Origin of the sequence: Dactylosporangium sp. NPDC049742, from assembly GCF_040674675.1 — a bacterium.
Taxonomy (GTDB): domain Bacteria; phylum Actinomycetota; class Actinomycetes; order Mycobacteriales; family Micromonosporaceae; genus Dactylosporangium; species Dactylosporangium maewongense.
The window spans coordinates 236459-287073 of record NZ_JBFANF010000006.1; the positions used below are offsets into that span (position 1 = coordinate 236459).

Sequence of the window (50615 nt, forward strand, 5' to 3'; positions counted from 1 at the left end):
GTTGCCGCGGGCGAAGCGTGACACGCACTCCACGCCGGCGGAGATGAACACGTCGCCCTCGCCGGCCTTGATCGCGTGGAACGCCATCCGGGTCGTCTGCAGCGACGACGCGCAGTAGCGGGTGGTGGTGGCGCCCGGCAGGTGGTCGAACCCGAGCAGCGTGCTGACCACGCGGGCCATGTTGAAGCCCTGCTCGCCGCCGGGCAGGCCGCAGCCGAGGTACAGGTCTTCGATGTCCCGCGGGTCGAGCCCGGGCACCTTGGCGAGCGCGGCGCGCACGATGGTCGCGGCGAGGTCGTCGGGGCGGAATTCGCGCAGCGATCCCTTGGCGGCACGGCCGATCGGGGACCGGGCGGTGGCGACGATGACAGCTTCCGGCATGCCACCGACGCTACTGCAGGGTAATCAACCCCTGCGAGCACCTGTGAGAAATCTGCAGACTTAGTGCATCTTCAGTGCAGGAAGCCGCGGACCGCGGCGGCCTCCTCGACGGCGGGGAGGAGGGCGTGGGCCCAGACGCGGTAGCCGTCGGCGGACGGGTGGAAGCCGTCGTGGCACAGCGTGCCCGCGTCGGCACGGAAGACGGCGCCGGTGCGGGCGGCCAGGTCGACCACCACCGCGCCGGCCGCGCTCGCGGCCGCGGCCTGCTGCCTCGCCACCCTGCGGCTGCGCCAGCCGAGCAGCTGCCGCAGCGGGGGCGCGAAGGCGCGCAGCGCGCCGAAGTCGGGGCAGGTGCCGACGACGACCGGGATGCCGGCGTCGCGCAGGCGGCGGCAGGCCGAGCCGAGGTACTCGGCGGCGTCGGAGCCGCGGCCGAGGTGGGTCACGTCGTTGGTGCCGACGAGGATGACCGTCACGTCGGGGGCGGGGCCGACCAGTGCCCGTGCCACCTGCGTGGCCAGGTCGGAGGAGCGGGAGCCGGCCACGGCGACGCTGGACAGCTCCACCCGCCGGCCCACGGTGCCGTCGCTGCCGCCCTCCGACAGCAGCGCCGCGAGCTGGCCGCCGACGGTGTCGGCGACGCGGTCGACGCCGACGCCGAGCGCGGTCGCGTCGCCGAGGAGGACCAGCCGCATCGGCGGCTTGCCGGCGGCGCCGACGGAGGAGCGCATCGCCAGGCGCATGTCGGGCTTCGCGTAGGACCGGGCGCGGGCGGCCATCGCCTGCGCGGCGAGGACCGCGGCGCCGCCGACCGTGCCGGCGATCACGGTGACCGTGGCCATCCGCGCCAGTCGCTTGATCGTGATCATGCCGACTCCATCGTGGTCATGTGGACTCCTGCGGGGAGCGGTCCGGCACCGCCGAGGCGGTCTCGGGGGCCTGGGCGGGCTCGCGCGCCGCCTGCTGCGGCAGCCTGTGCCAGACCCGGTGGCGCAGCTGTGCCCAGCGGCCGGCCGGGCCGCGCTCCTTGCCCGCCACCTGGGCCGCGCTGACCTCGGTGCCGGGGCGCTGGGCGGCCTCGGCCGCGGCGCGCGGCAGGGACCGCACGCCCTCGCCGGCCCGCAGCGACGCGGTCAGCGGCGCCGCCACGTCGGGCTCGGTCAGCGCCGCGACCACGGTCGGCAGGACCGCCTGCGCCGCCGCGAGGTAGCCGGCGCCGGAGGGGTGGAAGCGGTCGAAGCTGAACATCCGGTCCGGCTCCGCGTAGAACAGCTCGCCGAGCAGGTCACCCAGCGACACGGTCCGCCCGCCGGCCTCGACCACCGCGATCGTCTGCGCCGTCGCCATCTGCCGGCTCCAGTGCCGCGCCAGCCAGCGCAGTGGCGGCTGGATCGGCCGGATCGTGCCGAGGTCGGGGCAGGTGCCGACGACGACCTGGATGCCCGCGGCCCGCAGCCGGCGGACCGCGTCGACCAGGTGCCGCACCGCGAGGGACACGCTGACCCGGTGGGTGACGTCGTTGCCGCCGATGCAGATCACGGCCACGTCGGGGCGGTGCCGCAGCGCCACGTCCACCTGCGGCGGCAGCCCCCGCGACTCGCAGCCGACGACGGCGAGGCAGCGCATCCACACGGGCCGCCGCTGCTGCTCCGCCAGCCCGGCCGCGACCGACGCGGCGAAGGTCTCGCTGGGCACCTCCGCCCCATACCCCGCGGCGGAGGAGTCACCGAGCACGACCAGGCGGATCGGCTCGCCGTCGAAGTGGGCGCCGTAGGTGCCGTCGGCGCGCGGGGGAGGGCTCACGACCTGCGGGATGACCCGCCGGGCCAGCAGCGCCTGTCCGACGACCACGCCGTAGAACAGCGCGCCGGCGCCGGCGACGCCGCCGCTGCCGAGCGCCGCCGCCGTGGCGATCCGCCGCACCTGCTCTGACCGAAGCCTCAACGCCCCCATCGCCTTCCCGCCTCTCGCCACTCAACGCCCTGGCGAGGCTAACCCCCGGTCCACAAGTATCCGCTCTCTCAAGTAAAGATCCCGATCGTCTTCATCCCGACCGATCACGACGTGAGCCGCTGCCGTGCGTGATCATCCCTGCCCAGGTGGTCCTCTCCGGTTGCCCGCGGGGAACGGCCGGCCAAACGTCCGCGCCCGCGCGGGGACCGTCGAGATCCATCCGTCATTCTTACCGCGCGCCGTCCGTGACAGACACCGTTACATTCATAGCCAGAGGAGAGAGGGCGGCGATCATGGCGGACAGCGCGCTGCGACGGCGGTTGGCATGGACGGCCCTGCTGAGGGTCTTCAAGCCCGGCACGCCCGGGCTCGGCAAGCGGCTCAGCGCCATCCCGCGGATGGTGAAGGCGACGCTCAAGGGCGAGTACGACGGCGGCACCCGCCTGGCGCTGCTCGCCGCCTCGGCCGTCTACATCGTGTCCCCGATCGACGCCGTGCCGGAGCTGTTCCTGCTGGTGCTCGGCGTCGTCGACGACCTGGCGATGGCGACCTACTTCGCCGGTGCGCTGCTGGACGAGCTGGAGCGCTTCCTGGAGTGGGAGAAGCAGCGCGACAACGTGATTCCGGGGCACGTCGTCAAGTAGCCGATTCCGGCGCTATACGCTGGCCGTGTGCGCTATTACGACAACGTCGTCGAATTGGTGGGCAACACGCCCCTTGTCCGGCTCCGCAACGTGACGGACGGGATCTCCGCCACCGTCCTGGCCAAGGTCGAATACCTCAACCCCGGCGGCAGCGTGAAGGACCGCATCGCGCTGCGCATGGTCGAGGAGGCCGAGAAGGCCGGTCTGCTCAAGGCCGGCGGCACGATCGTCGAGCCGACCAGCGGCAACACCGGGGTCGGGCTCGCCCTCGTCGCGCAGCTGCGGGGGTACCGGTGTGTCTTCGTCTGCCCCGACAAGGTCAGCGAGGACAAGCAGAACGTGCTGCGGGCCTACGGCGCTGAGGTCGTCGTGTGCCCGACCGCCGTCGCGCCCGAGGACCCCCGCTCCTACTACAACGTCTCCGACCGGCTGGCCCGGGAGATCCCCGGCGCGTGGAAGCCCGACCAGTACGCCAACCCGGCCAACCCCCGCTCCCACTACGAGACCACCGGCCCCGAGGTCTGGGAGCAGACAGCAGGCAAGGTGACACACTTCGTCGCCGGCGTCGGCACCGGCGGCACGATCTCCGGCGTGGGCCGCTACCTCAAGGAGGTCTCCGGCGGCGCGGTCCGCATCGTCGGCGCCGACCCCGAGGGTTCCGTCTACTCCGGCGGCACCGGGCGGCCGTACCTCGTGGAGGGCGTGGGCGAGGACTTCTGGCCCACCACGTACGACCGCGACGTCTGCGACGAGATCGTCGAGGTGTCCGACAAGGACTCGTTCGACCTGACCCGCCGCCTGGCGCGCGAGGAGGGCCTGCTCGTCGGCGGCTCCTGCGGCATGGCCGTCGCCGCGGCGCTGAAGGTCGCCCGCGAGGCCGGCCCCGACGACGTCGTGGTCGTTCTGCTGCCCGACGGCGGCCGCGGCTACCTCAGCAAGATCTTCAACGACGACTGGATGGCCCGCTACGGTTTCCTCCGTACCGCCGCGGAACTGCCGACCGTCGCCGACGTCCTGGTCGGCAAGGACGGGCACCTGCCGCAGATGGTCCACGTGCACCCCAACGAGACCGTCCGCGACGCCATCGACTACATGCGTGAGTACGCCGTCTCCCAGCTCCCCGTCCTCAAGGCCGAGCCCCCGGTCGTGACCGGCGAGGTCGCCGGCTCGATCGCGGAGCGTGACCTGATGGACGCGCTCTTCACCGGCCAGGCCCACCTCCACGACATCGTCGAGAAGCACATGGGCGACCCGCTGCCGATGATCGGCGGCGGCCAGCCCGTCAGCGAGGCCGTTGCGCTGCTGGAGAAGGCCGACGCCGCGGTCGTCCTGATCGACGGCAAGCCCGCGGGCGTCATCACCAGGCAGGACCTCCTCGCCCACCTGCGCTGACCCCACCCCCACATACGGCTTTTCGCCTTTAGGCGTTGCGCGACCCACCCGGTTCAAGTCCCGGACCGAGGCTGGATCGCGCAACGTCTATGGTGCCGGTCTGCCTGGCGGCGGTGCAGACGTTGGTCAATGCCGGGAAATGCGGCTTTCGGCCCATGAGCGGTGCGCGATCCACCCCAGTTCAAGTCGCCCGGCGAATCGGGCGTTGATCGTGCTGTGGCCGGGGTGGGTCAGAACCCGTCGCGGGGGTCAGCGCAGCGGCTCGGGGACGGCCACCACGTCGACCAGGGCGGCCTTGCGCAGGACGGTGATCTGCAGGCGCTGGCCGATGGCGGGGCCCAGCATGAGGCGCTGCACGTCCTGGACGCCGACAATCGGGCGGCCGCCCGCGGAGAGGACCACGTCGCCCACGTAGAGGCCGGCCAGGCCCGCCGGGCTGCCCGGCACGACCTCGACGAGCCGGAGGCCCTTGCGCTGCCCGACCCGGTCGGCGAGCGGCTGGGGGAGCGCGACGGGCGTGCCGGCCACGCCGAGCCACGCGCGGCGGACCTTCCCCGTCGCCATGAGCTCGGACATGATCAGACGGGTCGTGCCGTTGACCGGCACCGCCAGGCCGAGCCCGATCCCGGCGACGGCCGTGTCGATGCCGACGACCTTGCCGGAGGCGTCGGCCAGGGCGCCGCCGGAGTTGCCCGGGTTGAGCGCGGCGTCGGTCTGCACGACGTCGTCGATGAGGCGGACGTGCCGGCCGTCGCGGACGGGCAGCGAGCGGCCCAACGCGCTGACGACGCCGGCGGTGACGGAGCCGGCCAGGCCGAGCGGGTTGCCGACGGCGACGACGAGCTGGCCGATACGCAGGTCGTCGGCGTTGCCGAGGGTCGCCGGCGGCACGCCCGTCTCGTGGATGCGCAGCACGGCCAGGTCGGCGAGCGGGTCGGCGCCGACGACGTCGAACCTGCTGCTGACCCCGTTGGTGAACTCGGCGAGCCCGCCGTCGGCGCCCGCCACGACGTGGGCGCTGGTCAGCACGAAGCCGTCGGGGGTGTAGACGACCGCCGAGCCGGAGTGGCCGCGGACGCTGAGGCTGGCGACGCTCGGCAGGAGGGCCGCCGCCACGCCGGAGACGACCCTGCTGTACGTGTCGAGCGCGTCGGATTCGGGGTCCATGCCGCACGCAACGCCGCGCGGCACGCATCCATGCCCGGTTAGGCCGACGGCGAAATACCTCGTCAGGCCGACGGCGAAAGCCCCCGTCAGGCCGACGGCGAGATGCACCGTCAGCCCGACAGTGAAACGCCCGTCAGGTCGACAGCGAGATCGCCGGCAGCTCGAACCAGCGGAGGGCCTCGAAGTTGGCGGAGACGACGCCGTCTGGCTGCTCGACCTGCGAGACCTGCGCGGCCTCGGCGACGATGAGCGCCGCCTCGTCCAGGTAGCCGGCCAGCGCCGACTCGGGCGCGCGCTCGTGCCTGGAGGGCCAGCGCAGCTCGCCGTCGCTGTCGTAGTGCAGCTCCGAGAGGCGCAGCGGCGGCTCGACCAGGCCGTCCCGGTGCTTCCAGAGTCCGGTGTACGGGTCGAAGCGGTACTGCGGCAGCAGCGCCCAGCCGTTGGTGGCGACGAAGTGGACGGCGTCGACGATGTAGCGCAGCACGGCGTCGGAGATGAAGTAGTTGAAGGACACCCGGACCCAGCCGGGTTTGATGCCCTCGCAGCCGGCGATGATCTCCTGCTCGAAGCGCTGCGAGCGCTCGATGTCGATGCCGAGGAGGCGGTGGCCGTACGGGCCGGCGCAGGAGCAGCCGCCCCGCGACTGGATCCCGAAGAGGTCGTTGAGCAGCGACACGACGAAGTTGTGGTGCAGGTAGCGGCCGCCGGGCCGCTTCACCACGAACGACACGATCGACAGCCGCGACGCGTCCAGGTTGCCGAGGATCTCGATGTTGGGGTTGGTCTTCCACGACGTGATCGCCTCGCGCAGGAAGCGTTCTTCCAGGTCGCGGATGGTGTCGGTGCCGACGGCCTGCTTGAGCTGGAAGACCAGGCCGGCCCGGATGGACTCGACGATCGCCGGGGTGCCGCCCTCCTCGCGGTGCGCGGCGTCGGCGATGTAGTGGTGGTCGGTCGGGTTGACGTAGTCGACGGTGCCGCCGCCGGGCACGGTGGGCACGCGGTTGCGCAGCACCTCGCGCCGCACGACGAGGACGCCGGGCGTCCCGGGCCCGCCGGCGAACTTGTGCGGCGAGATGAAGGCCGCGTCCTTGTACTGGCCGGGGCCGGGACCGTACATGGCGACGTCCACGTAGGGCGCGGCGGCGGCGAAGTCCCAGAAGGAGAGCGCGCCGTGCTCGTGCAGCAGCGCCGAGATCGCGTGGGTGTCGCTGACGATCCCGGTGACGTTGGACGCCGCGGAGAAGGAGCCGATCTTCAGCGGCCGGTCGGCGTGCCGCTCGAGCTCGGCCCGCAGGCGCGACAGGTCGATGTGCCCGTTGTGATCCTCGGGGATGACGACGACGTCCGCGATGGACTCCCGCCACGGCAGCTCGTTGGAGTGGTGCTCGAACGGGCCGATGAACACCACGGGCCGGTCGGCGGGCGGGATGTGCGCCGTCAGGTCGTAGCGGTCGTCGAGCCCGGCGGGCACCCGCAGCCCCAGGATGTGCACCATCTTGTCGATCGCGGCGGTCGAGCCGGACCCGGTGAAGATGACCACGGTCTCGGCGTCGCCGCCGACGGCGTCGTTGACGATCTGGCGGGCGTCCTCCCGCAGGCGGGTCGTCTGGAGTCCGGTGCCGGAGGACTCGGTGTGGGTGTTCGCGTACCGCGGCAGCACCTCGTCACGGATGAACCGCTCGATGAAGTCCAGCGCCCGTCCTGACGCGGTGTAGTCGGCGTAGGTCACGCGGCGCGCGCCATACGGCCCCCACATCACCTGGTCGTCACCGATGACGGCGTCGCGAATGCGCTGCAGCAGGGGGCTCTCCATGGCGGCCATTATCCGCTCCGCCACGCCGTCCCCTTTCGAGTGGTCGCACGGGAATCGCACAGGCTGTCCGCCCATGCGTGCAGCCCGATTGTTTAACGTTTCGTCCGGAGGTTCTCAGGGAGCCTCAAGAGTTTGGGGGTAGGGAAGTTGGTCAGTGTTGACCAGTCCGAGCCAACAGACGTCGTCGACCGTCTGCTGTGGCGCGACGCCACGCAGATCCTGAGCCGGCACAACGGGTCGGACGGTGACGGACAGTGCATCTGGTGCGGGCGGGAGTGGCCGTGCGCGCCGCGCCGGCTCGCCGAGAACGCCGAGGCCGCCTCGCGGCGGCCGTGGAACGAGGCCTGGACCGCCCGGCACGACCTCTACAGCCTGAGGACGATGCCCGACTGGCGGATCGACCTCGGCGCCCCGCAGCGTTCCAGGGGCGGCTGGCACCGTGCCGGCGGCAACCGGGGAACCTTTCTCTAGCACGATCGTTGATCTGAGCGGTGACTTCGGCGCTCCCGCCATGGCCGTGGTCACCGCGACACAAAGACCCGCTCGGACACGGTTGCCGGCATGCCTCCGCCGGCTCCGAACGCCTCCGGCCAGGCGTCCTCCCCAGGGATCGGGCGGGTCTACCCGGCAGGCGAGGGCACACCTTTCGTGGTTCCCCCGCATACATCGCGATGGTGTGCCCTCGCCTGCCAAAACCCTCACGCACTCGTGACAACGGCCCGGCCTCCGCAAACAGGAGGCCGGGCCGTTGCCGTGGGTCACTCGGCGACGAACGAGAACACCGAGTTGGCGGTGTGGATGTTCGAGCCGGCGGGAGCGACGACCTTCACCGGGCACACGCCGGAGAAGTTGCCGGTCCCGAGGCCGGCCGGGTCGTCGGCGAGGCCGCTGGTCGGCGTCTTGACGGTGATCGAGGTGCCGGCCGTGTTCAGCACGAAGTTGGTGCCGGCGACGCCGCAGAAGTTCACGCCGGTGGCGCCGGTGAAGGTGCCGGTGAGCGTCACGCTGGTGGCGGTGTTGATCTTGCCGATGTTCGGCGTCATGGCCGTCAGCACCGGCACCGTGACGACGCTCGTGCCGAGGTCGGTGGCGCTCCACGTCTTGGTGACGCCGTTGTGGGTGATCGACAGGTTGCCGTTGGTCATGCCGGCGGCGGTCTTGCCGGTGAACCAGTTGCCGTTCTCGGTCGTGCCGGACGGGGCCGTGGTCATCTGCGTGCCGTCGGTCTTCTTCCAGACCTTGACCTCGCTCAGCGGCTTGCCGCCGAGCGAGGCGCTCAGGACGCCGCTGGCCCCGCTGAACGTGAAGTCGTTGTCGGCCTTGACGCGGATGGTCTGGCCGCCGGTCGAGAGGAACTGCTGGATCTGGTCCGCGGACTGCAGCGCGCTGCTCAGGTCGGTGATGACCGGAGTGGTGGTGTCGAGCTTCGGGGGCGCGATGAAGACCAGGCCGGACAGCGCCTTGGTGAGGGTGCCGCCGCTGTTGGCGAAGTTGATCCCGATCGTCTCGGAGGCGACGCCGGACGTCGGCGCGCAGCCGCCGGTGGGCGTCTTGGTCGCGATCTGGGTCGTCCCGGTCACTATGTAGAAGTCGAGGCCCTGGCAGTCGACGTCGGCGCCGAGGTCGACGCTCTCCACCGAGTTCTCGTCGAGGGTCGCGCCGGTCAGGCCGACCACGTTGATGATGACCACCTGTTTGTCGGTGTCCGCGGCGACCTTGCCGCCGGCGGGCGAGGCGATGGTGACCGAGGTGGCGGCGGGGGCGGCGTGGGCCGTCATCGGCGTGGCGATCAGCGCCGCCGCGCTGAGCAGCGTTGCCGCGGCCGTGCCCGCGCCGGCCGCTCTGGCGAAGCGGGATTGCACGAATGACATTGAGCAGGGTCCTCTCAAGCTGAACGGCTGAATGGGGATACTCACTCAACGTAACAGCATGAATGCTGTCAGTAGTGAAAATTCCTCAGGAATGCGACGGCGGCCCGGAGTCGGGATTGCACTCCGGGCCGCCCAAATCGCGCGGTGGGTCAGTTCATCGCCATGAGGTAATCGGCGACGGTGAAGGTGGAGCCGCTGGAGATGATCGTCTGCGAGTAGCCGGCGGTGAGCTGTGCGCCCACGGCGCCGTTGCTGACGACCGTCACGGTGTAGGTGCCATTCGGGATCGGGATGCCGGAGTGCAGCGTCAGGGACGGCGTCGTCGCGGTCGCCGTGGCCGCGTTCGACAGCGTCGGCACGCCGGCGGAGACGCTCACGATCCTGGTGCCGTTCGGGATGCCCGGGCCGCTGATCGCCCGGCCGACGTCACCGGCGTTGAAGGCGGATCCCGCCGAGGTGCCGAGCGTGGCGCTGCCGGCCGTGGTCGCGGCGTCGGCGATGACCCGGTTCGTGTTCAGTGTCATCGCGGTCACCGCGGACGTGGTGTTCTTCGACAGCGTCACGTGCGTCGCGTCGGTGAACGCCATGATGCTCGTGCCGGTCGGGATGCCCGTGCCGGTCACCGCCATGCCGACGTCCGAGGCCGAGAAGTTGCACGTGGTGGTGGTGGCCGAGCCGACCACGTTGGCGGAGCCGGAGGTGACGGTGCAGCCGCTGAGCGCACGGGTGGAGTTGGCGCCGGCGAAGCCGGTGCCGGCCGTGTAGAGCGTGCAGATGAGCTCGTTGTCGTCCACAACCGTGACGTCGAGGCACTCCGCGACCTGCGGGTTGGTCTTGACCGTCGGGCTGGTGCCCGCCGCCGGGTTGTAGGCGCCCCGGACCAGGTAGACGTGCGCCTTGGCGTTGTCGGGCGTCAGGCCGCCGGACGAGTTGCCGCTGAAGTCGAGCGCGGAGAAGCCGACACCGGTGATGTCGAGGTCGGTGCCCTGGTTCCGGGTGTTCGGCGAGTTCCTGGGCGTGACCGTGATGCCGTTGGTGTAGCTGAAGACGGCGGGCTTCGTGACCGTGCCGCCGGTGGTGGTCAGCGACAGCGCGAAGGGGCCGCCCGCGGAGTGCGGCGGGACGGTCGCGGTGAAGGACAGGTTGTTGCCGGCGACCACGATGTCGGTCAGCGGCTCGCCGCCGAGCAGCGCGGTCATGCCGACGCCCCCGGTCGGGATGTTCGTGCCCGTGACGGTGATCGTCGTGCCGCCCTCGGCGGGGCCGGTGGTCGGCGTCACGGTCGAGATCGTCGGGACCGGGCCGACGGTGTACTGCAGGCCGGAGCCGGCGATCAGCGGGCTGTTCGCGTTACCGGCGGTGTTGCCGCTGTACACGCAGATGTACCAGTCCTCGGTCGTGAAGCCACCCGCGTTGACCACGCCGGCCGGGACGGTGATCGACAGCTTGTTGGTCGGTGGCGTGCCGTTGAGGATCTTCACGCTGCTGGTCGGCACGGCGACGACGGTGCCGCTGACGGCGGAGTACGTCGAGGTGCATCCGGCGTTGTCCTGGAACTGGACGTACACGGAGCCGGTGTTGAAGACCTTGCCGATGGCCGTGGCGGTGATCGTGTTGCCGCCGGCGGTCGGGCCGGAGGTCGCGCCCGGGACGAGGCTGCCGTTGAGCGTGAACACCTCGTCGGAGGCGTTCTGCAGCGTGGAGCCGGCCGCGTTGTAGGTGCACACGAAGTACTGGGCGGTGATCTGCGACGGGGTGCCGAGCAGCGTCAGTGACGCCGGGACGGTCACGTCCAGCACGCTGGAGGAGGTCACCTTGATGTTGGCCGCCGGCACCTCGATGACGCCGCCGGTCTGTGTGATCGGGTCCGAGGCACTGGGTGGCGTCGGGGTCAGGGCGGCTGCCGCACACGCGGTGTTGCCGGCGGACTTCCACTGGAACTGCACGCGCGTCGCGCCGGTGAAGCTCGTGCCGGAGTCGGTCACTGTGATCACCGTGCCGACGGGGCCGGTGCTCGGTGCGATCGCCGTGGCGGCGAACGCCGGGGTCCCGACCGCGACCAGGCCGGCCGTCACGAGCGTCAGCACGGCGCCTATGCGCGCCGCGGCGACACCGCGTTGCTTTGTCTTGACTTGCACTTTGGTCGTCTCCTCCGTCAGACCGCGGGATGGGAGCAATCGATGGGCACGGATCACCTGAAACAGGGAAACGTATGCCGGATCGTCACTCAAAGTATCAGTACGGTTGCTGACGGTAGTCGCAAACTCGAAGGTTGCTCACACTTCGCACACAAAGAGACGGGCGCCCCGAGGTGCGCCCGTTTGCCGCGGAAAGGTCAGAGCGTTGGCAGCGAGCCCACGCCGATCGGGCAGGTCATGCCGTTCGGGCCGTGGTTGCAGTAGCCGTACGGGTTCTTCACGTCCGACAGGTACTGCTGGTGGTAGTCCTCGGCGTAGTAGAACGGGCCGGCCGGGCCGATCTCGGTGGTGATCTCGTCCTTGCCGGCGGCGCGGACCACCGGGGCGAACGCATCCCGCGAGGCGGCCGCGGCCGTCTCCTGCGCCGGCGTGGTCGTGTAGATCGCCGAGCGGTACTGGGTGCCGACGTCGTTGCCCTGGCGCATGCCCTGGGTCGGGTCGTGGTTCTCCCAGAACGCCTTGAGCAGCGTCTCATAGGAGACCTTCAGCGGGTCGTACACGACCTGGACGGCCTCGGTGTGACCGGTCCGGCCGGAGCAGGTCTCCTCGTAGGTCGGGTTGGTGGTGAACCCGCCCTGGTAGCCGACGGCGGTGGAGTGGACGCCGGGGATGCGCCAGAAGATGCGCTCCGCACCCCAGAAACAGCCCATGCCGAAATACGCGACCTCCAGGCCCAGCGGCCAGGGCCCGCGCAGCGGGGTGCCGAGCACGGTGTGGGTCGCCGCGACCGGCATCTCGGTGTCGCGGCCGGCGAGCGCGGTGTCGGCGGTGGGCAGGTCGAGCGGCTTACGGATCCACGGGAACACGATCAGCTCCTTACAAAGCTCGTGGGCTCAAGTTTGCCTCGCGACGCGCCCGTCCGCCTTATCAGGTCATTACGGCTGCGACCCGGCGAGCGGATTGTGGCGACCCGTGACTCGGCTCACCCTGGCCCGCACTATGGTCGGTCCATGACGCACGGCTTCGAGACCCTCGCCATCCACGCCGGCCAGGAGCCGGACCCCGCCACCGGAGCGGTGGTCCCGCCGATCTTCCAGACCAGCACGTACGCGCAGGACGCGGTGGGCCACCCCCGACGCGGCTACGAGTACAGCAGGACCCAGAACCCGACCCGCGACGCGCTCCAGGAGTGCCTCGCCGCGATCGAGGGCGGCCGCCGGGCCCTCGCCTTCGCCTCCGGCCTCGCCGCCGAGGACACGCTGCTGCGCACGGTGTGCGTGCCCGGCGACCACGTGGTCATCCCCGACGACGCCTACGGCGGCACCTACCGGCTCTTCTCGAAGGTCGCGCAGCGGTGGGGCCTGGACTACACGCCGGCGTCGATCCACAGCGTCGACGCGGTCCGCGACGCGATCACCGACCGCACGAAGATCGTCTGGCTGGAGACCCCGACCAACCCGCTGCTCGGCATCGCCGACATCGCCGCGCTCGCCCAGGTCGCCCACGACCGCGGCGCGCTGCTGGTGGTGGACAACACGTTCGCCTCGCCGTACCTGCAGCAGCCGCTGCACCTGGGTGCCGACATCGTCGTGCACTCCACCACGAAGTACATCGGCGGGCACTCCGACGTCGTCGGCGGCGCCCTCGTCGGCAGCGACGACGAGCTGCTGGACCGCCTCGCCTTCCACCAGAACGCGATGGGCGCCGTCTGCGGCCCGTTCGACGCGTGGCTGACCATGCGCGGCATCAAGACCCTCGGCGTGCGCATGGACCGGCACTGCGACAACGCGGAGAAGGTCGTCGAGTTCCTGTCCAGGAACAAGGCGGTGCGCCAGGTCCTGTACCCGGGGCTGCCCGACCACCACGGCCACGAGGTCGCGGCCAAGCAGATGCGGCGCTTCGGCGGCATGGTGAGCTTCCGGGCCGCCGGCGGCGAGGAGGCCGCCGTGGAGATCTGCAACCGGGCGAAGCTGTTCGTGCTGGGCGAGTCCCTCGGCGGCGTCGAGTCGCTGATCGAGCACCCCGGCCGCATGACCCACGCCAGCGCGGCCGGCTCGCCGCTGGAGGTCCCCGGCGACCTCGTCCGGCTGTCCGTCGGCATCGAGACGATCGACGATCTTCTCGCGGACCTGGAGCAAGCCCTCGCTCGTTGAGACACTGAACGCCCATCGGCCGGAAGGTGTCTCACCATGCTGCACCGCTCCACCACCTGGGTCGGCAGCACCGCGCGGGAGATCGCCCGCGCGGTGCGCCGCGGTGACACGTCAGCGACGGAGGTCGTCGCCGACCACCTCGACTCGATCCGCGCCTACGACCGGATCGTCGGCGCGTTCCGGCAGGTCCGGGCCGGCGAGGCGATCGCCGAGGCGGAGATCGTCGACGACCAGCCGGAGCTGCGCAACCTGCCCCTGGCCGGCGTGCCGATCGCGGTGAAGGAGAACACCGCGGTCACCGGCCTGCCCACGTGGAACGGCTCGGCGGCCGCCCGCGGCCCCGTCGCCGAGCACGACCACGAGGTCGTCCGGCGGCTGCGCGGCGCGGGCGCCGTCGTCGTCGGCGTGACGAAGATGCCGGAGCTCGGCATCTGGGGGATCACCGACGACGCCGACGGCGTCACCCGCAACCCGTGGCGCACCGACCGGACCCCCGGCGGCTCGTCGGGCGGGTCGGCCGCCGCGGTCGCCGCCGGCCTGGTGCCGATCGCGCACGGCAACGACGGGCTCGGCTCGATCCGGATCCCGGCCGCCTGCTGCGGGCTCGTCGGCCTCAAGCCCGGCCGGGGCGTCGTCCCCGCCGGCATCGGCGCCAACGACTGGCACGGGCTCGCCGAGAACGGCATCCTCGCGACCACCGTCGGCGACGCGTCGCTGGGCTTCTCGGTCATCGCCGGCCGTACCCCCGAAGCGCTGCAGACGCCGGGGAAGCTGCGGATCGCCGTGTCGTCGCGCAGCCCCGCCACCGGCGTGTTCCCCGACGCGGGCACCCGCAAGGGCCTCAGCGACGCCGTCCGCCTGCTGCTCGGCCTCGGCCATGACGCGGTGCGCGCCGACCCCACCTATCCGCCGGCGCTCGCCGCGAAGGTCCTCGCCACCTGGTTCGCCGGCGCGGCCGTCGACGCCGCCGACCTGGACGTGTCGCGGCTGCAGCCGCGCACCCGCCGGCACGTGGCGCTCGGCGAGCGGGCCCTGCGCCGCGGCCTGGTCAAGCCCGCCGACCGGGACGAGTGGCGGGAGCGCTGCCGCAACTGGTTCCTGGCCGGCGGCCACGACGTGCTCGTCACCCCGGCCCTCGCGACCGCCCCGCCGCGCGCCGTGCGCTGGTCGGAGCGCTCCTGGTCGGCGAACATGCTGGTCAACGCCCGCTACGCGCCCTACAGTGCGCCGTGGAACTTCGCCGGCTTCCCCGCGATCGTGATCCCGGTCGGGGTCCGGGCCGACGGGCTGCCCGCCGCGGTCCAGTTCGTCGGGCCGCCCGGCTCCGAGCTGCTGCTGCTCGCCCTCGCCGGCCAGGTCGAGCAGGCCGCGCCGTGGCGGCGGCACGCGCCGGGCTGGCCCCGCGTCGCGGCGCGGCGTTAGGGCGGGCGATGCGGCGGATCAGGGCGATCTCCGGCTGGGCGACCGCGGCGATGCTCGCGGTCGCCGGGGCGGCCCTCACCCACCTGTGCGTGGCGTTTTTGCCCCTCGTCGACATCTGGGCCGCGCACCGTCCCGGCACCGACGCCGCGGCGGTGCGCCTCGGCGGCTGGGCCGCCCTCGCCGCCGCGGTGCTGGCCGCCTGGGTCGCGTTCGCCGGCTGGGCCGGCCGGGCCCGGTCGAACCTGGCGGCGTTCGGCATCCGCGCCACGTCCGCGGTGCCGCTCATGGACGTCGCCGTCGGCAGCGTGGGCCGGTCACCGCTGCTGCGCCGCAGGATGACGGTGCTCACCTGGTTGTGGTGGCTCGGCCTGCTGCTCACGGTGACCGCCGTCGGCGCCGCCGTCCTGGCCGGCCTCGACAACCTGCGGGAGATCGACGACGTCCGGGAGCGGGTCGCCGCCGGCGGGACCGTCGACCGGGCGCTCGTGTCGCACCTGTTCGGCCGGCAGCTGCTGCTGCGCCTGCCCGGCGCGGCGCTCGGCATCGCCGCCGCGGTGGTCGCGCTGATCCTCATCGCCCGCGTGACCAGCGCGCAGTACGGCCGCGTCGCCCGCCTCCGCGGATCCCTCGTGCCACCGGCGACCCTGCGGGCGCTGCGCTCCACGAACGACGACTGGACGGTGGTGCTGCCGGTCGCGGTGGGTGGCACGATCGGGGAATGACGGAACCTTCCTCGGGGCTCGTGACGCTCGCCGACATCGAGGCGGCACGCGACCTGCTGTCCGGCGTGATCCGCCGGACCCCGGTCGAGCCCAGCCGGCCGCTCACCGCGAAGCTCGGCGGCCCTGCCTGGCTCAAGTGCGAGAACCTGCAACGGGCCGGATCGTTCAAGGTCCGCGGCGCGTACGTGCGGATCGCCCGCCTCAGCGCGGACGAACGCCGCCGCGGGGTGGTCGCCGCCAGCGCCGGCAACCACGCGCAGGGCGTCGCCCTCGCGGCCGGCCTGCTCGGCACCACCAGCACCGTCTTCATGCCCGTCGGCGCGCCGCTGCCGAAGATCGCCGCCACCAAGAACTACGGCGCCGCGGTCCAGTTCGCCGGCGCCACCGTCGACGAGGCGCTCGTCGCCGCGCAGGAGTTCGCCGACCGCACCGGCGCGGTGCTGATCCACCCCTTCGACCACCCCGACATCATCGCCGGGCAGGGCACCCTCGGCCTGGAGCTGCTCGAGCAGCTGCCCGACGTGCGGACCATCGTCACCGGCATCGGCGGCGGCGGCCTCATCTCCGGGCTCGCCGTCGCGGTCAAGGCGCTGCGCCCCGACGTGCGCATCATCGGCGTGCAGGCGGCGGGCGCGGCGGCCTTCCCCGAGTCGCTGCGCGCCGGCCGCCCGGTCCGCCTGGCCGCGCTCGGCACGATCGCCGACGGCATCGCGGTCGGCCGCCCCGGCGACCTCACGTTCGCCCACGTCAGCAAGCTCGTCGACGAGGTCGTCACGGTCACCGACGAGGACATCTCCCGGGCGCTGCTCATGCTGCTCGAGCGCGGCAAGACCGTCGTCGAGCCCGCCGGCAGCGTCGGCGTCGCGGCCCTGCTCGCCGGCGCCGTCGAGGTCGAGACCCCCACCGCCGCGGTCCTCTCCGGCGGCAACATCGACCCGATGCTCATGCTCCGGGTGATCGAGCACGGCCTCGCCGCCGCCGGCCGCTACCTGGCCTTCACCGTCCGCTGCGGCGACCGCCCCGGCCACCTGGCGAAGATCCTCTCCCTGATCGCCGAGCACGGCGCCAACGTCGTCGACGTCGCCCACCGCCGCCAGGACCCGCGCCTGCAGCTCGGCGAGGTCGAGATCCACCTGTCGGTCGAGACCCGCGGCTCAGAACACTCCGACCGGCTGGTCAACGCCCTCCGTTCGGCCGGATACACGGTGACCTTCGGCGCGTAGAAGATCCTTTGTGACCTTCGGCAAGCGGCTCGCGCGCCGCCACACCTTCGCCACCTTCGACGCCTTCAGCCGTGGGGCCGACCGCAGCACGACGGTCGGCTCCGGTGTGCTCCTGGTGTCGTCGCTGCTGCTGTACGGGGTGGTCCTGGGGCTGCTCGCCACCGGGATCTGGCTGTGCACCGTCTCGACCCCCGGCATCTTCGTGGGGCTGGTGGTGATCGCCCTCGCGGTCCTCCTGCGGCCGCGCCTGGGCCGGGTGCCGAAGTACGCGACCGAGGTCACCGCGGCGGAGGCGCCGCAGCTGCACGCGCTGGTCCGCGAGGCGGCCGCCGCGGTCGGCGCGCCGGTCCCGCGGGTCTACGTCGAGGGCGACCTGTTCGACGCGGCGGCCTACACGGTCGGCCTGCGGCGCCGCCCGACCCTGGTGCTGGGCCTGCCGCTGTGGAACGCGCTGCCGCGGCAGTCCCGGATGGCGTTGCTGGGCCACGAGCTCGGCCACTTCGTCAACGGCGACCCGCGGCGCGGGCTGCTGGTCCAGCCGTCGTGGACGACCCTGGCCGAGCTCGACACGCTGCTCCAGCCGGAGTCCAGGCGGGAGGGTGACGTCTGGACGAGCGAGGGGTTCCTGGTCGTCTGGGTCGTCAGGCCGCTGCTGAACCTGGTCAAGCTGGTCGTGCGCGGCCTGCTGTGGGTGCCCAGGACCGCCCTCGCCGTCCAGGTGCTGCGGGAGGGGCAGCGGGCCGAATACCGTGCCGACCGGGTCGCGGCCCGGCTGGCCGGCCGCGCGGCCACCGTCGACGTGCTCGACACGCTGGTCGTGCTCGAGAGCCTCGGGATGCTGATCATGCGGGACGCCCGGGCCGGGCGGCCGGTCGCCGAGTGGCCGCAGACCACCCGGCAGCTGCTCGACGAGCTGCGGCCGCAGCTGGCGTCGCGGCGCGAGGCGGAGACGGAGCGCGAGATCTCGCTCTTCGCCACCCACCCGCCGTCGGGGTTGCGGGCCCGGTTGATCGAGGCGACCGCGCCGGAGTCGGCGGCGGTCGTGCTCGACAGCGCGCGCAACGAGCGGATCGACGCCGAGCTGGCACGACACAGCGCCAGCTCGGCGCGGACCCTCAAAGCGTTGTGATGCTCAGCCGGCGAACGGCTCGAACGAGATGACCTTCACGGCGATCTGCGCGCCGCTCGGGGCGGTGTACTTCACCTGGTCACCCTTTCCGGCGCCCAGGATCGCCTTGCCCAGCGCGGACTCGGGGCTGTAGACGGTCAGGTCCGTCGTCGCCGCGATCTCCCGGGAGCCCAGCAGGAACGTCTCGGTGTCGTCCTCGTCGTCGTCGAACTGGATCGTGACGACGGTGCCGGGCGCGACCTTGTTGCTCGTCGGCGCCTCGCCGACGACTGCCTTGCGCAGGAACTCCTTCAGGTACAGAATGCGGCCCTCGGCCTTGCCCTGCTCCTCGCGGGCGGCGTGATAGCCGCCGTTCTCGCGCAGGTCACCCTCTTCGCGGCGAGCGTTGATCTCCGCGGCGAGCGCCGGCCGGTTGGCGATGTGCTCGTCCAGCTCGGCCTGGAGCCGGTCAAATGCTTCCTGCGACAGCCAGGTTGTCCCCTGGTTGCCGTCGGTCGTCGACACTGAAGATCTCCTTACGGGCACGCTCGGTCAAACCACCAAAGTACCAGTGAGCCGCATCACCGTCGGCATGGAAAATGCTGGGTACTCAGCGGGTGCGGCGCGGGCCGCAGGCCGGGACCTCCACGGTGACCGGCCGGGCGCTCGTCGCCAGCCGGTAGGTGACCGGTGCCTCGGCGCCCTTCGGGACGTCGACCTCGGCCAGGCCGACCTCCTCGCCGCTGGCGGAGCGGGCCCGGACCCGGCAGGTCGCCTCCTTCGAGGCGTCCTTGCGGACCACGAAGTCCACCGTGATGCCGTCGTCGCTGACCGCGTAGAAGCGCTGGACCTGCGGCTCGTACTCCTGCGGCCCGTACTGCTGGAAGAGCTTCACCGCGATGAGCACGCCGGCGACCCCCGCCACGGCGGCGAGGAGCACGACCAGCCAGGTGCGGCGCGGCCGGGGCTCCCGGCGGCGGCCGTAGCGGCCCGGCGGGTACTTGGCTGTGGCGTGCGTCTCGGTCACGGGATGACGGTCCTCGTCGTTTCGTCGGAGGTACCGACCACAATAGGGTCGTAACCCGGGGAGCCCCCACCGCGGGGTTGACGGACACCTTGAGGAGAGCTCGTGAGCGAGCAACTGCGATTGATGGCGGTGCACGCGCATCCCGACGACGAGTCGAGCAAGGGCGCGGCCGCGATGGCGCGCTACGCCGCCGAGGGCGTCGAGGTGCTGGTCGTCACGTGCACCGGCGGCGAGCGGGGCAGCGTGCTCAACCCGAAGCTCGACCGGCCCGAGGTCTGGGAGAACATCGCCACCATCCGCCGCGCGGAGATGGACCGGGCGCGGGAGATCCTCGGCGTCGACCAGGCGTGGCTGGGCTTCGTCGACTCGGGCTTCCCGGAGGGCGACCCGCTGCCGCCGCTGCCCGAGGGCTGCTTCGGCCTGATGGACCCCGAGGAGGCGGCGGCGCCGCTGGTCGAGCTGATCCGCAGGTTCCGCCCGCACGTGATCACCACGTATGACGAGGAGGGCGGCTATCCGCACCCCGACCACGTCATGACGCACAAGGTGAGCATGGTGGCGTTCGACGCCGCCGGCGACGCGGCCCGCTATCCGGACGCCGGCGAGCCGTGGCAGCCGCTGAAGCTGTACTACAACATGGGCTGGTCCCGGGTCCGCATGCTCGCGCTGCACGAGGCGATGCTGGAGACGACCGGCGAGTCGCCCTACACCGAGTGGATGAAGCAGTGGGAGGAGCGCCCCGACAAGGGCGACCGGGTCACCACCCGCGTGCCGTGCGGTGAATACTTCGAGGCCCGCGACGACGCGCTGCGCGCGCACGCCACGCAGGTCGACCCCGACGGCTTCTGGTTCGCCGTCCCGCTCGACATCCAGCAGAAGATCTGGCCCACCGAGGACTATGAGCTGGTGAAGTCGCACGTCGACACCCGCACGCCGGAAGACGATCTCTTCGCGGGCGTAAGGTAGGCAGTATGCAAGCGTGGCAGTTCCTGGCCGAGAACAACTTCGGCGACACCCGCTCGGGCGGTCTGGCCGGCCCCATGGGGCTGCTCATCATCGTCCTGCTCGCGATCGCGACGGTGCTGTTGATCCGCAACATGACCGCGCGGATTCGCCGCCTTCCCGCGGAGTTCCCGGATCCCGACAAACCCGCCACCTCGGCCGACGACGACCGCAGTGACGAGGGCTCCGACCTAGAATCGCGGCACTGACCACTGTTGTGCCTTTCTTCCGTGCTTTAGCCTTCACGGGGTGCGCGTTCCTTTCGCCGGACGCGTCTCCCTGTGGGGCAGGGAAGGGGGGCAGATGGTGGACACCCCGTTTGCCCGCGGATCTGCTCACGCTGCGCATGCGGACCGCCGCTTAGCGTCATTGTTGTCGGTCGATGCGGTGCATCGATGACACTCGTTCCGGCGCGCCTCACCGCCGCCGTGGCGTCCGTCGCCTTCGCCGGCGTGGCCGTCGCGACGGTGCTGACCGCCACGAGGCTGCCCGGCCTCCCGGGCCTGTCAGGAGCGATCGCGGCGAGCTTCGGCGTGGTGATCCTCGCCCAGCTCGCCCGCCTGAGAGTCCGTGCCGGCGCCGGCCAGGCCGCCTTCGCCTGGGGCGAGGCCGCGATCGTGATCCTGTGCGTCAACCTGCCGGCCCCGCTGATCCCGCTCGTCGTCCTGCCGGGCGCCGCCGTGTCGCACAGCATCCTGCGCGCCGTCGACGCCCGCGTCGGCCGCGTCCGCACCGGGCGTGACCTGCTCTACACCGTCTCCGCGCTCACCCTGGCCGGCACGCTCGCCGCGGCCACCGCCACCCTCGTCGCGCCGGTCCACGACGCGCCCCTCACGCCGCACGGCATCCTCGCCCTGAGCGCCGGCGCGCTCGTGTACTGCGTCGTGTCGATCACCGCCACCGCCGCGCACGTCGCCACCACCCGGGGCGGCCGGACCGCCACCGTCGCCGCCGAGCTGCTGCGCGGCAAGCTGCTCATGGTCGTCGGCAACGTCGTCATCGGCCTGGTCGTCGTCTGGGCCTGCCTCACCGACGCGCTCCTGCTGCTGCTCCTGCCGCCGGTCCTGCTGCTGCTCCAGCAGCTCTACGCGAGCCGCATCGGCGACCGCGAGGAGCGCCGCACCTGGCACGAGTTCGCCGAGGCGACCCGCGACCTCAACCGGCTCGACGTGCGGGGCACCGCCGAGGCCGGCATCGAGGGCGCCCGGCGGCTCTTCGGCGCTTCGGGCGCGCAGGTCGTGCTGGCGGACGGCACCGTCTTCGGCACGGGTCCCGGCGGGGTCCCTGCGGCTCACCAACTGGTCGTCGGCACGGTCGCCGTCGGCGAGTTGCGGCTCACCGGCCTCGGCCGGCTCAGGCCCCGCAACCAGCGCATGCTCGACGCGTACGGGGACGCCCTCGCCGCCGCCCTGCACGACGCGATCAGCCAGGACGAGCTGCGCACGATGAGCGAGCGCACCACGTACGACGCCGTCCACGACCCCCTGACCGGCCTGTTCAACCGGGCGGCGCTGCTGTCGCGCGGCAACGCCATGCTCCGCCGCCGCGGGCCGCACGACCCCGTCGCCATGCTGCTGCTGGACGTCAACGACTTCAAAGAGGTCAACAACGCCCTCGGCCACGCGGCCGGCGACGAGGTGCTCCGCGTGATCGCCGGCCGGGTCACCGAGGCCGGCGGCGCCGGCGACCTGCTCGCCCGCCTCGGCGGCGACGAGTTCGCGCTGCTCATCACCGACCTCGACACCGGCGGCGCCGACCTCGCCCTCGCCGCCGCCGTCGAGCGGGCCCGCAAGCTCAGCGCGCAGATCGCCGTGCCGATGCGGATCGACGGGGTGCTCCTGTCGAAGGAGCCGTCCATCGGCGTGGTCGTCGCCGCCGCCGGCGAGGTCGACCTCACCGAGCTGCTGCGCCGCGCCGACATCGCCATGTACCAGGCGAAGCGCGCCGTGCAGCCGGTCGCCTGGTACGACGCCGCGCGCGACGACGCCAGCACCGACCGCCTCGCCCTGCTCGCCGAGCTGCGGGAGGCGCTGCACGCCGGCGAGCAGCTCAGCGTCGAGCTGCAGCCGGCCGTCTCGCTGGCGCCCGGCGCGCAGCAGATCACCGGCGTCGAGGCGCTCGTGCGGTGGAAGCACCCGCGCCGAGGGCCGCTCACCCCAGGCCAGTTCCTGCCGGTCGTGGAGGCCAGCGAGCTGATGGGCCCGCTCACCCGGTGGGTCCTCGACCGGGCGATCGGCCTCGCGTCCAGCTGGCGGCGGGCCGGTCTCGCCGTCCCCGTGTCGGTCAACATCTCCGCCCGCAGCCTCCTGGAGCGGCAGCTGCCCGAGGCGATCGGCGACCTGCTCGCCCGCCACCGCCTCCCGGCCGAGCTGCTCGTCCTGGAGATCACCGAGACCGTGATGCTGTCGCAGTCGCCCGTCATCGACGACGTCCTCGCCCGCATCCGGCGGCTCGGCGTCCAGCTCGCGGTCGACGACTTCGGCACCGGGTTCTCCTCGTTCACCGTGCTCACGCGGCTGCCCGTACAAGAGGTGAAGATCGACCGGGAGTTCGTCGCGCAGATGATCGACTCCCCGAAGGCCGAGGCGATCGTCCGGGCCACGGTCGAGCTCGGGCTGCGGCTCAAGCTGCGCGTCGTCGCCGAGGGCGTGGAGAACCCCGACCAGCGCGCCGCCCTGGCCGCGCTGGGCTGCACCTCCGCGCAGGGCTTCCTGTTCCACCCGCCGCTGGCCGCCGAACGCCTGGCGGCCGTCCTGCGCGAGCGCCGCCAGGTGCAGCGCCGTCACCTGCGCGCCGAGGGCACCGGGTAGTCCATCCGTCACCGTGCGCATCGACGGTCCTCGGGGTTCGCGGACCGGTGCTAGGGTCTGCCACAGCGATTCTTGAGCGGGGGCCCGGGATGGCGATCATCGATGTGTCCGACCTGCGGCGGACGTTCCGGTCCCGCAGCGGCCTGCGCCGCACGGAGAAGGTCGTCGAGGCCGTGCGGGGCATCTCCTTCCAGGTGGAGCGCGGCGAGCTGTATGGCCTGCTCGGGCCCAACGGCGCCGGCAAGACCACCACGATCAAGATGCTCATCACGCTGCTGCTGCCGACCGGCGGGCGGATCGAAGTGCTCGGCCACGACGTCGTCGCCAGCCCGCGCGAGGTGCGCCGCCGCGTCGGTTACGTCTTCGGCGGCGACCGCGGGCTGTATGAGCGCCTGTCCGGCCTGGACAACCTGCGGTATTTCGCCGAGCTGTACGCGGTGCCGGCCCGCGAGCAGCGCGCCCGCATCGGCGAGCTGCTCGACCTCGTCGGCCTGGCCGGCCGCGAGCGGGAGCGGGTCGAGGGCTACTCCCGCGGTATGCGCCAGCGGCTGCACATCGCCCGCGGCCTGCTGCACCGCCCCGAGGTCCTCTTCCTCGACGAGCCCAGCATCGGCATCGACCCCGTCGGCGCCCGCGAGCTGCGGCAGACGGTGAAGGCCCTCATCGAGCAGGGCACCACGGTGCTGCTCACCACGCACTACATGTTCGAGGCCGACGAGCTGTGCGACCGCATCGCCGTGCTCGCCGGCGGCCGCATCGTCGCCGAGGGCACGCCCGAGCAGCTCAAGCAGAAGGTCAGCGTCGGCAACGTGGTGGAGGTCGAGGTCTTCGGCCTGCCCGACGGCGCCGGCGACCGGGTCCGCGCGCTGCCCGGCGTCCGCTCCCTGGTCATCGACGAGCGCGGCCCGGCCCAGGTCCTGCTCGTGCACGCCGAGCCCGGCTCCGAGGTGACCCAGCCGGTCCTCGGCGCGCTCGCCGGCGCCAGGGTCGGCCGGGTGGCGACCCGGCAGCCGACCCTGGAGGACGCGTATGTCGAGCTGGTCGGTGCCGCGTGACCTACGTCCGCGTCATCGGGCTCGCCTGGTGGCTGCAGCTGAAGATGCGCAGCCGCTCCGCCTTCGACGGGCTGCTCGGCGTCCTCTACCCGCTGTTCTTCTCCACCGTCGTCTTCATGATGTTCCGCCACGGCGGTGCGTCGGGCGCCGTGCTGCTCAGCGCCGCCGTGGGCGCCAGCGTCATGGGCGTGTGGTCCTCGACCAGCACCACCGCCTCGGCCGCGCTGCAGCAGGAGCGCCGGCAGGGCACCCTCGAGCTGCTCGTCGCCGCGCCGACGCCGCTGCCCGTGGTGATCCTGCCGGTCACGCTGTCGATGGCGACCATCGGCGCGTACAGCCTCGTCGTCACCCTCGTGTGGGGCCGCTTCGTCTTCGGCGTCGACCTCGCCATCCAGCGGCCCGTCCAGTTCGTGCTCGCCGCGGCGGTCACCGTCGTGTCGATCGGCGTCCTGGGGTTCCTGCTCGCGGTCTCGTCCGTGCGGTATCGCACCGCGTGGGCCCTCGGCACCGCCCTGGAGATGCCCGTCTGGCTGATCAGCGGCTTCCTCGTGCCCCTGGACCTGCTGCCCGCGTGGATCCGGCCGATCTCGTGGCTGCTCGCGCCGACCTGGGGCATCGACGCGATCCGTGCCGCCGCCGAGGGGCGCGACGCCGTGCCCGCGCTGGCCGCCTGCCTGGGTCTTGCCGTGGTGTACGGCCTGGTCGGCTCCTTCCTGGCGGTCCGCCTCGTCGACGCCGCACGCCGCCACGCCACCCTGGCGCTGACATGAGCGGCCGCTTCGCGGAGCGCCGCGGCGCCGCCGGGGTGCGGTCATGAGCGCGCTGCGGCTGTTCTTCCTGGGCGGGCTCACCAGCTACCGGGCGCTGTTCTCGTGGCTGAGCCCGTGGATCCTGATCCCGACGTTCGTCGTCGGGCCGATCGCGCAGATCCTCTTCTTCGCCTATGTCGGCCGCGCCGCGGGCGTCGGCGACGACGCGTACTACGTCATCGGCAACGCCGTGCAGAATGCCGCCATCCCCTGCATCTTCGCGATGAGCATCACCGTCGGCGACGAGCGCCGCCAGGGGACCCTCGGCCTGCTGCTCGTCTCGCCGGCGCGGCGCATCCCGCTCTTCCTCGGCCGCGCGCTGCCCGTCGTCGTCAACGGGCTCGCCGTCGCGCTCGTCGCGCTGCTCGCCGGGTCGCTGCTGCTGGACGTGCCGATCAGGGCGTCGTCGCTCCTGGCGCTCACCGGCGTGGTGGCGGTGTCGGCGTTCGCGTGCACCGGGCTCGGCCTCGCCAACGCGGCGCTGTCGCTGCGGGTCCGCGAGGTGGCCGTCCTGTCCAACCTGGTCGTCGGCGTCCTGCTCGTCTTCGCCGGCGTCAACGTCCCGCTGTCGGAGCTGCCGGACTGGATGGCCGCCGTCGCCGGCTGGCTGCCGCTGACCCACGGCATCGCGGCGGCCCGCGAGGTCGCGGCCGGCGCCGAGCTGGCGTCGGTGCGCGACGACGTGCTCGCCGAGGCGGGTCTCGGCGCGCTGTACGTGGTGATCGGCCTGGCCCTGCTCGCCTGGTTCGAGCGCGAGAGCCGCCGCAAGGCCACGCTCGACGTCGCCTGAAGTTTTCGCCCGCTCCTCCACTTCGCCTCGGCCTCATAGTGGAATGGAGCATTCCGTTCTGATAGACTGGTCGCAGTCACCGAGTTGAGGGAGTGTCTGATGAGCTCGAACACCTGGACCGTCCTGGACGAGTCGCACGCGGCGCTGCGGGCGGTGCTCGCCGGGCTGCGCCCGTCGGACCTGCTGCTGCCGACGCCGTGCGAGCTGTGGAACGTCACCCAGGTCCTCCAGCACGCCGCGGGCGACCAGCTCGGCTACGCCGCCGCGATCACCGGCGAGGGCTGGCCGACGTTCGACCCGTTCGCGCCGTCGGGCGAGCTGGACGGCGACCTCGACGCGTTCAAGGCATTCGTCGAGCGCACGATGCAGGCCTCCGCCGCGGCCTGGTCAACCGTCGCCGCCGACGCGACCGACGCGCCCACGCCGCTGCCGCAGGGCAAGATGGCCGGCTGGCTCGGCGCCGGGGCGGCCGGTCTGGACGCCGCCGTCCACGCGTGGGACGTCGCGGTCGCGACCGGACAGCCGTCGCCGCTGTCCGACGGCCTGGCCGAGCGGCTGCTGCCGGTGGCGCGCGAGCTCGTCGAGCCGCTGCGGGCCTACGGCGCCTACGCCGCGGCCCTGCCGGCCGACGGCGCCGGCCCGGCGGTGACCCTGCTGCGCTACCTCGGCCGCGCGGCCTGACCCGCTTCGCAGTTGGGGGCCACCCGGCCGGGCGGCCCCCTGCGTGGCTCCCCGACCGTGGGTGATCGCTCCGGTACCGTCTGCGTCATGCGCGGGGAGCGGACGGTCGTCGCCGGCTTCGTCATCGGTGCGGTCGCGGTCGGGGCGTTCGTGGTCCTCGACCGGTATGAGAAATCCACCCAGTTCACGGACCTGCCAGGCGACGCGGACGTGCGCCTCGTCGGCAGGTTCACGCCGAAGCAGGTCGACCGCATCGCGTCCCTGCCCCAGGCCGCCGCCGTCGAGTGCGGCACCACCCTCTACGGCATCACCGTCGTCACCTCCCGCGGCCTGCTCAACGGCGCGACGGTGCTGACGGCCGCCAGCCGCCCGGGCCTGCGCTGGTCGGCGGTGCGGTCGGGCACCTACCCGGCCTCCGACGCCCAGGTCCTCATCGACGAGCGCACCGCCGCCGCCCACGACATCCGCCTCGGCGAACGGGCAACCCTGTCCCGCGGCCAGACCGTCGTCAACGCCACCGTCGTCGGCATCGCGGCCCGCCCCGCGGACACCGCCGTCGGCCCGACCGCCCCGGTGTTCCTGCTCCCGTCAGGCGCGGTCGCCGCCCTGGACGGCGAGGCGTCCTGCGAGTCGGTGACGGTGGAGCTCCGCCGCCGCCGCGACGCGAGCACGTTCAGCAAGGCCGCCCACGACCTGCTGAAACCACCCCCCACCGTCATCTACGACGAGTCCCTCCGCGGCCACGTCTGACTCACGGTGCTTGTCACGGACAAGCTTCGGCGTCGTGTTCGTCCCAGCCATCGGGGCCGCACGATGGTCGGCATCGTCGCTGGCCGGGCTCACCACGATTCCGCTACCCAGCCTCCGCGACGGGCCGCTGGTCGGCCGCCGCTTGTGTCCGTGACGGCCGCTGATTGGTCTCCGTGACGGGGCCGCTGGTCGGTCTCCACGACGGGCTGTTGCGTGGTCTTCGCGACGGGCCGCTGGTCGGTCTCCACGACGGGCCGTTGCGTGGTCTTCGCGACGGGCCGCGCTCGGTCTCCGCGACAGGCCGCTGCTGACCGGGCCCAGGTGCGCCGCAACGTCAGCCGCTGCGGGACGTGCGTTGCCACTCGTCCGCAGGCGACGTGCTGCGGCGCCCCGGGATCGGCTCTGCACCGCTCCGTGCCGGCCGGGGACGGGCTTGCCATCACCGGCTTTGCACCGCTCCGTGCCGGCCGGGGACGGGCTTGCCATCACCGGCTTTGCACCAGTCCGCACCAGCCGGGACGAGCTTGCCATGACCGGCTCTGCGCAAGTCCGCGCCAGCCGGGACAGGCTTGCCATCATCGGCGCTGCACCACGCCGGCCTGTCGCTGTGCGCAGCCGCTACGGCTGCGCGCGGGGGACCACCTCGGCGGCCACGTCTGACCAGGTCAGGGACAGGCCGGACGCGGCTCGGGTGGCCCGGATCTCCATCATGTCGCCGAGGATCACGGCGCGGTCGGCGACGACGGGGGTGTCGTCCAGCGAGTACGTGATCCGCTCGCTGACGAACACCGGCGTGCCCACCGCGGCGTGCAGGTGCCCGGCCAGCTCCTCCTCCAGCACCGCGGGCCGGATCGTCTCGCTGGCCCTGGCGACGGCCACCCCGGCGTCGGCCAGCGTCAGGTACAGCGACGCAGTGGCGAAGTCGGCCGCCCGGATCCGGTTGCCGAACGGCTTGCGAACCCACGACACCTGGTGCACGGCCGGCCGCCCGGCGAACGCCCTGACCCGCTCGAGCCGCAACGCCGGCGCCCCCAGCAAGACCGCGACCGGCGACGGAGGCCGGCGCAGCGCCTGGTCCAGCACCCGGGTCTGCACCTCGAGGCCCTGCTCGCGCAGGTCGTCGGCGAGATTGCGCAGCGGGCCCAGCCGGTACGCCAGATGCGGCGGCGCCACATACGTGCCCTTCCCCGCCCGCTGCACGATCAGCCCCTCGTCGCTGAGGTGCCGCAGCGCCTGCCGGAGCGTCATCAGGGTCACGCCGTAGCTATGGCTGAGGTCGCGCTGCCCCGGCAGTGCCGCGCCAGGCGCATACTCCCCGGCGCGGATCTTCTCGGCCAGGTCGGCGGCGATGCTGCGATACCGCGGCTCGGCGTTGATGGCTCACCCTTCGTCCATGGCCTCCCGGATCGACCGGACATAGGCCCCGATCTCGGCCGGCGTGGCGCCGTCGAGCACCCGGCGCATGATCGCGGCGCCGATGACGACACCGTCGGCGAGGCGGGCTGCCTCTGCCGCCTGGGCCGGGGTGGAGATGCCGAATCCTAGCAACACCGGCAGGTCGCAGCGGCCGGCGAGCCGTCGCGCCAGGTCGGCGGCGGACGCGGCGAGAGTCTCGCGCTCGCCGGTCGTGCCCATGACCGTGACCGCATACACGAAGCCCCGGCTGCGCCGCGCGATCTCGCCGAGGCGCTCGTCCGGGGTGGCGGGGGACGCCAGCAGTACCAGATCCAGGTCCTGCTCTTCTGCCTTGGCACTTGCCTCGGCGCACTCCTCCAGCGGCAGGTCGGGGACGATCAGCCCGTCGAAACCGGCGTCGCGGAGGCCGCGGCAGAACGCGTCGTCGCGGACGAGGAGGTTGGCATAGGTGCTGGCGACGAGCGGCACCGCCCCGGCGACCTCCGGGATGCGGGCCAGGATGCCGCGCAGCGTCGCGCCCCGGGTGAGGGCCGCGTGGGTCGCCTCCTGGATCGTGGCGCCGTCGAGCGTCGGGTCGGAGAACGGCAGGCCGACCTCGATCGCGTCGGCACCGTTGTCGACCAGCGCCCGGAGGTGGTCGGTCCACTCGGCGACGGCGCCACCGGTGAGATACGGCATCAGGACCTTGCGGTCGGTCGGCAGCTTCACAGCAGCTCCTTCAGTGCGGAGATGTCCTTGTCGCCGCGGCCGGACAGGGTCAGCAGGACGGTCGAGCCGGCGGGCAGCGTGCCGTCGGCGGCGGCACGGATCACCCACGCGACCGCGTGCGCGGACTCGAGCGCCGCCACGATCCCCTCGGTGCGGGCGAGCCGGACGACGGCGTCGACCACCTCGGCGTCGCTGACCGTCACATACCGGGCGCGGCCGAGGTCCCGCAGGTGGACGTGCTCGGGGCCGATGCCCGGATAGTCGAGCCCCGCGGCGATCGAGTGGGCCTCCAGGACCTGGCCGTCGTCGTCCTGCAGGAACATCGACCGCACCCCGTGCAGCACGCCGAGGCTGCCGCGGGTCGCGCCGGCGCCGCCCTCGGCCTCGACCCCGACCAGCTTCGCCGTGGTGTCGACGAACCCGGCGAAGGTCCCGGCCGCGTTGGACCCGCCGCCGACGCACGCCACGACGTGGTCGGGCACCGCCGCGGGCAGCGCGGTGGCGCACTGCTGGCGCGCCTCGTCGCCGATGACCCGCTGGAACTCACGCACCATCCACGGATAGGGCATCGGGCCGAGCACGGATCCCATGCAGTAGTAGCTGTCGGCGGTCGAGCCGACCCAGTGCCGCATCGCCTCGCTGGTGGCGTCCTTCAACGTCCTCGCGCCGGTGCGGACGGGCACGACCTCGGCGCCGAGCATCCGCATCCGGAACACGTTGAGCGCCTGCCGCTCGATGTCGCGCTCGCCCATGAACACGGTCGCCGCCATGCCGAACATCGCCGCCGCGGTCGCCGTCGCCACCCCGTGCTGCCCGGCGCCGGTCTCGGCGATCAGCCGCTTGTGCCCCATCCTGCTCGCGAGCAGCGCCTGGCCGATCACGTTGTTGATCTTGTGTGAGCCCGTGTGGGTGAGGTCCTCCCGCTTGAGCAGCAGCGTCACGCCGAGCTCGGCGGACAGCCGCACCGCGGGGGTCAGCGGCGTCGGCCGGCCGGCGTGCGTGGCGAGCAGACCCGCCAGCTGGTGCCGGAACGCGGGGTCGGCCCACGCCTCCCGGAACGCCTCCTCGACCCGCCGGCAGGCGGGGATCAGGGACTCGGGGACGTAACGCCCGCCATAGTCCCCGAACCTGCCCAGCGGTCCCGGGTCGTCCATCAGCCGGACGCGCGACGGCGTGCGGCTCGGCCGGATCAGCAGATCGCCCATGCCCACTCCCAGAGTTCTAGAACAGTTGCGACAGTTCTAGAACAGTGACAGACTCCGTGACGGAAGTCAACGCGGCCGGGGTCGCGGGGCGGACGCCACATGGCGTAGCGTCCTGCGTCGATCGACCAGGACGGGGGAAACCATGGACGCATCGACCGTCAGCGTGCCGCCGCGCGTGGCCGCGCTCGCGGAGCGGCAGCAGCTCGGCGCGCACGTAGCCATGCACAAGGGCGACCACCCGGTGGTGGAGTGCGCCACCGGCCTCGTCATCTCGGCGATCCTGTTCGGTGCCGCCGCCCTCATCAGCTGGATCATCTCGTCCATCGAGTTCCTCCAGGTGAAGGCGCTCGCCCTGATCGTCGTGCTGCTGGCGATCGCCGGCCTGGCCGCGGCGGGCTATTCCTTCTACCGGCTCTTCGGCGTCTACGTCGTCGTCCACCACTACGAGCACGGCCTGGTGTGGAGCCGCAACCGCAGCGTCGACGCCGCCCCGTTCTCGTGGATCGACGAGATGTACGTCACCCGCAAGGACGACAAGATCACCGCAGCCGGCATGGTCACGCTCGACGGCCGCGCGGTGGACATCACCGGCGCCGACAAGACGGACTACAAGGCCTTCGTCGAGCGGCTCGAGGCGGAGCTCGTCGCCCGCCGGTGCCAGATCCGGCCGGCACGACGGGAGGTCGACCGCGGCCCGGCCGGCGTCGGCCTCAGCGACCGCACCATCGCGGTCCTCGCCGTCATCGTCGGCGGTCTCCTCGTCGCCGCCATCGCCGTCCCGCTGTCCCGGGCCGGCCTGCCCGGCGCGATGGCGGCGGTCATCGGCTTCCTCGCCATCGGCGTCACCGTCGGCCTGCTCGGGACCCGCTTCGACGGCCGGATCGCCATCGTCGGCGCGACCTTCGCCGCCGTCGGCGGTCTTGTCACGATGATCGCCGTGGCCGCCCTGATCCCGCAGGTCAACAAGTACGTGACGGCGACCGTGGTCCTCGCCCTGGAGATGGGCGTCCTGTCGGTGGTGCTCAACGCGTACCGGGGCCTGCCCGCACTGCGCCCGACCCGCGCCCGGCAGCGGCTGGCCTCCCAGCGCGGCTGGGAGTTCCTGCCCTCGCTCACGGTGCCCGTCCCCGGTCCGCAGACCGGCCGCGCCGTCATCGGCGTCCAGGAGCAGGCCCAGTCCGTCGACCTGTACGACGTGCTCAGGGGCACCATCGACGGCGTGCCGGTGCTCGTCGGCGACCGGTACCGGCGCAAACCCCGCCGCTCCGACCCGGTGCAGACCATCTGGATGGTGCCGCTGCCCACCCCGGTGCCGCACCTGTCGCACACCGCCTTCGACCAGGCCGGCCAGGTCGCCCCCGGCGCGCCCGACCCCGCCCTCGCGAGCCTCTTCGCCGGCCGCGTCCCGGTCCCCGAGCTGTTCATGGCCGTCCCGCCGTGGTGGATGGAGGGGCAGTTCCTGCTGTGCGAGGGCCCCGGCGACCTGGACGTCGTCGTCGCCTGGTCCACCCGCCTGACCCGCGCCGTCGCCGCCATGCCCTGGGACGCCGTCCGCGCCGCCATCCCCAACGGCCACCGAGCCTGACCCCGTCCACACCGTCGTTCGGGCCAGGTCGACGACCCGGCGGAGGAGATCTGCGCGCAGCGTCTTGTCGGTGATCTCGCCGGTGGGAGTCCCGCGTTTCGCCGGCCTTACTGGCTGACCGTCACCCAATGGGTATGGCACCGCGCCGCCGGTGAACCACACGGTGGTGGCCACCCAACGGGCATGGGCCTCGGGTGTGTAGCGCTGTGCCCGGAGGGGTGCGGCGCGCGGTTGCGTGGCCGTTCGCGTGATCTGGATCTGGTGCGGGTCAGGGGCTGCTGATGGAAGCGGGCGAGGTCGACGCCGTCGGTCCCCGGCCGCATCAGGGATAAGCCCGCGTCGCCGTACACGGCGAGCACTGTGTCCACGGTCTGGTAGCCCCGGTGTGCCGACCGTCCAATGTGGTGGGTCGGCGCGTTGTTGCACTGGCGGAACGTCTCCGTCGAGGCCGCCGCAACGGCCGCGAAGTGCGGGCCTCCAGCGGCCTCGATGAGTGCTTGCGGCAGGTGATGCCAAGTGTCTTTCGAAAACTGTGGTGGATTCTGTTTGATTAGTGGGCACATGTGAGCTGTTCCGTTCGGGAATGTTTCATGTTACGTTCCCGGAACCCGGGCCCACCCAAGCCCGTCGATGCCCGCCACAACGCTCGCTGCCAGCGCGCGGCCGATCGCCAACCGGCCGCGGGCCGGTTCTGCGTGCTCTTTCCCGCCAGAAGGAGTTCGATGCGCCATCTCCTTGCCCGCACACTGGCCGTCCTGACCGTCGTCGCCGGGGGGCTGGTGGCGTCGGGTGCGCCGGCCTCGGCCGTCGTGCCGAAGACGCCGCCGCTGACGACGCCGTGGACCAGCCAGGTGTCCACGACGAACCCGCTGCCCGAGTACCCGCGGCCGCAGATGACCCGCAACGAGTGGCAGTCGCTCAACGGGGAGTGGGAGTTCCTGAACCCCGCCACCGACGGCGCCGGCAACGTGAACCGTTACGCGGCGCCGCCGCTGGGGCAGACGCTGCCGGAGCGGATCCTGGTGCCGTTCCCGGTCGAGTCGGCGCTGTCCGGCATCATGCGCAACGACAACCGTGACCTGATGTTCTACCGGCGGACGTTCACCGTGCCCGCCGGGTGGAACGGGCGGCGCGTCCAGCTGCACTTCGGCGCCGTGGACTACGAGGCCACCGTGTGGGTCAACGGGGTGCAGGTCACCACCCACAAGGGCGGCTACGACCGGTTCGAGGTCGACATCACGCCGCAGCTCAACGGCGGTGTCAACGAGATCGTCGTGCGGGTGTACGACCCGACCGACGGCCGCGGCGAGAAGCAGCCGATCGGCAAGCAGACCAACAGCCCGAGCGGCATCTTCTACACGCCGACGTCCGGGATCTGGCAGACGGTGTGGCTGGAGCCGACGCCGGTGTCGTCGATCCACTCCGTCGACATCTACGCCAACCTGGCCAACAACACCGCGCGGGTCAGGGTCTTCACCCGCGGCAACGTCACCGGGCACACCGTCTTCGCCGAGGCGATGAACGGCACGACCGTCGTCGGCAGCGCGACCGGCGGATTCACCGAGTTCAGCGTGCCGGTGCCGAACGCGCGCCGGTGGTCGCCGGACGACCCGTTCCTGTACAACCTGCGGGTCTCGCTGCGCAACAGCGCCGGCGCGACCGTGGACCAGGTCGTGAGCTACTTCGGGATGCGGGAGATCGGCAAGAAGCTGGTCAACGGCGTGCTCCGCCCGACCCTCAACGGCGAGTTCATCTTCCAGGCCGGCACGCTCGACCAGGGCTTCTGGCCCGACGGGCTCTACACCGCGCCGACCGACGCCGCGCTCGCCTCCGACCTGCAGAAGCACAAGGACCTCGGGTTCAACATGGTCCGCAAGCACATCAAGGTCGAGCCCGCGCGCTGGTACTACCACGCCGACCGCCTGGGCCTGCTGGTGTGGCAGGACATCCCGTCGACGCAGGCGTTCGACGCGAACCGGACGCCGGCGCAGATCGCCGAGCTGGAGTCCGAGGCGCGCGAGATCATCGACGAGCACCGGTTCTCGCCGGCGGTCGTCACCTATGTACCGTTCAACGAGGGCTGGGGCGAGTGGAACCTCGCCGACACCCAGCGGATCACCACGGACCTGAAGAACTACGACCTGACCCGCCTGGTGAACCCGCACAGCGGCTACAACTGCTGCGCGTCCAAGGGCGACCCCGGCACCGGCGACATCATCGACTGGCACATCTACACCGGTCCTGACGCCCCGCTGCCGTCATCGACCCGCGTCTCGGTCCTCGGCGAGTTCGGCGGGATCGGCCTGCGCACGCCCGGGCACGAGTGGAGCCCGAACGGGCAGTTCTTCGCGTACGAGCAGGTGTTCAGCAACGCGCAGCTCAACGACCGGTTCACCGGCATGATCCGGGACACGCAGGCGCTCATGACGACGCGGGGCCTGTCGGCGTACGTCTACACCGAGATCACCGACGTCGAGGGCGAGTACAACGGGCTGCTCACCTACGACCGGCGGATCCAGAAGGTCGACACCAACCTGGTCCGCGCCGCGAACACCAACCTCATCAACGCGTCGAAGAACCTGAACGCGGCCGTGCCGATGACCCTCGGGCACGTCAGGTCGTTCCAGGTGACCACGGCCGGGCTGACGAACCGCTACCTGCGGCACTCGAACAGCTTCGCCCGCACCGACGTGCTCACCTCGGCGAGCGCCGACGGGGCGCGGCAGGACGCGTCGTTCCGCACGGTGGCCGGCCTGGCCGACCCGCGGTGCTACTCGTTCGAGTCCGTGAACTTCCCCGGCCAGTACCTGCGGCACGCCAACCTCCGCGTCCGCATCGACCCCAACACGGGCGGCAGCTTCGCCGCGGACGCGACCTGGTGCAGCCGGGCCGGGCTGGCGGCGGGCGGCACGTCGTTCGAGTCGTACAACTTCCCCGGCTCGTACATGCGCCACTACGCCGACAACGTCTACCTGGCGCGCAGCGGCGGCGCCAACGCGTGGGACACCGCGTCCGGCTTCGCCGCCGACGCGACCTGGAACACGGCGAACCCGGCGCTGTGGCGCAGCTCGGTGCTGCTGCAGACCGACGTGCGCAAGTCGCTGCAGGTCACCACGTGGGGCTTCACCGACCGCTACCTGCGGCACTCGGACAGCCTCGCCTACACCGAGATCGTGAACGGCGGCAGCAGCGCCCTGCTGAAGGCCGACGCCACGTACACGGTCCGGCGCGGGCTGGCCGACTCGTCGTGCTACTCGTTCGAGTCGGTGAACTTCCCCGGCCAGTTCCTGCGGCACGCCGACAGCCGGGTCCGCAACTCGGTGAACGACGGCTCGGCGCTGTTCCTCGCCGACGCCACGTTCTGCGCCCGCCCGGGCATCGGCGGCACCGGCGTCACGTTCGAGTCGATCAACATCCCCGGCTCGTACCTGCGGCACTTCGAGTCGCAGGTGTACATCTCCGCCGGCAACGGCACCGGGTTCCAGCGGCCGCAGGCGCTCAGCGCCGACAGCAGCTGGAACCTGGCCGCACCGTGGGCCCCGTGACGCCCTAGGCGTTGAGGCCCGCGATGGTGGCGGAGAGGGCGGCGTCCTTCTCCGCCACCATCGCGCGCAGCGACTCCTGGAAGTCACGGACCTTCGCCAGCAGCTCGGGGTCGCCGACGGCGAGGATGCGGGCGGCCATCAGCCCGGCGTTGCGGGCGCCACCGATCGCCATGGTGGCGACGGGGATGCCGGCCGGCATCTGCACGATCGACATCAACGAGTCCATGCCGTCGAGGTACTTCAGCGGTACGGGCACCCCGATGACCGGCAGGGGAGTGGCGGAGGCGACCATGCCCGGCAGGTGCGCCGCGCCCCCGGCCCCCGCGATGATGACCTTCAGCCCGCGGGCGACGGCCTCGCCGGCGTAGTCGAGCATCAGGTGCGGCGTGCGGTGGGCGGAGACGACCCGTACCTCATGGGAGACGCCGAACTCGTCCAGCGCCTCGGCGGCGAGCCGCATCACGGGCCAGTCGGAGTCGCTGCCCATGATGATGCCGACGTCGGTCAATGCACATACCCTTCTTCGAGGATCCGGGCGGCCCGGGCGGCGCGCCGGCGGCAGTCTTCCATGTCGTCGCCGAGGACCGTCACGTGGCCGATCTTGCGCCCCGGCCGGACCTGCTTGCCGTACAGGTGGACCTTGGCGCCGGGCTCCTCGGCGAACAGGTGGTGCAGCCGCTCGTCGATCGCCATCCCGCCGGGCGCGCCGCCGAGCACGTTGGCCATCACGACCGCGGGGGCGGTGAGCCTGGTGTCGCCCATCGGGTAGTCGAGCACGGCCCGCAGGTGCTGCTCGAACTGCGAGGTCCTGGCGCCCTCGATCGTCCAGTGCGCGGAGTTGTGCGGGCGCATCGCCAGCTCGTTGACCAGGATCTTCCCGGTCGTCGTCTCGAACAGCTCCACGGCGAGCACGCCGACCACGCCGAGCCGGGTGGCGATGTCGATGGCGAGCCGCTGCGCCTCGACCGCCACGTCCTCGTCGAGCCCGGGCGCCGGCGCGAGCACCTCGACGCAGATGCCGTCCCGCTGCACGGTCTCGACGACCGGGTAGGCGGCCACCTGGCCGAGCGGCGACCTGGCCACGACGGCGGCGAGCTCCCGCCTGAGCTGGACGCGCTCCTCGCCGATCAGCCCTTCCACGTCCGGGATGTCGGCGACCGAGTGGGCGACGAAGACGCCGCGGCCGTCGTAGCCACCGGTGGCGGTCTTGACGATGATCGGCCAGCCGACCTCGTCGCCGAACTGCTGGAGGTCGCCGGCCGTCCAGCGGGGCACGGGGAAGCCGAGCTCCGCGAGGTGGGCGCGCATGTCGCGCTTGTTCTGCGCGTACCGGAGGGCGTCGGCCCCCGGCAGCAGCGTGACACCCTCCGCGGCGAGCGTGCGGATCAGGTCACCGGGCACGTGCTCGTGGTCGAAGGTGACCACGTCGCACCCCTTCGCGAACGCCCGCACCGCGTCGATGTCGTCGTGCCGGCCGATGACGACGTCGGCGGCGACGAGCGCGGCCCCGTCGTCGGCGGAGACGGCGAGCACCCGGAGCGACTGTCCGAGGGCGATGGCGGCCTGGTGGGTCATGCGGGCCAGCTGGCCGCCGCCCACCATGCCCACGACGGGGAGTCCGGTTCGCGAGTCCATAGGCTGGTGAGCCTAGCGTTTTCCGGCCGCGGCGCCCGAGCCCCGGGCGCCGCGACCGGCACGGATCACACCGACGGGCCCTCCCCGCGGCGCCCGGCGCGGATCACACCGACGGGCCCTGCTTGCGGAGCTCGTCGACCTGGGTCATGGCCTGGCGGAGCTCGGCCAGCCACGACTCGGCGTGCTGGCCGACGAGGGCGACACACCAGGCCAGCGCCTCCGAGCGGGACCGGGCCACGCCGGAGTCCACGAGGGTGTCCAGGACCTGCCGCTCGGCCTGCCGCAGCCGGGTCATGACCGGCGCGGAGAACGTGGTGAACAGCTCCCGGGTCTCGCCGACCCGCACGCCCCACGCGACCTTGCGCTGGTAGCGCCGCTCCAGCTGCTGGGCGATGCCGATCCGCTGGTCGCGGGTGGTCTCCCGGAACCCGGCGATGCGGCCCTGCTCGGCGGCGGACCGGTCGGCGTCGGTCGCGTCGTCGGGGAGGGGCGGGTCGCTGAGCCGGCCGACGATGGTGATCTCGTCGCGGTCGATGGTGATCTCGGCGGGTCCGGTGAACCAGCCGTCGGGCAGCGCGCCGCCGATCCAGGCGAGCGCGTCGGTGGCGGGCGGGGGCTCGCTGCGCGGACCGCCGCCGCGGCCCCATTCTCCTCGTCGCATCTGCTTACTCCCTTACTCGCTTGCTCTTGAAACGCTGATTACATGATTACACCGTTACAAGTGCATGCCAAAGGAGGGCGTGTTCGCCCTGAGGGGAACGGCGCTCCTAGCCGAGGCCTGAGACCAGGTCCTCCAGCTCGGTGACCGGCGCGTCGCAGACGAAGCCGCGGCAGATGTACGCCGTGGGCCGGCCGTCCCGCAGGATCCGGCTCTCCAGCAGCGGCACCCCCGGCGTGTCCGGCGGGCCGGCGACGACCACCGCGCCGGGCGGGGCGTGCCACCAGGCGGCGGTGACGAGCGGGTCGTGGCGGTCCTGGGTGGCGATCGCGATCTCGTACGGGCCGGACAGCAGCGCCTCGCCGACCGCGCACGCGTAGCCGGTGAACCGGCCGTGGGTGGCCGCCACCATGGCGACCGTGGCCAGGGCGCGCTCCGCCGCCTCCCGCTTCGCGACGTCCGCCGTCAGCGCCGAGTAGGCGACGAGCGCCGCCGCGATCGCCGACAGGCCGGACGGGGTCGCGTTGTCGGTCACGTCGGCGGGGCGGCTGACCAGCTGCTCCGCGTCGTCGGCCGTGTCGAAGAAGCCGCCGGCCGGGTCGGCGAACCGTTCGAGGGCCACGTCGAGGAGCCGGCCCGCGAGGGTCAGCCACTCGCCGTCGCCGGTCGCCTGGTGCACCGCGCAGAACGCCTCCGCGACGGCGCCGTAGTCCTCCAGGACGCCGGCCGGGGCGCCGGCGACGCCGTCGCGGGACACCCGCCGCAGGCGGCCGTCGACGAGGTGGGTCTGCGCCAGGTACCGCGCGGTGTCCACGGCGAGCTGGACGGCCTGCTGGTCGCCGTACACCTGGCCGAACTCGATCAGCGCGGTGATCGCCAGCCCGTTCCACGCCGCGACGATCTTGCCGTCGCGGCTGGGCTGCGGCCGGGCGTCCCTGGCCTCCCGCAGGCGCCGCTTGATGTCGAGCCAGCGCTCCAGGTTGAGCGGGTCCTCCGGCAGCTGCAGCACCGACGCGCCGTGCTCGAACGTGCCGTCGGCGGTCACCTCCAGCAGGTAGCGCGCCCACGCGCCGTCGATCTCGCCGAGCACCTCGTCGATCTGCTTCGGTGTCCACACGTACGTGAGGCCCTCGACGCCGTCGGTGTCGGCGTCCAGCGCCGAGATGAACCCGTGGCCGTCGTGCAGGTCGCGGCGCAGGAAGTCGGCGACCTCGCCGGCCACCCGCCGCGCGGTGCCGCCGCCGGCGATGCGGTCGAGCTGCACATACATCCGCAGCAGCAGCGCGTTGTCGTAGAGCATCTTCTCGAAGTGCGGCACCGTCCACGTCTCGTCCACCGAGTAGCGCGCGAAGCCGCCGGCGAGCTGGTCATACATGCCGCCCCGGGCCATCCGCTCGGCGGTGTACCGCACGATGCCCAGCACCTCGTCGTCGCGGGTGCGCTGATAGTGCCGCAGCAGGAACAGCAGGTTCATGTGCGGGGGGAACTTGGGCGCCCCGCCGAACCCGCCGTGCTCCTTGTCGTAGGTCTTCACGATGCTCTGCGCGGCCGCGTCGAGGACGCCCTCGTGCATCGGGCCGGCGGGCGGCTTCGCGGCGACCTGCCTGATCGCGTCGACCACCGCCGCGCTCTGCTGGAGCACCGCGTCGCGCTGGGTCCGCCAGGCGTCCGACACCGCGTGGACGAGCCGCTGGAACGCGTCCCGCGGGAAGTAGGTGCCGCAGTAGAACGGCTCCCCGTCGGGCGTGGCGAACACCGTCATCGGCCAGCCGCCCTGCCCGGTCATCGCCTGCGTCGCCGTCATGTACACCGCGTCGACGTCCGGCCGCTCCTCCCGGTCCACCTTCACCGGCACCGTCAGCTCGTTGACCAGCGCCGCGACGCCCTCGTGCTCGAACGACTCGTGCGCCATCACATGACACCAGTGACACGCAGCGTAGCCGACGGAGATGAGCACAGGAACGTCCCGGCGTCGTGCCTCCTCGAACGCCTCCGGCGACCACTGCCACCAGTCGACCGGGTTGTCCTTGTGCTGCTGCAGATACGGCGAGGTCGCGTCGGCGAGACGGTTGGCCATGCCCCAACCCTATGCCGGACCGTCGGGGACGACCGCCACGGCGCCGGGCTCGACCGTGACGCCTCGCACGTCGGCGGGGGTCCCGCCGTGGTTGATCGCGAACAGGAACGGCGGCCGGCGCACCACCTCCACGGTGTCCGGAAGGTCAGGCAGCCGCGCCAGCAGGGGGGTCAGCCCCGCTCCGTCGTACACCTGCCGCAGCAACGACCCGAGATCGGCCGGGCGGGTGGAGACATACCAGGCGACGCCGCGCCCGCGCCGGTGGCGGGTGACGGCCGGGCCGCCCGGCGCCGGACCGTCCACATAGGACAGCACGGTCTCCGCGCCCGCGAGGACCACGTGCTCGGTCCAGACGTCGGCGGTGGAGCCGTCGCTGAGGGTGACCCGCTCGCCGGCGCGCAGGGGCAGGAACTCCTCGACCGTGAGGCCGAGCAGGTCGCGCAGCGCGCCCGGGTAGGGGCCGTCGGGCACGGTGTCGTTGGTGTCGACGATGCCGGAGAAGTACGACACGACGAGCGTCCCGCCGCCGGACACGTACCGGTCGAGGTTCGCCGCGGCGGCCGGGGTCGTCAGGTACAGCGACGGCACCACGACCAGCGGATACCGCTCCAGGTCGGCCGACGGGTGCACGAAGTCGACGGTCAGGTGGTCGCGCCACAGCTGCCCGTAGTAGGCCTCGACCCGCTCACGGAACGCGAGGTCCACCGACGGCCGCCACTCCAGCTCGAGCGCCCACCACGACTCCCAGTCCCAGACGACGGCGACGTCCGCCGCGACCCGGGTGCCGCGCACCGCGCCCAGGCCGGCGAGCCGCTCGCCGAGCTCGGTGACCTCGCGCCAGACCCTGGTGCCGGTGCCGCCCTGCGGCAGCATCGCGGAGTGGAACTTCTCGGCGCCGGACCGCGACGCCCGCCACTGGAAGAACAGCACCCCGTCGGCGCCGCGGGCGACGTGCGTCAGGCTGTTGCGGGCCAGCTCGCCGGGGCGCTTCGCGATGTTGCGCGGCTGCCAGTTGACGGCGCCGGTCGAGTGCTCCATGAGCAGCCAAGGCGCGCCGCCGGCGAGGCCGCGGGTGAGGTCCGCGCACATGGCCAGCTCGACGTGCCGGTCCTCCCGCTCGGCGGTCAGGTAATGGTCGTTGGCGACGACGTCGACCTCACGCGCCCACTTCCAGTAGTCCAGCCACTTGCAGTTGGCGATCATGAAGTTGGTGGTGACCGGTACGCCGGGGGAGTGCCGCTTCAGCGCGTCGCGCTCCCGCCGGTAGTTGGCGAGGTGCGTGTCGGAGCAGAACCGCAGGAAGTCCAGCTGCTGGGCGGGGTTGACGGCGGTCGGCGCGAGCCGCGGCAGGTCGATCTCCTCCCAGTCGCCATACCGCTGACCCCAGAATGCGGTGCCCCACGCGGCGTTCAACGCGGGCAGGTCGCCGTGCCGGTCGCGCAGCCACCCGCGGAACGCCGCCGCGCACGTGTCGCAGTAGCAGTGGGCGTTGACCCCGGCATACTCGTTGTGGACGTGCCACAGTGCGAGCGCCGGATGCCCGCCGTAGCGCCGGGCGAGCTGCTCGGCGATCGCCCGCGACGCCCGGGCGTAGTCGGGGGAGCTGGGGCAGAAGCTCTGCCGGCCGCCCTGCCCCAGCACGTGCCCGGCCCGGTCGACGAGCCGCGCGCCCGGGTGCCGCCGGATGAACCACGGCGGCGGCACGGCGGTCGGCGTCCCCAGGTCGACCCGGATCCCGGCGCCGTGCAGCAGGTCCAGCACCCGGTCGAGCCACTCGAACGTGTGCCGCCCCTCGGCCGGCTCGACCAGCGCCCAGCTGAACATGCCGACGCTGACGAGGTTGACCCCGGCGGCCCGCATCAGCTCGACGTCCTGCGCCCAGACCTCCTCGGGCCACTGCTCAGGCGTGTAGTCGCCCCCGTACGCGAGCATCTAATGTTCCAGAATCCTTGCCAGGGCGTCGAGGTCGGCCTGGACCGCCGCGCAGTCCCGGTCGAACTCCTCGTCCGTCATGCCCGGCTGGCGCCGCACGCTGAACACGACCTCGCTGCCCGCGCCGTTGGCGGTGACCCGCATCGGGTTGTAGAACGTCTCGCCGGACGGCACCGTCACGTGGTGGTCCATGACGCCGAACGGGTTGTCCGGCGCCCAGTCCAGCAGGATCCGCCCCATGTCCGAGTCGGCGACCCACTGCCCGTCGACCCACTCGACGGACTTCAGCAGACCCGGCGCCCAGGCGGGCAGGTTCGCCGGGTTCGACGCGTATGCGTAGACGTCCCCTGCCGATCGGTTGATGCTGCGGCTGACGTGTCGGGACTCCATCATGGGTCTGATTCTGCCCGGCGGGTACGACAATTTCGGCCCCGCCGGGCAGATGTCAGCGGCGGTTGCGCTGCCCCGGGGTGATGTAGTCGACCCAGACGACGTCGCCGCTGTCCAGCCGCAGGGTCACCGCCGCGTCGTCGGGCACCGGCACCGGGATCGTGACCGTCGCCCACGCGGTGGCGCTGCCCTGGTTCGGCAGCTGCAGCGTGTACCTGGCGGCGCCGTTGACGAGCATCGTCAGCTGCACGTTGCCGGTGACGGTGGCGTACCGCAGGTCGATGGACGGGCCGCGACCGACGTGGTCGAAGGCGATCGACGCGCCGTTGGCGTACACCAGGGCGGTCCTGTCGTTGGAGGCGGTCGGGTCGCTGACGGCGATGCCGGTCGACCCACCCTGCGGCAGGTCCGCGTACTCGCCCTCGGAGCGGCCGGGGCCGGAGAAGTCCGGCGGTTCGAAGCCGCGGACGCGGTCCGGGCCGTGGACGTAGAGGCGCTTGGCGATCTCGGCCCGGAAGCGGCGCAGGATCAGCGGGTTCGCCTGGATCCTGCTGTCCCCCCAGTGCCCGTTGGCGCAGGCGCCGGGCTGGCAGTTCCACATCGACTGGCTCGCCCAGTTGGTGTTGATGTACGCGACGCCGCGGACGATGTCGCGGTTGCGCCCGATGAACCGGAAGTACGGCGCGTACCAGGTGTCCCAGATCTGCTCGGCGGTGACCGGCACGGTCGCCCGCGGCCCGCCGGTGGCCGGGTCGACGAAGATGCAGCCGGCGGTCAGGTTGCCGAGGTCGAACCCCTGCGGCGCGGACTCGGCGACGAACACCGGCTTGCGGTGCTTCCGGGCGAAGTCCAGCAGCGACTCCTGCACCGCGAGCGGCGTCGCGGCCACGTTGCCCGGCGTCTCGCAGGCCCACTGGTAGCGGTCGAAGCGCTCGCCGTAGAAGTGCGACAGCCCGGCCCAGTCGACGTACTCGTCGCCCGGGTACCACTGCTCCCAGTGCCCGGCGTCGGTCGGCGCGTAGGGCGCCTGCTCGACCCGCGGCCACGCCGCCGACTGCCACACCGTCGCGATCCGCCGCACCCCGAGCCGGTCGATGCGCCGCGCGATGTACCGGAACGCCTCCTTGTACAGCTCCGGGTCGTAGGCGTTCCACGCGCCGTCGAACTCGTGGCCGATCCGCAGGAACACGTCCCGTCCGGTCCGGTCGAAGTACGTGATGAACTCGTCGAGCCACTTGCGGTACCGCGCGACCGTCGCCTGGTCGGCCGTGCCGGCGAGCGCCTTCAGCGGCGTCTGCGACGGGTCCGACAGGAACAGCCCGACCGCGATCCCGCCGCCGTACGTGTTGAGCGTGGCCGGGAAGTCGTTGTCGCCGGCGCCGTAGTTGGTCGGCTGGAACATCCCGCTCATCGGCGCGCCGACGAGGTTCGTGTACAGCGTGACGCCCGCGGGCACCGGGAACCCGCGGTCGGCGTCCAGCACCGCCGTGTCGAAATCCGCCAGGGTGCTGCTGTCCTGCCCGAGGTAGAACAGCACCCTGTCACCGGACGGCAGGTTCACCGCCGACAGCGGCCGGCGCCGGTCCCCGCCGCCGTCGGTCGCCTGCGCGGTCCCGGCGGAGCTGAGCACGACGGCCACCGCCGCCAGCGTCGCGGCCAAACGGCCCAGTTTTCTGTGCAAGGGAGTCCTCCCAGGGTGGGGTGTGGCCGCGACCGTAGGTCGCACCCCCGGGGAAACCCCAGGCCTTTCGAAAGGTTTACGGCAGGTCGGCGGAGAGCGTCTTGAAGTACCGCTGCGCCGACCACGCCTCGCGGTCGCCGATGACGTACAGGCGGCGCTTGGCCCTGCTGACGGCGACGTTGAGCAGGTTGGGGCGGCTCGCGGCCCACCGGCGGGCGCCGGGGCGGGCCGGGTTGCCGCCGAGCACGAGGATCACCACGTCGGCCTGCTTGCCCTGGGCGGTGTGCACGGTGCCCGCGGTCAGGCCCGGGAACCGCCGGGCCCGGGCGGCGAGCTGCCGGGCGACGTCCCGGAACGGGGCGATGACCATCACCTCGGACATGTCGACGCCGACCTCGTCGAGCACGCCGAGGACCCGGTCCAGCCGGCGGCCCTCGTCCGGGATCCAGTGGCCCTGCGCGCCGGCACCGGCGACGTCGATCCACTTGGACTCGGGCAGGGTCGGGAACTCGGCGGCGAACCGGTCGCGGGCCGCGGTCCCGGTACCGTCGATCATCAGCCCGTCGTACGCGATGGCGTTGACGATGTCGAACATCGGCCGGTCGCAGCGGCGGTGCACGGTGAGCGGGACGCCGACCCAGATCTCGTCGTCGTCGCCGTCGGCGGGCAGGCTGGTGCCCAGCGGCGTGAGACGGTCGGCCAGCCGCTGCACGGACGTGCGGCTGGTCAGCCACTCCTCGTCGACGCCGAGCTCCGCCCGGATCGCCTGCTCGGCGCGGAACGGCAGCATGGTGACGGGCTCCAGCTGCAGCGGGTCGCCGACCACCACGGCGCGGCGGGACCGCCACAGCGCCCCGGCGGCGTTCTGCGGGGTCGCCTGGCCGGCCTCGTCGATGAGCAGCCAGCCCAGCGCCTCCCTGCCCAGGTGGCCGAAGAGCCGGGCGAACGAGGCGAACGTCGTGGACACCACCGGCACGACGAAGAACAGGCTCTGCCACGCGGCGAGCGCGGCGTCCCCGGCGAGGTCGCGCGGCGCCTCACCGCTGACGACGTCCATCGCCGCCTGCAGGTTCCGGCGTACGTCGGTGGCCGCGTGCCGCAGAAACGCCCGGTGCAGCGCGAGGGCGGCCAGGAACAGCTCGCTGCGCGCCGTGTTCCACTCCGGATCCGTCCACAGCGCGGCCGGCTCGCGCCGCTCGCGGTCGGTCCACCAGGCGTCGTCCGGGAAGTGCCGGCCGAGCGCGGCCGCGAAGCCGGCGAGCCGGTCGACGGCGGCGGCGCGCCGCCCCCGGGCGGTGTTCCAGGCGGTTTCCGTTGCCGTCAGGGCCCGGGTGGCCGCGGTGACCTCCTCGTCGGCCCGGGCGAGCTCCCGGCGCGCGACCACCAGCGGCTCGTGGGTGACGTCCGGGGCGGGCACCGCCGTCGCCGTGGCCGCCTCGCGGCTCGCGACCTCGTGGGCCCGCCACGCCGCGTCCGCGTCCCGCTGCGCCGCGGCCAGCGTGGCCTGCCGCACCTCCAGCTCGCGCCGGGCGGCCCGCATCTCGGCGTCGAGCCACCGGTCGTGCGCCGCCCAGCGCCCGTTCGCCGCGCCGAGCGTCCGCAGCCACTCCCACCAGCCCGGCCGGGCCTGCTGGTGCGCGGCCCGGACCTGCCACTGCCGGCCGACCTCGGCCTCCCACGCGCGCAGCGAGCGCTCGGCGTTGGCCACCCGACCGGCGACGATCCGCTCGGCCTCGGCCCGGCGCTCGCCGGCGACCCGCACGGCCTCCTCCCGGCGCCGCACGGCGGCCCGCTCGGCCTCCAGCCGGCGCTCCCGCGCGATCCGCTCCGCCTCCGCCGCCCGCTCGCGCTCCACCCGCACCGCGGTCTCGCGCCGCTGCCTGGCGGCCTCGACCCTGGCCGCCGCGACCGGCGTCGCCGCGGCCAGGCGGGCGATCTCGCGGTCGAGCTCGATCCGCTCGACGACGGCGCCGTACGCCTCGGACCGCTCGGCGCGGATCGCCTCCACCCGCGCCTCGGCGGCCCGGAAGCCGGCCACGGCCTCCGTCCACGACTGCTCCGGCGTGTCCTGCTCGTAGCCTTTGAGCACGGCCAGCAGCCCGGACCACGCCTCGTCGGGCGGATCGTCGTCCGGCGTGTGGTACCAGAACGCGTTGACGAACCGCCCGCGGTTGCTCTTGTTCCCGAGCCGGGCCGCCACCAGCGCCCACGCCGCGCCCGGCGCCGGCGCCTCGCCCTCCGCCGCCAGCAGCGCCCCGGCGACCTGCGGGAAGTAGTCCACCGCGGCCGCCCGCTCCCGCCAGCACCCGGCGATCGCGGCGGCGGCCGGGATCTCGTCCGTGACGTTCTGCACCGCGCCGTTGTTGGCCGAGGCCACCACCATCTCGAAGCCGACCAGGTCCGCCCGCCAGGCGCTCACGACGCGGTGGTAGTTGCCCGTCTTCCACCGCAGCTGCCGCCCGCTGAACGCCTGCCGCGGGTCCGGCAGGGCGGCCAGCCGCCGGCCCCGCTCGACCACGAGCGCCGCGATCAGATCCCGCAGCATCGTCGTCTTGCCCGTCCCCGGCGGCCCGTTGACCCCCACGATTCCGGCGTCTTCGTCGGTACCGCCCAGCGCCAGCGCACTGTTGACCGCCAGCTGCTGGCTCAACGCCAACGCGTGCCCTGGCTCGCTCGGCCACCGCCCGGCCGGCACCGTCTCCGGCGCGGTCGCCGCGAACACGTGCTCGACCCGCTCCCGCACGTCCACCCGCCCGGCGACGGCGATCTCGCTCCCCGGCCGCAGGTACTCCCGCAGCGCGACCCCGTCGCCGCCCTTCGCCACCTGCCCGGCGACCAGCGCCAGGTCACTCACGATGAAGCTGTTGAGGAACTCGTGCCCGCTCACGTTGTCAGCGGTCCGCCGGGCCACGACCTGACTGCTGATGCGGATCTCCACCCCCGACAGCGCGTCACCGGTGCCCGCCACCGCGACCGCCAGCTCCAGACAGGCCCCGAGCTCCTCGACCCCGAGCACCCGCGCCGGCCGGTCGTCCCCCGCGTCCTCTGTCCCGGCGGGCTCGTGGGTGACCACCTCCCGCCACAGCTCGCCGAACGCCCTCGACGCCTGCTCGAACCGCACCACCCAGTCCGCCGCCGGCCCTTCGCCCAACACCCGCCCGGTCGCCCAGGCACAACTGGACAGCACCTCCGACCCGAGCACCGCCCGCCCGTCCTCACCCACCACGAACGCGGCGAAGGCACTCTCCCCACCCGGCCGCTCGTCGTAGCTGTCAGGCTCCGGCTCCAGCACCCGCGCCAGCACCTCGAACACCTCGTCCAGCCGGTAGACCCCCAGGTACACCACGTGCCGCCAAGCCTGGTTCGCCCGCAACCTCCGCCGCGCCAGCTCATGCCCCGGCTCCCACGGCAACGCCTGCCCCGCCCGCACCCCGAACACAAGCTGCTCGCGGTCGACCTTCTCCACCTTCTGCGGACTGAACATCTCAACCGTCTGCCAGAACTCCACCACCCGCGCCCGCCGCGCCTCCACCCAACCCCCATCCAAACCCATCGCTCCCCCAACGCCCCCAGATCGTAGCGACCCCCACCAATCCGCTCGCCCCAACAACCCCCGTCCGCCGACCCACCGAAACTGTCGTACCCCCAGCGGATACTGCCCATGAGTCCAGTCAGCGATGGGGGTGACCTGGATGCAGACAACGCCAAACCAGCACTCAACGAAACATCCCTCCGCCCCGCCGACGGAACGATCAACCCCAGCTGCGGTCCGTTCGTCGCCGCCGTTAGCGGTGAACGTGGAGCGCGACAAAGGCCGCAGTGCCGCCGCAGCGCCAGGAGGAGCCGTCCAACACGAGCCTGAACGCACTTGCCCAGCGGCAGGACAAGGAGCCAACCGCCAGTGGGCGCGGCTGTGCTGTTTCTGGGTGCGGCTGTGGCCACCCCGGGTCGGGCAGGAGTCGCAGGCGGACCTCCGCTCCACTGTGGAGACCGACTTCCATTCGCCGCTGCTGTCCACAGCCCAGCGCGAGCTGCCGACGATCGGGCGTGCGGAGGATGCAGGGGTTGCAGGGGGGGCGAAGCTCCCTCGCAGCCCGCAAGCGAAGCGACGCGGCAAACCCGACGACGAGCCCGACGTTTCTGCGAATGGTGCAACCACCGACGGTGTTGTGGGGGCGAGGGTGAGGCGAAGCTCCGCTGCGGGGAGCGGTTTCCGTTCGGCGCTGCTGTCCACAGCCCAGGGCAAGTTGGCGACGGTCGGAGTGCGGGGGATGCATGGGGTCCAGGGGGCCGAAGTTCCCTCGCAGTCCGCAAGCGAAGCGACGCGACAAGCGATGAATGGCGAGCTCCCCGCAGCAGACCAGGTGGCGACGGTCTGGAGTGCAGGGGGCGAAGCTCCCCTTGCAGTTCGCGAGCGAAGCGACGCGGCAAACCCGACGACGAGCCCGACGTTTCCGCGAATGGCGCAATCACGACGGTGTCGAGGGGGTGAGTTCCGTTGGCGGTGCTGTCCACAGCCAGTGCAAGTGGCGCCGGTCCGGGTTTGCAGGGGTGCAGGGGCGCAGCCCCTGCAGACCGCGAGCGAAGCGACGCGGCAAAGCCACGACGAGCCCGACGTCTCCGCGAATGGTGCAACCACCGACGGTGTTGAGGGGGCGAGGGTGGAGCGAAGCTCCCCCTGTGGGGAGCGAGCTCCGCTCGCGCGGGGAATGCGGAAACCTGAACGGCAAGCGGCCCCCGCCGCGAAGCAGGGGCCGCCAAGATTGTAGCGGGGACAGGATTTGAACCTGCGACCTCTGGGTTATGAGCCCAGCGAGCTACCGAGCTGCTCCACCCCGCGTCGGTTTCTCAACCTTACCTGAGGGGTGCGACGGGATTTTCAGCGGGGCGGACTCAACCTTCCGGGCGGTGGGGTCGTCTTGACCGCGACGAAGGGAGAGCCTGTGTTCTGGAGACGCGGCTTCGACGGGCTGGATGCCCTCGTCGCGGAGCGTGGCAGTGCCTTGCTCGCCACGGCGGTGCTGCTCACGGGCAGCAGGATGGCGGGGGAGGACCTGCTGCAGGGGGCGCTGGAGCGGTTGATGCGCTCGTGGGGACGGGTGCGTGAGGACCCCGAACGATATCTGCGGCGCACGATGTACCACCTGGCCGTCGACCAGTGGCGGGTGCGGCGGCGGCGGTCGGAGGTGGCGCTGCTGGCGGAGCCGCCGGGGGAGCCGGACAGTGCGGACGCCGTGGCGCTGCGGCAGGCGTTGCTGCAGGCGCTCGCCCAGTTGCCGCCGCGGCAGCGGGCCGTGCTGGTGCTGCGGTACTGGGAGCAGCTCAGCGAGGCCGAGGCCGCCGACGTGCTCGGCTGTTCGGTCGGCACGGTCAAGTCCACCGCCTCGCGGGGTCTGTCCCGCCTTCGCGAGCTGACCGCCACCTGGGACCTTCAGCCGTTTCCCGTCCCGAATGGAGCACGACGATGAGCATCGACATCGAGAAGCCTGAGGACCTCGCGGCGCAGCTCGCGGCCGGTATGCGGGCGCACGTCGCCGGGATCGCCGACAGCGGTGACGTCCTGGCGCGGGCGACGAGACGGCACCGGCGTCGCGCCGCGGTGATCCGCACCGGGTACGCGATGGGCGTCGCCGGGCTCGCCGGTGCGCTGGCCGTGGGCCTGACGACCGGTGCGGGCGGTGGCAGGGAGGAGCAGCGGCAGCCGCCGCTCGTGCAGGCGGAGCCGCCGGCGTCCCTGAAACTGCAGAAGGCGGCCGCGGCCAGCGACAACATCAGCTACCGGATGAAGCTGACGATGCGCAGCGCGGACGGGAAGACAGTCATCGAGTCGGAGGGGGCGTTCGACCCGATGACCGCCACCGGATACGTCCGCAGCCCGCAGGACGACTCGGTGACGGTGGAGCTGCTCATCGACGGGGTTCGGTACATGGGCGCCGAGCCGCCGCTCGGGCCGCGGCCGCCGGACAAGACGCCGGGCGGCGAGGTGTACGGGCGCTACGGCCAGTATCCGGGCAAGTTCGACCGCCTGTCCCTGGCCGGCAACGGCATGGGGGCCCTCGGCTCGACCGGGCCGGACCCGGCGACGCTGTTCAAGGCGCTGCAGGAGGTGAACGCGGCGGTCACGCAGAACCCCGACGGGACCCTGCACTTCGAGTACTCGACCCACGGCATCCCGGCTGATCCGACCCTGGAGACGAGGGTCTCCGGCGACGTCACCCTCAACGCCGACGGGCGGATCGCGAAGGTGACGATGCAGGACTGGTGGCAGTCGACGATCAAGCGGACCGTCGCGTCCGGCCAGCTCTTCGCCACGCTGGAGCTGTCCGACTACGGCGTCCCCGTCCACGTGGACCGCCCCAAGGACGTCGTCCCGGCGAACTGACCGTGCCGGTGGTGCTCACCGCCATGGAGCACCACCGTTCACCAACGGCGCTGCCAAGTTGCGGCTGGTGCGGTCGGGGCCGGGCTGACCTCGAAGCTCGAGGACGACAGCTGGGGCGAGGTGGCGCTCGACGCCGGCATCGGCGGCCTACTGGGCGGCGCCGGCGGCGCGGTCGGTGGCGCCGGAGGGACGTTCGCCACCAAGACCGTCGGATGGATGGCCCTCAAGGGAACCAGCCGGGCGGCCACACAAGGCACCGCCCGACTACTTCAAGGGCGCGTTCAGCGGCACGGCGAGCAAGCAGGGCATGGGTCAAGGCACCGCCGCCGCGGTCACGACGACGAAGCCGACGTCGTCTCCACACCCACGGCCCCAAGGAAGGCGCGAAGATCGCGGCGGCGGTTGAACGAACCCCGGAGACGGCCGGCGGCGCCGCGGCGGGGGGACCAGCCCACACCGGGGCCCCCCCCCCCCCCCCCGCCGGGCG

Annotated in this window: 41 protein-coding genes and 1 tRNA gene (1 of these 42 cut by a window edge); 20 read left to right on the plus strand and 22 right to left on the minus strand. The window is 72.4% G+C overall.

The window, feature by feature from the left end:
- The 3 genes from AB0J72_RS11290 to AB0J72_RS11300 form a co-directional block, all read right to left on the minus strand.
- A protein-coding gene (locus AB0J72_RS11290) for an acetyl-CoA C-acetyltransferase (protein WP_363397534.1) crosses the window boundary here: on the minus strand, positions 1-381 show its start. The gene continues 867 nt to the left of window position 1, outside the view; the window shows 381 of its 1248 coding nt (coding positions 1-381); it begins with the start codon at positions 379-381; its stop codon lies beyond the left edge, outside the window.
- A 71-nt stretch (positions 382-452) separates the two neighbouring features.
- Positions 453-1250: an SGNH/GDSL hydrolase family protein gene (locus AB0J72_RS11295; protein ID WP_363397536.1), complete on the minus strand. Its 798-nt coding sequence runs from the start codon at positions 1248-1250 to the stop codon at positions 453-455.
- A 16-nt stretch (positions 1251-1266) separates the two neighbouring features.
- The gene (locus AB0J72_RS11300) at positions 1267-2334 is read right to left on the minus strand and encodes a GDSL-type esterase/lipase family protein (RefSeq protein ID WP_363397538.1); all 1068 of its coding nucleotides are present in this window, start codon (positions 2332-2334) and stop codon (positions 1267-1269) included.
- Between the two features lie 293 nt (positions 2335-2627).
- Here AB0J72_RS11300 and AB0J72_RS11305 point away from each other — a divergent pair, with 293 nt between their 5' ends.
- Together AB0J72_RS11305 and AB0J72_RS11310 are read left to right on the plus strand one after the other, a co-directional pair.
- Positions 2628-2978, plus strand: coding sequence for a DUF1232 domain-containing protein (locus tag AB0J72_RS11305; RefSeq protein ID WP_363397540.1), 351 nt, complete (start codon positions 2628-2630; stop codon positions 2976-2978).
- Between the two features lie 27 nt (positions 2979-3005).
- Positions 3006-4370, plus strand: coding sequence for a cystathionine beta-synthase (locus tag AB0J72_RS11310; RefSeq protein ID WP_363397542.1), 1365 nt, complete (start codon positions 3006-3008; stop codon positions 4368-4370).
- Positions 4371-4619: 249 nt separating this feature from the next.
- Here the strand turns inward: AB0J72_RS11310 and AB0J72_RS11315 are convergent, their stop codons facing one another.
- Together AB0J72_RS11315 and AB0J72_RS11320 are read right to left on the minus strand one after the other, a co-directional pair.
- Complete coding sequence (locus tag AB0J72_RS11315; protein ID WP_363397544.1) at positions 4620-5537, minus strand: trypsin-like peptidase domain-containing protein; 918 nt, start codon at positions 5535-5537, stop codon at positions 4620-4622.
- 133 nt (positions 5538-5670) lie between these two features.
- On the minus strand, positions 5671-7353 hold the full coding sequence (locus AB0J72_RS11320; RefSeq protein ID WP_363397546.1) for an aminotransferase class V-fold PLP-dependent enzyme: 1683 nt from the start codon (positions 7351-7353) through the stop codon (positions 5671-5673).
- Between the two features lie 147 nt (positions 7354-7500).
- On the opposite strand from AB0J72_RS11320, the gene AB0J72_RS11325 reads away from it, so the two are divergent.
- Positions 7501-7824 (plus strand): hypothetical protein, encoded by a 324-nt coding sequence (locus AB0J72_RS11325; RefSeq protein ID WP_344501713.1) that lies wholly within the window; start codon positions 7501-7503, stop codon positions 7822-7824.
- Positions 7825-8111: 287 nt separating this feature from the next.
- Here the strand turns inward: AB0J72_RS11325 and AB0J72_RS11330 are convergent, their stop codons facing one another.
- The 3 genes from AB0J72_RS11330 to msrA form a co-directional block, all read right to left on the minus strand.
- Positions 8112-9224 carry a hypothetical protein gene (locus tag AB0J72_RS11330; protein ID WP_363397548.1) on the minus strand — a complete coding sequence of 371 codons (1113 nt, stop codon included), beginning with the start codon at positions 9222-9224 and terminating at the stop codon, positions 8112-8114.
- Positions 9225-9373: 149 nt separating this feature from the next.
- A complete protein-coding gene (locus AB0J72_RS11335) occupies positions 9374-11311 on the minus strand; it encodes an IPT/TIG domain-containing protein (RefSeq protein ID WP_363397550.1) in 1938 nt (645 codons plus the stop codon).
- 248 nt (positions 11312-11559) lie between these two features.
- On the minus strand, positions 11560-12156 hold the full coding sequence (gene msrA, locus AB0J72_RS11340) for a peptide-methionine (S)-S-oxide reductase MsrA (RefSeq protein WP_363397617.1): 597 nt from the start codon (positions 12154-12156) through the stop codon (positions 11560-11562).
- Between the two features lie 216 nt (positions 12157-12372).
- Here msrA and AB0J72_RS11345 point away from each other — a divergent pair, with 216 nt between their 5' ends.
- Genes AB0J72_RS11345 through AB0J72_RS11365 form a run of 5 tightly spaced genes read left to right on the plus strand, consistent with a single transcriptional unit; the run spans position 12373 to position 18011 of the window.
- Positions 12373-13515, plus strand: a complete 1143-nt coding sequence (locus AB0J72_RS11345) for a cystathionine gamma-synthase (RefSeq protein WP_344501710.1) — start codon at positions 12373-12375, stop codon at positions 13513-13515.
- Between the two features lie 36 nt (positions 13516-13551).
- Positions 13552-14937 carry an amidase family protein gene (locus AB0J72_RS11350; protein ID WP_363397552.1) on the plus strand — a complete coding sequence of 462 codons (1386 nt, stop codon included), beginning with the start codon at positions 13552-13554 and terminating at the stop codon, positions 14935-14937.
- A gap of 8 nt (positions 14938-14945) precedes the next feature.
- Positions 14946-15659, plus strand: a complete 714-nt coding sequence (locus AB0J72_RS11355; RefSeq protein WP_363397554.1) for a hypothetical protein — start codon at positions 14946-14948, stop codon at positions 15657-15659.
- Positions 15656-16882 (plus strand): threonine ammonia-lyase, encoded by a 1227-nt coding sequence (gene ilvA, locus AB0J72_RS11360; RefSeq protein WP_363397556.1) that lies wholly within the window; start codon positions 15656-15658, stop codon positions 16880-16882. Before AB0J72_RS11355 ends, ilvA begins: the two co-directional genes overlap by 4 nt.
- 10 nt (positions 16883-16892) lie before the next feature.
- Complete coding sequence (locus AB0J72_RS11365; protein WP_363397558.1) at positions 16893-18011, plus strand: M48 family metalloprotease; 1119 nt, start codon at positions 16893-16895, stop codon at positions 18009-18011.
- Between the two features lie 3 nt (positions 18012-18014).
- Here the strand turns inward: AB0J72_RS11365 and greA are convergent, their stop codons facing one another.
- On the minus strand, positions 18015-18515 hold the full coding sequence (gene greA, locus AB0J72_RS11370; RefSeq protein WP_363397560.1) for a transcription elongation factor GreA: 501 nt from the start codon (positions 18513-18515) through the stop codon (positions 18015-18017).
- An 85-nt stretch (positions 18516-18600) separates the two neighbouring features.
- Complete coding sequence (locus AB0J72_RS11375; RefSeq protein WP_344501704.1) at positions 18601-19017, minus strand: DUF4307 domain-containing protein; 417 nt, start codon at positions 19015-19017, stop codon at positions 18601-18603.
- A gap of 102 nt (positions 19018-19119) precedes the next feature.
- On the opposite strand from AB0J72_RS11375, the gene mca reads away from it, so the two are divergent.
- From mca to AB0J72_RS11415, 8 genes are all read left to right on the plus strand, one after another.
- Positions 19120-19983, plus strand: a complete 864-nt coding sequence (gene mca / locus AB0J72_RS11380; RefSeq protein WP_363397564.1) for a mycothiol conjugate amidase Mca — start codon at positions 19120-19122, stop codon at positions 19981-19983.
- 5 nt (positions 19984-19988) lie between these two features.
- Positions 19989-20228, plus strand: coding sequence for a hypothetical protein (locus tag AB0J72_RS11385; protein WP_363397566.1), 240 nt, complete (start codon positions 19989-19991; stop codon positions 20226-20228).
- Positions 20229-20414: 186 nt separating this feature from the next.
- Complete coding sequence (locus AB0J72_RS11390; protein WP_363397568.1) at positions 20415-22829, plus strand: bifunctional diguanylate cyclase/phosphodiesterase; 2415 nt, start codon at positions 20415-20417, stop codon at positions 22827-22829.
- An 89-nt stretch (positions 22830-22918) separates the two neighbouring features.
- Positions 22919-23884 (plus strand): ABC transporter ATP-binding protein, encoded by a 966-nt coding sequence (locus AB0J72_RS11395; RefSeq protein WP_363397570.1) that lies wholly within the window; start codon positions 22919-22921, stop codon positions 23882-23884.
- Positions 23881-24654, plus strand: a complete 774-nt coding sequence (locus AB0J72_RS11400; protein ID WP_363397572.1) for an ABC transporter permease — start codon at positions 23881-23883, stop codon at positions 24652-24654. The genes AB0J72_RS11395 and AB0J72_RS11400 overlap by 4 nt, the downstream gene beginning before the upstream one ends.
- 43 nt (positions 24655-24697) lie before the next feature.
- Positions 24698-25483, plus strand: a complete 786-nt coding sequence (locus AB0J72_RS11405; protein ID WP_363397574.1) for an ABC transporter permease — start codon at positions 24698-24700, stop codon at positions 25481-25483.
- A 99-nt stretch (positions 25484-25582) separates the two neighbouring features.
- The gene (locus tag AB0J72_RS11410; protein ID WP_363397576.1) at positions 25583-26164 is read left to right on the plus strand and encodes a TIGR03086 family metal-binding protein; all 582 of its coding nucleotides are present in this window, start codon (positions 25583-25585) and stop codon (positions 26162-26164) included.
- An 87-nt stretch (positions 26165-26251) separates the two neighbouring features.
- Positions 26252-26914: a hypothetical protein gene (locus AB0J72_RS11415; RefSeq protein ID WP_363397578.1), complete on the plus strand. Its 663-nt coding sequence runs from the start codon at positions 26252-26254 to the stop codon at positions 26912-26914.
- 618 nt (positions 26915-27532) lie between these two features.
- On the opposite strand, the gene AB0J72_RS11420 is transcribed toward AB0J72_RS11415, so the two are convergent.
- The 3 genes from AB0J72_RS11420 to trpB are packed head-to-tail and all read right to left on the minus strand — an operon-like array spanning position 27533 to position 30192.
- Positions 27533-28291 (minus strand): GntR family transcriptional regulator, encoded by a 759-nt coding sequence (locus AB0J72_RS11420; protein WP_363397619.1) that lies wholly within the window; start codon positions 28289-28291, stop codon positions 27533-27535.
- A gap of 3 nt (positions 28292-28294) precedes the next feature.
- Positions 28295-29038: a tryptophan synthase subunit alpha gene (trpA, locus tag AB0J72_RS11425; RefSeq protein WP_344501695.1), complete on the minus strand. Its 744-nt coding sequence runs from the start codon at positions 29036-29038 to the stop codon at positions 28295-28297.
- Positions 29035-30192, minus strand: a complete 1158-nt coding sequence (gene trpB / locus AB0J72_RS11430; RefSeq protein ID WP_354890945.1) for a tryptophan synthase subunit beta — start codon at positions 30190-30192, stop codon at positions 29035-29037. Before trpB ends, trpA begins: the two co-directional genes overlap by 4 nt.
- A gap of 193 nt (positions 30193-30385) precedes the next feature.
- On the opposite strand from trpB, the gene AB0J72_RS11435 reads away from it, so the two are divergent.
- A complete protein-coding gene (locus AB0J72_RS11435) occupies positions 30386-31828 on the plus strand; it encodes a hypothetical protein (RefSeq protein WP_363397580.1) in 1443 nt (480 codons plus the stop codon).
- A gap of 722 nt (positions 31829-32550) precedes the next feature.
- Complete coding sequence (locus tag AB0J72_RS11440) at positions 32551-35373, plus strand: AbfB domain-containing protein (protein WP_363397582.1); 2823 nt, start codon at positions 32551-32553, stop codon at positions 35371-35373.
- 4 nt (positions 35374-35377) lie between these two features.
- Here the strand turns inward: AB0J72_RS11440 and purE are convergent, their stop codons facing one another.
- The 9 genes from purE to AB0J72_RS11485 all read right to left on the minus strand — a co-directional run bounded on the left by purE (position 35378) and on the right by AB0J72_RS11485 (position 48586).
- Complete coding sequence (purE, locus tag AB0J72_RS11445) at positions 35378-35881, minus strand: 5-(carboxyamino)imidazole ribonucleotide mutase (RefSeq protein WP_363397584.1); 504 nt, start codon at positions 35879-35881, stop codon at positions 35378-35380.
- Complete coding sequence (locus tag AB0J72_RS11450) at positions 35878-37008, minus strand: 5-(carboxyamino)imidazole ribonucleotide synthase (protein ID WP_363397586.1); 1131 nt, start codon at positions 37006-37008, stop codon at positions 35878-35880. Before AB0J72_RS11450 ends, purE begins: the two co-directional genes overlap by 4 nt.
- Positions 37009-37111: 103 nt before the next feature.
- Complete coding sequence (locus AB0J72_RS11455; protein WP_363397588.1) at positions 37112-37669, minus strand: hypothetical protein; 558 nt, start codon at positions 37667-37669, stop codon at positions 37112-37114.
- A 106-nt stretch (positions 37670-37775) separates the two neighbouring features.
- The gene (locus AB0J72_RS11460) at positions 37776-39743 is read right to left on the minus strand and encodes a thioredoxin domain-containing protein (protein ID WP_363397590.1); all 1968 of its coding nucleotides are present in this window, start codon (positions 39741-39743) and stop codon (positions 37776-37778) included.
- Positions 39744-39752: 9 nt separating this feature from the next.
- The gene (locus AB0J72_RS11465; protein ID WP_363397592.1) at positions 39753-41675 is read right to left on the minus strand and encodes a beta-galactosidase; all 1923 of its coding nucleotides are present in this window, start codon (positions 41673-41675) and stop codon (positions 39753-39755) included.
- Positions 41676-42068 carry an SRPBCC family protein gene (locus AB0J72_RS11470; RefSeq protein ID WP_363397594.1) on the minus strand — a complete coding sequence of 131 codons (393 nt, stop codon included), beginning with the start codon at positions 42066-42068 and terminating at the stop codon, positions 41676-41678.
- A gap of 52 nt (positions 42069-42120) precedes the next feature.
- Entirely contained in the window at positions 42121-43725 is a 1605-nt protein-coding gene (locus tag AB0J72_RS11475) for a hypothetical protein (RefSeq protein ID WP_363397595.1), read from the minus strand.
- Between the two features lie 97 nt (positions 43726-43822).
- Positions 43823-47278 carry an ATP-binding protein gene (locus AB0J72_RS11480; protein WP_363397597.1) on the minus strand — a complete coding sequence of 1152 codons (3456 nt, stop codon included), beginning with the start codon at positions 47276-47278 and terminating at the stop codon, positions 43823-43825.
- 1234 nt (positions 47279-48512) lie between these two features.
- Positions 48513-48586, minus strand: a tRNA-Met gene (locus AB0J72_RS11485).
- A gap of 103 nt (positions 48587-48689) precedes the next feature.
- Between AB0J72_RS11485 and AB0J72_RS11490 the strand changes: the two genes are divergently transcribed.
- Both AB0J72_RS11490 and AB0J72_RS11495 read left to right on the plus strand, forming a co-directional pair.
- Positions 48690-49214, plus strand: coding sequence for a SigE family RNA polymerase sigma factor (locus AB0J72_RS11490; protein ID WP_363397599.1), 525 nt, complete (start codon positions 48690-48692; stop codon positions 49212-49214).
- Positions 49211-50128 (plus strand): hypothetical protein, encoded by a 918-nt coding sequence (locus AB0J72_RS11495; protein WP_363397601.1) that lies wholly within the window; start codon positions 49211-49213, stop codon positions 50126-50128. Before AB0J72_RS11490 ends, AB0J72_RS11495 begins: the two co-directional genes overlap by 4 nt.
- Positions 50129-50615 lie beyond the last annotated feature (487 nt).

Bases quoted from the DNA above. Each gene is read 5' to 3' on its own strand.
- AB0J72_RS11330 (WP_363397548.1), bottom strand. From the start codon at position 9,224: ATGTCATTCGTGCAATCCCGCTTCGCCAGAGCGGCCGGCGCGGGCACG.
- AB0J72_RS11455 (WP_363397588.1), bottom strand. From the start codon at position 37,669: ATGCGACGAGGAGAATGGGGCCGCGGCGGCGGTCCGCGCAGCGAGCCC.
- AB0J72_RS11415 (WP_363397578.1), top strand. From the start codon at position 26,252: ATGCGCGGGGAGCGGACGGTCGTCGCCGGCTTCGTCATCGGTGCGGTC.
- AB0J72_RS11495 (WP_363397601.1), top strand. From the start codon at position 49,211: ATGAGCATCGACATCGAGAAGCCTGAGGACCTCGCGGCGCAGCTCGCG.
- AB0J72_RS11470 (WP_363397594.1), bottom strand. From the start codon at position 42,068: ATGATGGAGTCCCGACACGTCAGCCGCAGCATCAACCGATCGGCAGGG.
- AB0J72_RS11355 (WP_363397554.1), top strand. From the start codon at position 14,946: ATGCGGCGGATCAGGGCGATCTCCGGCTGGGCGACCGCGGCGATGCTC.
- ilvA (WP_363397556.1), top strand. From the start codon at position 15,656: ATGACGGAACCTTCCTCGGGGCTCGTGACGCTCGCCGACATCGAGGCG.
- AB0J72_RS11295 (WP_363397536.1), bottom strand. From the start codon at position 1,250: ATGATCACGATCAAGCGACTGGCGCGGATGGCCACGGTCACCGTGATC.
- AB0J72_RS11350 (WP_363397552.1), top strand. From the start codon at position 13,552: ATGCTGCACCGCTCCACCACCTGGGTCGGCAGCACCGCGCGGGAGATC.
- AB0J72_RS11465 (WP_363397592.1), bottom strand. From the start codon at position 41,675: ATGCTCGCGTACGGGGGCGACTACACGCCTGAGCAGTGGCCCGAGGAG.
- AB0J72_RS11320 (WP_363397546.1), bottom strand. From the start codon at position 7,353: ATGGAGAGCCCCCTGCTGCAGCGCATTCGCGACGCCGTCATCGGTGAC.
- AB0J72_RS11345 (WP_344501710.1), top strand. From the start codon at position 12,373: ATGACGCACGGCTTCGAGACCCTCGCCATCCACGCCGGCCAGGAGCCG.
- AB0J72_RS11305 (WP_363397540.1), top strand. From the start codon at position 2,628: ATGGCGGACAGCGCGCTGCGACGGCGGTTGGCATGGACGGCCCTGCTG.
- AB0J72_RS11450 (WP_363397586.1), bottom strand. From the start codon at position 37,008: ATGGACTCGCGAACCGGACTCCCCGTCGTGGGCATGGTGGGCGGCGGC.
- msrA (WP_363397617.1), bottom strand. From the start codon at position 12,156: ATGCCGGTCGCGGCGACCCACACCGTGCTCGGCACCCCGCTGCGCGGG.
- AB0J72_RS11410 (WP_363397576.1), top strand. From the start codon at position 25,583: ATGAGCTCGAACACCTGGACCGTCCTGGACGAGTCGCACGCGGCGCTG.
- AB0J72_RS11405 (WP_363397574.1), top strand. From the start codon at position 24,698: ATGAGCGCGCTGCGGCTGTTCTTCCTGGGCGGGCTCACCAGCTACCGG.
- AB0J72_RS11435 (WP_363397580.1), top strand. From the start codon at position 30,386: ATGGACGCATCGACCGTCAGCGTGCCGCCGCGCGTGGCCGCGCTCGCG.
- AB0J72_RS11440 (WP_363397582.1), top strand. From the start codon at position 32,551: ATGCGCCATCTCCTTGCCCGCACACTGGCCGTCCTGACCGTCGTCGCC.
- AB0J72_RS11395 (WP_363397570.1), top strand. From the start codon at position 22,919: ATGGCGATCATCGATGTGTCCGACCTGCGGCGGACGTTCCGGTCCCGC.
- AB0J72_RS11390 (WP_363397568.1), top strand. From the start codon at position 20,415: ATGACACTCGTTCCGGCGCGCCTCACCGCCGCCGTGGCGTCCGTCGCC.
- AB0J72_RS11385 (WP_363397566.1), top strand. From the start codon at position 19,989: ATGCAAGCGTGGCAGTTCCTGGCCGAGAACAACTTCGGCGACACCCGC.
- AB0J72_RS11315 (WP_363397544.1), bottom strand. From the start codon at position 5,537: ATGGACCCCGAATCCGACGCGCTCGACACGTACAGCAGGGTCGTCTCC.
- AB0J72_RS11300 (WP_363397538.1), bottom strand. From the start codon at position 2,334: ATGGGGGCGTTGAGGCTTCGGTCAGAGCAGGTGCGGCGGATCGCCACG.
- AB0J72_RS11460 (WP_363397590.1), bottom strand. From the start codon at position 39,743: ATGGCCAACCGTCTCGCCGACGCGACCTCGCCGTATCTGCAGCAGCAC.
- trpB (WP_354890945.1), bottom strand. From the start codon at position 30,192: ATGGACGACCCGGGACCGCTGGGCAGGTTCGGGGACTATGGCGGGCGT.